This window comes from Thiocystis violascens DSM 198 (assembly GCF_000227745.2).
Taxonomy (GTDB): domain Bacteria; phylum Pseudomonadota; class Gammaproteobacteria; order Chromatiales; family Chromatiaceae; genus Chromatium; species Chromatium violascens.
The window spans coordinates 3,079,628-3,137,298 of sequence record NC_018012.1 but is presented as its reverse complement, the minus strand read 5'-3'; the positions used below and the strand labels follow the sequence as shown (position 1 = coordinate 3,137,298).

Annotated in this window: 49 protein-coding genes and 1 pseudogene (2 of these 50 running past the window's edge); 29 read left to right on the top strand and 21 right to left on the bottom strand. The window is 59.5% G+C overall.

Annotated features, from left to right (window positions below; all coding sequences use genetic code 11):
* The 3 genes in view from THIVI_RS13850 to THIVI_RS13840 are tightly spaced (each overlapping or abutting the next) and all read right to left on the bottom strand, a layout consistent with a single transcriptional unit that may run on beyond the window.
* A protein-coding gene (locus THIVI_RS13850; RefSeq protein WP_014779198.1) for a type IV pilus inner membrane component PilO crosses the window boundary here: on the bottom strand, positions 1 to 196 show its start. Its footprint begins 422 nt before the window's first position; the window shows 196 of its 618 coding nt (coding positions 1-196); the start codon lies at positions 194 to 196; its stop codon lies off the left edge, out of view.
* Complete coding sequence (locus THIVI_RS13845) at positions 187 to 834, bottom strand: PilN domain-containing protein (protein WP_014779197.1); 648 nt, start codon at positions 832 to 834, stop codon at positions 187 to 189. The genes THIVI_RS13850 and THIVI_RS13845 overlap by 10 nt, the downstream gene beginning before the upstream one ends.
* Positions 835 to 1,926, bottom strand: coding sequence for a pilus assembly protein PilM (locus THIVI_RS13840; RefSeq protein WP_014779196.1), 1,092 nt, complete (start codon positions 1,924 to 1,926; stop codon positions 835 to 837).
* Between the two features lie 463 nt (positions 1,927 to 2,389).
* Here THIVI_RS13840 and THIVI_RS13835 point away from each other — a divergent pair, with 463 nt between their 5' ends.
* Positions 2,390 to 3,004 (top strand): hypothetical protein, encoded by a 615-nt coding sequence (locus THIVI_RS13835; RefSeq protein WP_014779195.1) that lies wholly within the window; start codon positions 2,390 to 2,392, stop codon positions 3,002 to 3,004.
* On the opposite strand, the gene THIVI_RS13830 is transcribed toward THIVI_RS13835, so the two are convergent.
* From THIVI_RS13830 to THIVI_RS13800, 8 genes and pseudogenes are all read right to left on the bottom strand, one after another.
* On the bottom strand, positions 3,001 to 4,296 hold the full coding sequence (locus THIVI_RS13830; protein ID WP_014779194.1) for a citrate synthase: 1,296 nt from the start codon (positions 4,294 to 4,296) through the stop codon (positions 3,001 to 3,003). The two genes, THIVI_RS13835 and THIVI_RS13830, sit on opposite strands and share 4 nt — an antisense overlap.
* 183 nt (positions 4,297 to 4,479) lie before the next feature.
* Positions 4,480 to 4,845 (bottom strand): annotated as a pseudogene (locus THIVI_RS13825) (malate dehydrogenase); the annotation flags it as partial.
* On the bottom strand, positions 4,751 to 4,981 hold the full coding sequence (locus THIVI_RS26330) for a lactate/malate family dehydrogenase (RefSeq protein WP_425358599.1): 231 nt from the start codon (positions 4,979 to 4,981) through the stop codon (positions 4,751 to 4,753). The pseudogene THIVI_RS13825 and the gene THIVI_RS26330, both read right to left, overlap by 95 nt.
* 374 nt (positions 4,982 to 5,355) lie before the next feature.
* On the bottom strand, positions 5,356 to 5,556 hold the full coding sequence (gene rpmE / locus THIVI_RS13820) for a 50S ribosomal protein L31 (protein WP_041447608.1): 201 nt from the start codon (positions 5,554 to 5,556) through the stop codon (positions 5,356 to 5,358).
* 194 nt (positions 5,557 to 5,750) lie between these two features.
* A complete protein-coding gene (gene hemW, locus THIVI_RS13815) occupies positions 5,751 to 6,965 on the bottom strand; it encodes a radical SAM family heme chaperone HemW (protein ID WP_014779192.1) in 1,215 nt (404 codons plus the stop codon).
* Between the two features lie 18 nt (positions 6,966 to 6,983).
* Positions 6,984 to 8,198 carry a 30S ribosomal protein S1 gene (gene rpsA, locus THIVI_RS13810; protein WP_014779191.1) on the bottom strand — a complete coding sequence of 405 codons (1,215 nt, stop codon included), beginning with the start codon at positions 8,196 to 8,198 and terminating at the stop codon, positions 6,984 to 6,986.
* A gap of 83 nt (positions 8,199 to 8,281) precedes the next feature.
* Positions 8,282 to 10,453, bottom strand: coding sequence for a DNA helicase II (uvrD, locus tag THIVI_RS13805; RefSeq protein WP_014779190.1), 2,172 nt, complete (start codon positions 10,451 to 10,453; stop codon positions 8,282 to 8,284).
* 604 nt (positions 10,454 to 11,057) lie between these two features.
* Entirely contained in the window at positions 11,058 to 12,167 is a 1,110-nt protein-coding gene (locus tag THIVI_RS13800) for an IS5 family transposase (RefSeq protein ID WP_041447215.1), read from the bottom strand.
* Between the two features lie 264 nt (positions 12,168 to 12,431).
* On the opposite strand from THIVI_RS13800, the gene dnaA reads away from it, so the two are divergent.
* The 9 genes from dnaA (at position 12,432) to THIVI_RS24740 (ending at position 23,110) form a co-directional block, all read left to right on the top strand.
* Complete coding sequence (dnaA, locus tag THIVI_RS23785) at positions 12,432 to 13,769, top strand: chromosomal replication initiator protein DnaA (RefSeq protein ID WP_014779189.1); 1,338 nt, start codon at positions 12,432 to 12,434, stop codon at positions 13,767 to 13,769.
* 76 nt (positions 13,770 to 13,845) lie between these two features.
* On the top strand, positions 13,846 to 14,946 hold the full coding sequence (gene dnaN, locus THIVI_RS13790; RefSeq protein ID WP_014779188.1) for a DNA polymerase III subunit beta: 1,101 nt from the start codon (positions 13,846 to 13,848) through the stop codon (positions 14,944 to 14,946).
* A 286-nt stretch (positions 14,947 to 15,232) separates the two neighbouring features.
* Positions 15,233 to 18,772 (top strand): EAL domain-containing protein, encoded by a 3,540-nt coding sequence (locus tag THIVI_RS13785; RefSeq protein ID WP_014779187.1) that lies wholly within the window; start codon positions 15,233 to 15,235, stop codon positions 18,770 to 18,772.
* Positions 18,773 to 18,905: 133 nt separating this feature from the next.
* Positions 18,906 to 19,505: a Tll0287-like domain-containing protein gene (locus THIVI_RS13780; RefSeq protein ID WP_014779186.1), complete on the top strand. Its 600-nt coding sequence runs from the start codon at positions 18,906 to 18,908 to the stop codon at positions 19,503 to 19,505.
* Between the two features lie 45 nt (positions 19,506 to 19,550).
* A complete protein-coding gene (locus tag THIVI_RS13775; RefSeq protein ID WP_014779185.1) occupies positions 19,551 to 20,072 on the top strand; it encodes a hypothetical protein in 522 nt (173 codons plus the stop codon).
* Positions 20,073 to 20,081: 9 nt separating this feature from the next.
* A complete protein-coding gene (locus THIVI_RS13770; RefSeq protein WP_014779184.1) occupies positions 20,082 to 21,278 on the top strand; it encodes a protoporphyrinogen/coproporphyrinogen oxidase in 1,197 nt (398 codons plus the stop codon).
* A 148-nt stretch (positions 21,279 to 21,426) separates the two neighbouring features.
* Entirely contained in the window at positions 21,427 to 21,828 is a 402-nt protein-coding gene (locus tag THIVI_RS24750) for a hypothetical protein (protein ID WP_157174454.1), read from the top strand.
* A 350-nt stretch (positions 21,829 to 22,178) separates the two neighbouring features.
* Complete coding sequence (locus tag THIVI_RS24745) at positions 22,179 to 22,580, top strand: hypothetical protein (RefSeq protein ID WP_157174453.1); 402 nt, start codon at positions 22,179 to 22,181, stop codon at positions 22,578 to 22,580.
* A gap of 203 nt (positions 22,581 to 22,783) precedes the next feature.
* The gene (locus THIVI_RS24740; RefSeq protein ID WP_157174452.1) at positions 22,784 to 23,110 is read left to right on the top strand and encodes a hypothetical protein; all 327 of its coding nucleotides are present in this window, start codon (positions 22,784 to 22,786) and stop codon (positions 23,108 to 23,110) included.
* A gap of 190 nt (positions 23,111 to 23,300) precedes the next feature.
* Here the strand turns inward: THIVI_RS24740 and THIVI_RS25805 are convergent, their stop codons facing one another.
* Together THIVI_RS25805 and THIVI_RS25800 are read right to left on the bottom strand one after the other, a co-directional pair.
* Positions 23,301 to 23,504, bottom strand: coding sequence for a transposase (locus tag THIVI_RS25805; RefSeq protein WP_245537274.1), 204 nt, complete (start codon positions 23,502 to 23,504; stop codon positions 23,301 to 23,303).
* Positions 23,505 to 23,612: 108 nt separating this feature from the next.
* On the bottom strand, positions 23,613 to 24,041 hold the full coding sequence (locus tag THIVI_RS25800) for a transposase (protein ID WP_245537273.1): 429 nt from the start codon (positions 24,039 to 24,041) through the stop codon (positions 23,613 to 23,615).
* Positions 24,042 to 24,280: 239 nt separating this feature from the next.
* Here THIVI_RS25800 and THIVI_RS13760 point away from each other — a divergent pair, with 239 nt between their 5' ends.
* The 12 genes from THIVI_RS13760 to THIVI_RS13710 all read left to right on the top strand — a co-directional run bounded on the left by THIVI_RS13760 (position 24,281) and on the right by THIVI_RS13710 (position 36,445).
* Positions 24,281 to 25,657: a hypothetical protein gene (locus THIVI_RS13760; protein ID WP_014779183.1), complete on the top strand. Its 1,377-nt coding sequence runs from the start codon at positions 24,281 to 24,283 to the stop codon at positions 25,655 to 25,657.
* A gap of 433 nt (positions 25,658 to 26,090) precedes the next feature.
* Positions 26,091 to 26,576, top strand: coding sequence for a CreA family protein (locus THIVI_RS13755; protein ID WP_014779182.1), 486 nt, complete (start codon positions 26,091 to 26,093; stop codon positions 26,574 to 26,576).
* Between the two features lie 214 nt (positions 26,577 to 26,790).
* Positions 26,791 to 27,696, top strand: a complete 906-nt coding sequence (gene glyQ / locus THIVI_RS13750) for a glycine--tRNA ligase subunit alpha (RefSeq protein ID WP_014779181.1) — start codon at positions 26,791 to 26,793, stop codon at positions 27,694 to 27,696.
* 12 nt (positions 27,697 to 27,708) lie between these two features.
* A complete protein-coding gene (gene glyS, locus THIVI_RS13745; protein ID WP_014779180.1) occupies positions 27,709 to 29,787 on the top strand; it encodes a glycine--tRNA ligase subunit beta in 2,079 nt (692 codons plus the stop codon).
* 2 nt (positions 29,788 to 29,789) lie between these two features.
* A complete protein-coding gene (gene gmhB, locus THIVI_RS23775) occupies positions 29,790 to 30,374 on the top strand; it encodes a D-glycero-beta-D-manno-heptose 1,7-bisphosphate 7-phosphatase (protein ID WP_014779179.1) in 585 nt (194 codons plus the stop codon).
* Positions 30,371 to 31,087, top strand: a complete 717-nt coding sequence (locus THIVI_RS13740) for a lysophospholipid acyltransferase family protein (RefSeq protein ID WP_014779178.1) — start codon at positions 30,371 to 30,373, stop codon at positions 31,085 to 31,087. The genes gmhB and THIVI_RS13740 overlap by 4 nt, the downstream gene beginning before the upstream one ends.
* Positions 31,088 to 31,117: 30 nt before the next feature.
* On the top strand, positions 31,118 to 32,326 hold the full coding sequence (locus THIVI_RS13735) for a type II secretion system F family protein (protein ID WP_014779177.1): 1,209 nt from the start codon (positions 31,118 to 31,120) through the stop codon (positions 32,324 to 32,326).
* A gap of 42 nt (positions 32,327 to 32,368) precedes the next feature.
* Positions 32,369 to 32,788 (top strand): PaaI family thioesterase, encoded by a 420-nt coding sequence (locus THIVI_RS13730; RefSeq protein ID WP_014779176.1) that lies wholly within the window; start codon positions 32,369 to 32,371, stop codon positions 32,786 to 32,788.
* Positions 32,789 to 32,818: 30 nt separating this feature from the next.
* Positions 32,819 to 33,574 (top strand): competence/damage-inducible protein A, encoded by a 756-nt coding sequence (locus tag THIVI_RS13725; protein ID WP_014779175.1) that lies wholly within the window; start codon positions 32,819 to 32,821, stop codon positions 33,572 to 33,574.
* A complete protein-coding gene (locus THIVI_RS13720) occupies positions 33,574 to 33,993 on the top strand; it encodes an HIT domain-containing protein (RefSeq protein WP_014779174.1) in 420 nt (139 codons plus the stop codon). The genes THIVI_RS13725 and THIVI_RS13720 overlap by 1 nt, the downstream gene beginning before the upstream one ends.
* An 86-nt stretch (positions 33,994 to 34,079) precedes the next feature.
* Positions 34,080 to 35,084: a hypothetical protein gene (locus tag THIVI_RS13715; protein ID WP_014779173.1), complete on the top strand. Its 1,005-nt coding sequence runs from the start codon at positions 34,080 to 34,082 to the stop codon at positions 35,082 to 35,084.
* Positions 35,085 to 35,149: 65 nt separating this feature from the next.
* Positions 35,150 to 36,445 (top strand): peptidase MATCAP family protein, encoded by a 1,296-nt coding sequence (locus tag THIVI_RS13710; protein WP_014779172.1) that lies wholly within the window; start codon positions 35,150 to 35,152, stop codon positions 36,443 to 36,445.
* A gap of 320 nt (positions 36,446 to 36,765) precedes the next feature.
* Here the strand turns inward: THIVI_RS13710 and THIVI_RS13705 are convergent, their stop codons facing one another.
* Positions 36,766 to 39,228 carry a heavy metal translocating P-type ATPase gene (locus tag THIVI_RS13705; protein ID WP_041447605.1) on the bottom strand — a complete coding sequence of 821 codons (2,463 nt, stop codon included), beginning with the start codon at positions 39,226 to 39,228 and terminating at the stop codon, positions 36,766 to 36,768.
* A gap of 560 nt (positions 39,229 to 39,788) precedes the next feature.
* Here THIVI_RS13705 and THIVI_RS13695 point away from each other — a divergent pair.
* The 4 genes from THIVI_RS13695 to THIVI_RS13680 are packed head-to-tail and all read left to right on the top strand — an operon-like array spanning position 39,789 to position 46,140.
* Complete coding sequence (locus THIVI_RS13695) at positions 39,789 to 43,463, top strand: ATP-binding protein (protein ID WP_014779168.1); 3,675 nt, start codon at positions 39,789 to 39,791, stop codon at positions 43,461 to 43,463.
* Positions 43,464 to 44,108 carry a hypothetical protein gene (locus THIVI_RS13690; RefSeq protein WP_014779167.1) on the top strand — a complete coding sequence of 215 codons (645 nt, stop codon included), beginning with the start codon at positions 43,464 to 43,466 and terminating at the stop codon, positions 44,106 to 44,108.
* Positions 44,105 to 45,325 carry a phosphoenolpyruvate carboxylase gene (locus THIVI_RS13685; RefSeq protein WP_014779166.1) on the top strand — a complete coding sequence of 407 codons (1,221 nt, stop codon included), beginning with the start codon at positions 44,105 to 44,107 and terminating at the stop codon, positions 45,323 to 45,325. Before THIVI_RS13690 ends, THIVI_RS13685 begins: the two co-directional genes overlap by 4 nt.
* Positions 45,313 to 46,140 carry a DUF7281 domain-containing protein gene (locus tag THIVI_RS13680; protein WP_014779165.1) on the top strand — a complete coding sequence of 276 codons (828 nt, stop codon included), beginning with the start codon at positions 45,313 to 45,315 and terminating at the stop codon, positions 46,138 to 46,140. Before THIVI_RS13685 ends, THIVI_RS13680 begins: the two co-directional genes overlap by 13 nt.
* Positions 46,141 to 46,765: 625 nt before the next feature.
* On the opposite strand, the gene THIVI_RS13670 is transcribed toward THIVI_RS13680, so the two are convergent.
* From THIVI_RS13670 to THIVI_RS23765, 3 genes are all read right to left on the bottom strand, one after another.
* A complete protein-coding gene (locus THIVI_RS13670; RefSeq protein WP_014779164.1) occupies positions 46,766 to 48,094 on the bottom strand; it encodes an MFS transporter in 1,329 nt (442 codons plus the stop codon).
* Positions 48,095 to 48,425: 331 nt separating this feature from the next.
* Positions 48,426 to 48,611 carry a type II toxin-antitoxin system HicA family toxin gene (locus tag THIVI_RS23770; protein WP_014779163.1) on the bottom strand — a complete coding sequence of 62 codons (186 nt, stop codon included), beginning with the start codon at positions 48,609 to 48,611 and terminating at the stop codon, positions 48,426 to 48,428.
* Positions 48,608 to 48,820 (bottom strand): type II toxin-antitoxin system HicB family antitoxin, encoded by a 213-nt coding sequence (locus THIVI_RS23765; RefSeq protein ID WP_014779162.1) that lies wholly within the window; start codon positions 48,818 to 48,820, stop codon positions 48,608 to 48,610. The genes THIVI_RS23770 and THIVI_RS23765 overlap by 4 nt, the downstream gene beginning before the upstream one ends.
* A gap of 651 nt (positions 48,821 to 49,471) precedes the next feature.
* On the opposite strand from THIVI_RS23765, the gene ltrA reads away from it, so the two are divergent.
* Positions 49,472 to 50,809, top strand: a complete 1,338-nt coding sequence (ltrA, locus tag THIVI_RS13665) for a group II intron reverse transcriptase/maturase (RefSeq protein ID WP_157174451.1) — start codon at positions 49,472 to 49,474, stop codon at positions 50,807 to 50,809.
* 314 nt (positions 50,810 to 51,123) lie between these two features.
* On the opposite strand, the gene THIVI_RS13660 is transcribed toward ltrA, so the two are convergent.
* Both THIVI_RS13660 and THIVI_RS13655 read right to left on the bottom strand, forming a co-directional pair.
* Entirely contained in the window at positions 51,124 to 51,357 is a 234-nt protein-coding gene (locus tag THIVI_RS13660; protein ID WP_014779160.1) for an antitoxin, read from the bottom strand.
* Positions 51,358 to 51,712: 355 nt separating this feature from the next.
* Positions 51,713 to 52,588 (bottom strand): toll/interleukin-1 receptor domain-containing protein, encoded by an 876-nt coding sequence (locus tag THIVI_RS13655; protein ID WP_014779159.1) that lies wholly within the window; start codon positions 52,586 to 52,588, stop codon positions 51,713 to 51,715.
* 291 nt (positions 52,589 to 52,879) lie between these two features.
* On the opposite strand from THIVI_RS13655, the gene THIVI_RS13650 reads away from it, so the two are divergent.
* Positions 52,880 to 53,077, top strand: a complete 198-nt coding sequence (locus tag THIVI_RS13650; protein ID WP_014779158.1) for a hypothetical protein — start codon at positions 52,880 to 52,882, stop codon at positions 53,075 to 53,077.
* 262 nt (positions 53,078 to 53,339) lie between these two features.
* Here THIVI_RS13650 and ppc read toward each other — a convergent pair whose 3' ends face one another.
* Positions 53,340 to 56,132 carry a phosphoenolpyruvate carboxylase gene (gene ppc, locus THIVI_RS13645; RefSeq protein WP_041447001.1) on the bottom strand — a complete coding sequence of 931 codons (2,793 nt, stop codon included), beginning with the start codon at positions 56,130 to 56,132 and terminating at the stop codon, positions 53,340 to 53,342.
* A gap of 5 nt (positions 56,133 to 56,137) precedes the next feature.
* A complete protein-coding gene (locus THIVI_RS13640) occupies positions 56,138 to 56,866 on the bottom strand; it encodes a P-loop NTPase family protein (RefSeq protein WP_041447000.1) in 729 nt (242 codons plus the stop codon).
* A 604-nt stretch (positions 56,867 to 57,470) separates the two neighbouring features.
* Here THIVI_RS13640 and THIVI_RS13635 point away from each other — a divergent pair.
* On the top strand, positions 57,471 to 57,671 hold the 5' portion of the coding sequence (locus THIVI_RS13635) for an IS5 family transposase (protein ID WP_041447215.1). 909 nt of this gene lie beyond the right edge of the window; only the first 201 of its 1,110 coding nucleotides appear in the window; its start codon is at positions 57,471 to 57,473; its stop codon lies off the right edge, out of view.

Here is a 57,671-nt window from a genome sequence, read left to right as displayed (position 1 = left end):
TGGCCTCGAAGCTGGTGCGCAGATCGCGTTCGGATGCCTGTGCCTGATCGAGACGAACGAGCTGTTCCTGGGTGTCGAGGTAATAGGCGAGACCGCCGAGGGCAAGGCAGGCAATGAGGATGGCGACGGCCTTGACCGGGTTTGGCCATTCGCCGAAGCTGTTGACATCAAGCTGGTTCAGTTCATTCAAGTCCATGACCGGGCTCCTGGCGGTTGGGCATGGATGACCGGCTGCCAGACGCCATCGGCAGTGGATGCGGATCCCTTCTTCTCATTGGATTCGGACTCCGGACTCGGGCTGATCTGATCGAACGACAGACGGAAATGACTCAGGCCCGTCTCGGTCTTGTCTTTGTTTTCGATCAGCATGAGCCGCGGTTTACCGATCGACCGGGAGGCTTCGACTTTCCGCATGAAGGCCGACACGCGCGCATTCGATTGGGCGCGTCCCTCGATCACCACCGAGCGGCCGCTCTGTTCGATCTTGGTCAGATAGACCCCTTCGGGGATCGCCGTCACCAATTCGTCGAACAAGCGGACGATCTCGGGGCGGCTCTTTTGGAGCTGCTGGATGATCTCCATGCGCGAGAGCAGATCCGCCTTGGTTTTCTCCAGATCCTGTATCTCTTTAATTTTAATATTTAATTTCGCAATTTCGCTTTCGAGATATTGATTCCGTGTCTGTTGGTCATGAATCCTCTCTTCAAAAAAGAGATGCACCAGAACCGCGAGGAGGAGCGTGATGCCAAGGGCGATACCGCCGGCGGTCAGAAAATCCTTCTGACGCTGTTGGCGCGCGGCTTCGCGCCAGGGGAGTAGATTGATCCGTGCCATTTATTTGAATCCTCGCGGATCGTCGAATCCTCGCAGGGCGAGACCCACGGCGACCATCATGCCGGGCGCCTCGCGCATCAGTTCCTGGGAATCGATGCTGGGCGCAAGAGACATCTGGGTAAAGGGATTCGCGACAAGGGTCGGCAGTTTGAGCCGATTTTCGACCAGGACATCGATTTTACGGATGCTGGCCGGACCGCCGGAGAGCAGGATCTGGTCGACATGGTTGAAGGTCGTTCCAGAGTAAAAAAATTGGAGCGCGCGTCCGATCTGTTGCGCCAGCGCCTCTTTGAACGGATCGAGCACCTCCGCCTCGTAGGTCTCGGCGACGTCGCCGGTCAGGATTTTCTGGCTGGCCTCCTCGCGCGAGAGACCATAGCGACGCTGCACTTCGTCTTTCAACTGCATGCCACCGAAGTTCTGCTCGCGGGTATAGATAATTTGGCCCCGGTGCAGAACATGCAGCGTCGTGGTCGCCGCGCCGACATCCACGAGCGCCACCGTGCGATCATGAGATTCCTCGGCGCCAGACCTCGGAAACAGCGAACAGGCATTCTCCATGGCATAGGCTTCGACATCCACCACGATCGCCGTCAAACCGGCGATTTCAAGCGCGGCAACGCGATCGTCCACATTTTCCCGGCGGGAGGCGGCCAGCAGAACGTCCACCATGTCGGGGCTGTTCAGGGATGGCCCAATCACCTCGAAGTCGAGATTGACTTCTTCCAGGGGATAGGGAATGTATTGATCAGCCTCCAGTTGAATCTGGCTTTCCATTTCGGCATCGCTGAACGAGGCCGACATCGAGATCACCTTTGTAATGACCGCCGAGCCCGCCACCGCAATGGCCGCGCGCTTAGTCTTGGTTCCAGCCCTGACCAAGGCGCTACGGATGCTCTTACCGACCGCTTCGGAATCCGCAATTTTTTTTTCGAGCACGGCATTCAGGGGGAGCGGCTCGATGGCGTAGTGCTCGACCCGAAACAACGTCGGGGCGGAAACCGCATTTCTGGAAAGCTCGATCAATTTGATCGCGGTCGAACTGATGTCGATCCCCAGGAGGGGATTATTTTTGCGGCTGAGGCCAAACATAAATCTCTCGCTGGGTCATTTCCATTGCGGTGAGAATACCCTGAGTCCCATCCAGGAACGTAAAGATAACAAATCTGGCCAATTTCGCGAGTGCCATCATGGCCAAATCCATGATGGATGACACAAGATCGGAATCGCGATCACCCGCCGAGCGCTTGATTCCGTCATCTTGGCTACAAGACGACTTATCGGGATTTCAGCGATTGATTCTGGGATTATAGCCACGTTTTGACGTAGGAGTCCGCTTGCGGGCGACTTGCGGGTCTGCGGTGGCTTCCGGGCGACGGGGTCTGGCAGACCAGAAGGCGACTGACGGGTCATATCGCCCGCAAGCGGGCTTCTACGATGGCGGATGACGCCTAAATGAGAACTGCCTGGCCGCCCTGCTCTGCGTGGCGGATAAAGTCAGCAACACCGCGGTCGCTGGACATGCGAACGACGGTACCTCATGGGAGGAAAATCGATGTCTGCACGAACGCGAACCAGTTCACTCAAAGAGCGCCTGGCCTATGAGGCCGCTCGCATCATGGTCGAGCAGGGGCTGTCCGATTACGATCGGGCAAAACGCAAAGCAGCGGAGCGAATGGGAACTCCCAACCGACGCCAGTGGCCATCCAACGAGGCGGTGCAGGAGGCGGTGCTGACCCACCGCCGACTCTTTCTCGGTCACGTCCATGAACGGGACTGTCTGGATCTGCGCGAGAATGCCCTAGAGGCCATGAAAACCTTTCAGGGCTTCCGACCGCGGCTGATCGGACCCGCGCTCAGTGGCGCGGGCGATCGGCAGACCGGCGTCGAACTGCTGCTGTTCTCCGAACGCCCCGAGGATGTGCTGTTTGCCCTGATGGAACATGGAATTCCCTGGCAGGACGCCGAACGCGATTTCCGCTATCCCGACGGTCAGCGCCAATCGCATCCGCTGTTCCGCTTCATGGCCGGCGAGATGCCCGTGAAATTGATCGTGCTGCCCATGCGAGCCCTGCGCAATCCGCCGCTCGACCCGGTCACTGAACAGCCGCTACGCGGTGCCGATCCCGAGGAAGTGCGGCGTTTGCTCGCGGATGCCAATCCCGCCTAACGCCGCGAGATCGGTAAATAATCGCGTTGGCTCGGTCCGCAATAGATTTGCCGGGGCCGACCGATGCGATTATTCGAATCCGACATCATTTCCATCCAGTGAGAGACCCAGCCAACGGTACGCGCGATGGCGAACATGACCGTGAACATGTTGCGCGGAATCCCGAGCGCCTGATAGATGATGCCGGAATAGAAGTCGACATTCGGATACAGCTTGCGCTCGACGAAATACTCGTCGTTGAGCGCGATATCCTCCAGTTTCATCGCCAGATCGAACAGCGGATTATTCGCCTCGGCGAGTTCTTCCAACACCTGATGACAGACCTCGCGGATGATCTTGGCGCGCGGGTCGTAGTTCTTGTAGACGCGATGGCCAAATCCCATCAGACGGAAAGGATCGTCCTTGTCCTTCGCCTTCTCGATATAGCGCGGGACGTTATCCACGCTCCCGATTTCCAGCAGCATATCGAGCACGGCCTCGTTGGCGCCGCCATGCGCCGGCCCCCAGAGCGAGGCAATGCCCGCCGCGAGACAGGCGAAGGGATTGGCTCCGGAACTGCCCGCCAGACGCACGGTCGAGGTACTGGCGTTCTGTTCGTGATCAGCGTGCAGGATGAACAGGAGATTCAGCGCCTTCTCGGCGACCAGACGCGGTTTATAGTCCTCGCAGGGGGTGGCGAACATCATGTGCAGGAAGTTTGCGCAGAAACGCAGATCGTTGCGCGGATACATGATGGGTTCGCCGATGCTGTGTTTGTAGGCGGCTGCGGCAATGGTGGGAAGCTTCGCGATCAGACGATGGGCCGAAATTTCGCGGTCGTGGTATTCGTTGACACTCAGTGAATCATGATAAAAAGCGGACAGCGAGCCGACCACCCCGATCAGGATCGACATGGGATGGGCATCGTAATGGAACCCGTCGAGAAAGTTCTTCAGGTTCTCATTGAGCATGGTGTGACGGCTGACCAGCTTCTCGAAACCAACCAGGGCTTTCTCGTTGGGCAATTCGCCATAGAGCAGCAGATAGACGACCTCCAGAAAACTCGCCTTGGTCGCCAGTTGTTCGATCGGATAGCCGCGATACAGCAAAACGCCCTTTTCGCCGTCAATAAAGGTGATCGCACTGTGGCAACTTGCCGTGGACATAAATCCAGGGTCAAAGGTGAAAATGCCAGCTTCTTTGTAGAGCGATGAAATGTCAGCCGCGGAAGGTCCAATGGTCCCTTGTTTCAGGGGGAACTCGAAGCTCTCCCCGGTGGCGTTATTGGTAATGGTGATGGTTTCGTTCGCCATAAGCTCGCTCCTGGCCATGCCGCCTGGGGTGCCATCACCTTCAAGGCGGTTCGTGTTGGGTTTCGAGAATGGACGCGCCGACTGATGCCTTCGCGTGACAGTCTTGTCACAAGCGCTTCAAATCCCGCTCTCCTTCGGAAAGGGATAAAGCATTTTACGTGCCTTGACCGAGTTGCGCGCCGCTTACCTTACACCATCGCGTTCACGGAGATCGCCCAAGCGCTCGATTTCTGCCCTCACGGAACCGGCAGAGCGCAGGAAATCAGCCCGTTCACGCGGATTCAAGTCAAGTTCGATGATCGATTCGATGCCTTTTTCTCCCAGAATACATGGAACACCCATGGCAATATCGGTTTCGCCGTATTCGCCCTCAAGCAGGGCAACACAGGGAAGCAGTCTCCGTCGATGATTGACAATAGCGTCAACCATGGCGGCCACTGCGGCGCCAGGGGCGTCATAGGCACTGGAATTCTTCCGCAGGGCGAGGATTTCTGTCCCACCCTTGCGGGTACGCTCGACGATTGCATCGAAATGGCGCTGTCTGAAGAATATCGAGCGCGACACCTTCTGGCACATCCTCGCGTACATCGAAAAGTGCGATTTCGCGACAGAATTCTTCCTCCGCCAAAATTTGCGCGGTGGTTTCGCCGACACGTCCGGCGCCGATAATGGCGATTTTTTTCACGTCGTTCCCGCTCCGGTCAGAGATGGATGAGATCCATGCGGTCTCCGGGGTTTCAACATCGATACGGCAGCGCGAGAACCCGGCCGGCTCAACCCGACGACCAAGGATGCTCGCGCTACGTGGAATAAGTACGAGGCGAGGGTATCAAGGAAAGGTTGCCGACCGCCATCGTTCGACCTTATCGACTCGCCGATCGACCGAACACGCAATAACCTAAAGAGATCGCAACACGGGGGGCCGAATGACGATGGGGGTTCTCAAGAGCACCGTTATCACGGCTTGAGACCGAGGATGTCTCGTGAAGCCATGGGAGGGTTGCGCGCGGAGCGTTCGTCGGTGGAAGCACCGAGTACGATATCTCCGCGCGGGAGATTTCAGCGCGAATACTTCCGACGGAACTTATCGACGCGCCCGGCAGTATCCAGGACTTTCTGCTTACCGGTATAAAAGGGATGGCAGGCGGAGCAAACCTCCACATGCATGTCTTTCCCCTTGGTGGAGCGCGTCATAAATTCATTGCCGCAGCTGCATACCACCTTGACATCGGTGTATTCCGGGTGGATTCCTTCTTTCATGATGACCTTTTTGCCCAGCTTGGGCTTTAGAATTCTAGGAAAACGGGCGAGGTTACCATCGAGGTTGCCAAGCTGCAACTTGACGACCGCGTCCCGAGCAAAAAACACGTTTTCAGCCGATGCCATGCCTTAGTCGAAAACGACAGGGCTGGGCGCTGCCGGCAGTTTAGGCGAAAAACGCATGCTGGCGGAACTTATCCCGCATCGGCTTGAGAGTCGTGGAACAGAAATCGACTCACCAGATCGTCGAGGAAATCGCGGCCCAATGGCGTCGGCCGAATCCAGTTCGCGCTCAAAATCAGCAACCCGTCTGCCGCCGCTCGCCCCAAAAGATCCGCGATGAGTGCGATCGGCCGCCCCGTGGTCTGGCCGAACAAACCAAGCTCGAAGCCTTGGGTGAGTCGCATCGCGTTCAAGGCAAACTCGCACACACAGTCTTGTTCGGTCAACTCAAACAGACTTCCGGCCAGTAACTCGGAAGGCGCCTCAAGATAGGTTTGCGGGTGAGGATTCTTGACGGATCGCCGGATACGCCAGCCAGCGCTCTCCTCGGTCGATACCGTGAGTTTACCATGAGCGCCGGCGCCGATCCCGAGATAGTCGCCAAAGCGCCAGTAGTTGAGATTATGCCGGCATTGCCGCTGGGCGCGGGCATACGCTGACACCTCGTATTGACGGTATCCCGAGAGGGACAACCGTTCCAGCCCCTGGGCGGCCAAATCCGCCGCCAGATCGCCATCGGGAAGGGCGGGCGGATGGGCAAAAAAATCGGTACCCGACTCCAGCGTCAGCTGATAGTAGGAGACATGCTCCGGTGCGAGTTCGATCAGCGCATCCAGGTCGGCCGCAGCGTTGTGCAGGGTCTGGTCGGGCAAGGCAAACATCAGGTCCAGGTTGAGATTCTCGAAACCGGCGGCCCGCGCCGCCGCAACCGCAGCCCGCGCATCGGCGGCACGGTGGATCCGACCCAGTCGTGCCAACTGGCGATCCGAAAGACTTTGCACGCCGATCGACAGGCGATTCACGCCCGCCGCGCGATAGGCATCGAATCGGTGCGCATCCGCTGCCCCTGGATTGGCCTCCAGGGTAATCTCGATCTCGGGAGCCAGTCGCGTGCGTGCACGGATGCCATCCAATAACGTCCGAATCGCGGGACCGGGAAAGAGACTCGGCGTCCCGCCGCCGATGAAAATGGACGAGAGCGGACGCCGCGCCGCCGGCGCGCGGAGTTCCATGTCCAAATCGGCCAGCAGTTGGGCGACATAGCGATCGAAGGGCGGCGACCGATCGGCGGCGTGCGAATTGAAATCGCAATAGGGACACTTGCGGACACACCAGGGGGTGTGGATGTAGAGCGCGAGCGGTGGCGGCTCGATGGCGCCCATGATTCCTGGCGCGTCTTCCCGCATCCAGTACGTCCGAACCGCTCAGCGACCTTTGTTCATGCTTGCCTTCAGAAGTTCGCCAAAACTGCCCAGGGGGTTTTCGGGTGCCTTGGCCGACGTCTGGGTCGCAGCGAAGGTACGCGCATCGGGGCTCTCGTCGGCCTGACGCTTCTCGTCCAGCGAAAGACTGATCCGGCGACGCTCAAGATCCACCCCCAACACGGTCGCCTCGACTTGGTCGCCCGGATTGACGACCTCGCTCGGATGATTGATGCGCCGACCGGCGCCCAATTCGCTGATATGCACCAATCCGTCGATGCCAGGGGCTAGCTCGACGAAAACGCCGAAGGGCTGAAGGCGCGACACCGTGCCGCTGACACGCGTCCCCACCGGAAAGCTGTCGAGCGCGTCCTGCCAGGGATCGCGACCGAGGGCGCGAATCGAGAGCGCGATCTTCTCGCGCTTGTTTTTCTCGCCCGGCGGATCGATCCGTAGCACGCTCACCTCGACCTGCTGACCAACCTGCAACACCTCCTTCGGGTGCTTGACATGACCGAAGGCGAGCTGGCTGATATGGATCATGCCCTCCAGACCGCCGATGTCGACGAAGGCGCCATAGTCCTTGAGCGACGTCACCGTACCGGTCAGAACGGCGCCTTCCGCGAGTTGGGCACGGGTCTGCTCGGCCTGGAGACGTTGCTCTTCTTCCAGAATGGCGCGGCGCGAAACCACCAGATTGGGCCGGCGACCGCCCTCGAATTTCGTAATCCTGAAATCGAAACGTTGGCCGACGAACTCGGACAGATCTTCGATAAAGCGGATATCGATCTGCGAGGCCGGACAGAAGGCCCGGATCCCGGCCACCTGGACCTCGACCCCGCCCTTCACGGCGGCGCTCACCTGACCCTGCACCGGCAAGCCCTGGCGGTAGGCGTGTTCCACCTCGTCGACGCCATGATAACGATGGCCCTGCTGGCTGCCGAGCAGCAGCATGCCGCTGTCCTCGTCCTTGCCGGTCACCAGGGTTTCGATGGTCTCGCCAACGGCATGCTTGAGTTGCCCCTCGGCATCTTTCAGGACCGCGATTTCCAGGCGTCCCTCGGACTTGGCGCCCAAGTCGACAAAGGCATAGTCCTCGCCGATCGCCACCAGAGTGCCGCTCACCCGGTCGCCGATGGCGGGTTCGCCCTTCTGGGTTTGCGGGTGAGCTTGATCGAATTGTTTGAGCAGATCTTCGAAGTTTTCAGTGTCGGACATGATAGGCGGGTGCCGCAGGGTTGTGGTGATCCGATCTATTGTAGGGCGGATTGGCCGGTTACCCCAGCCCGATTCGACCGCGTCTATCCCGCAGACTCCAAACGCGCATAGGCCAGCACCAGCCATTTCGGGCCGACATCCCGAAAATTGACCTGGATACGGGCATTGGTCCCGCTGCCCTCCTGGTGCAGGATCACGCCCTCGCCGAACTTGGGATGCCGAACCCGCTGACCGAGTTGAAAACCGCCGGCGACCGGCATCCCGGCCTGACCCCGCATCGGGGCTGTCGCGGCCGGGCGACGTGCGACGCCGCCGCCACGCACCTCTTCCACCAGATCGGGCGGAATCTCGCGCAGAAAACGCGACGGTGCGGGATAGTCCTCGCGTCCGTAGAGACGGCGGCTCTCGGCATGGGTGACGAACAACTGCTGCATGGCGCGGGTCATGCCGACGTAGCAGAGGCGCCGTTCTTCTTCGAGCCGGGCCGGATCCTCGGCCGACAGACTGTGCGGGAACAGACCTTCCTCGACGCCCACCAAAAAAACGATCGGGAACTCCAGACCCTTGGCGCTGTGCAGGGTCATGAGTTGCACAGCATCCTCCGCGCGGTCGGCCTGGGTCTCGCCGGCTTCCAGCGCGGCATGGGCGAGGAAGGCGCCAAGCGCATCGCCCGATTCGTCGTCCAGTTCGTGCTCGAATCGCGTGACCGTTTCCACCAACTGTTCCAGATTTTCGATCCGATCCTGGCCCTTGCCGTCTTTGTTTTTCTGGTAGAACGCGGGGAGTTCGGTGACATCGATCAGATGTCTGGCGAGACCGGCCAATGTCCGGCCGTCGTTGTTTCCGGTCTGCACCTGGATCAGTTCGATAAATTTGCGCAGCGCACCGCTCGCTCTCGGTCCCAGCGCGTCGGTGGCGGTCAGATCCAGCGCGGCCCGCCAGAGCGAGACGCGGGATTCGCGCGCCTGCTGACGCAACAGATCGAGTGTGCGCTCGCCGATACCCCGCGTCGGCGTATTGACCACGCGCTCGAAGGCTGCGTCATCGTCCGGATTGGCCACGAGACGCAGATAGGCGAGCGCGTCGCGAATTTCGGCACGCTCGAAAAAGCGCAGTCCGCCATAGACGCGATAGGGGATTCCGGCCTGGATCAGCGATTCCTCGAACAGCCGCGATTGGGCCGTGGTGCGGTAGAGGATCGCGCACTCGTCGCGCCGATAGCCATCGGTCTCGACGAAACGGCGGATGCGCTCGATCACGAAGCGCGCCTCGTCGACCTCGTTGAAGGCGGTATAGCGACGAATGGGCTCGCCTGCGCTGTCCTCGGTCCAGAGATTTTTGCCAAGACGGGTCGGATTGTGATCGATCAGGGCGTTGGCCGCGGCGAGAATGTTGCCGGTTGAGCGATAATTCTGCTCCAGCCGAACCGTGCGGGTATTGGGATAGTCGCGCTGAAACGACTGGATATTTTCGACCTTCGCGCCACGCCAGCCATAGATGGACTGATCGTCGTCGCCCACCGCGAAGAGATTGTCGTTGCGCCCCGCGAGCAGTCGCAGCCAGGCATATTGAATGGCGTTGGTATCCTGAAACTCGTCGACCAGAATGTGACGGAAACGTTCCTGATAGTGGTGCAGGATGTCCGGTCGTTCGCGCAGCAGTTCGAGCGCCGAGAGCAGCAGATCCGCGAAATCCAGTAGACCGCCGCGGGTACGCAACGACTCGTACTCACGATAGACGCCGATCATTTTGTCCAGGAAAAAATCGCCACCCGCATCCAGATGTTGGGGCCGCAGACCTTCGTCCTTCTGTTTGTTGATGAAACCCTGTACCTGACGCGGCGGCCAGCGTGCTTCGTCAAGCTGCATTGCCTTCAGAATACGTTTGACCAACCGGAACTGATCGTCCGCGTCCAGAATCTGGAAGTGCTGGGGCAGTTTGGCATCCTGCCAGTGAGCGCGCAGAAAGCGATGGGCAAGACCATGAAAGGTTCCGACCCACATGCCGCCGACCGGTTCTCCGAGCATTTCCTCGATGCGCCCACGCATCTCCCGCGCAGCTTTGTTGGTGAAGGTCACCGCTAGCACCGCCCAAGGCGGTACCTGCTCGACCTGAATCAACCAGGCGATGCGATGCACCAGCACGCGGGTCTTGCCGGAACCTGCGCCAGCCAGGATCAGCAGATTTCCGGCTTTGGCGGAAACCGCCTCGCGTTGGGCTGCATTGAGTGAGTCGAGCAGAAGGGATACATCCATCAAGGCATTTTACCCGTGATCGACGGATCGCGGGATAAAACTCCCGACAGACGAGAGATTTGAGCGTTTCGGTCGGGTTTTTATAAAAAATGATGTATACAAATAATTATAATAATAAGGGTTGTGGATAAACTGATTTTTTATTTAAATTAATTTAAAAACAAACGGTTGAATAAGATAAAAGAAGTGCATGGATGCTGGCTAAAGCGATGGATAATCTGTGTGTAACATCGCTCGGCGCATTTTTGCACAGATTATTCACAAATCGCTCCAGTGGTTTTGACCAGGTTTTTATTTATTGATTATTAATCAATAACTTGTGTTTTTGGGCGATTAATCCAGGGCCTGGCGCAGTCGCTGGGGCGATGATCGACGCAAGCGGTGCTTGATGCGATGACTTTAAGAATGGCTTGAAAGCGGCGTAGCCTTTTCCGTTGGGCGGGTGGATCCTGCCCGGTGGGATCGGTCTGAGCTCGGCCGTGTGCTCAAACCCGTGGTCAAGGCCGAGATCCGCACGGGGGCTGGCGAGACAAAATTAGGCAAGCCGCATGACAGCAGAGTGGCCTGTATCACTTTTGGTCGCACTCAGAGGGTGTAGACAAAATCAAACCGTTGTGGTCAACCGCCGCAGCAGGATGCGCGCCTCCGCCAGCCAAACCCAGGTTTCGGAGACCGCTGGCAGACGGTCATGATGCATGATCAATCGACGGGCACGCTCATTCCACGCATGGGTGCGCTCGACAACCCAGCGCTTCGGCAGCGGAACGAAGCCGTCGGCGTTGGCGATCACCACTCGGTCAGGCGCCCCGTCCACGTGCCAGGAGCCAACGCTTTTGTTGGCTGGATGGCGCACGACTTCCACGCGGATCGCGTGGGTCTGCTCGGTGGTTTGGGCAAATTGACCGGCGTAGGCGCTATCGACAAACAGCGTGTTGATCTGGGGGTACTTGGCGGCCGCGTCAGCGACGGCGCCCGAGGCGGCATCGCGGTCCTGAAGATTGGCCGCGACCACGCTCACCGCCAACACGAACCCCAAGGTATCGACCACCAGGCTGCGCTTGCGCCCCTTGACCTGCTTGCCCGCATCAAAGCCGCTCGGTCCACCCTGCGGCGAGCCGCGGGTCGATTGCGCATCCAGCACCGCCGCCGTCGGCGCGATCTCACGCCCCTCGCGTTCGCGCCATTGCCCCCGCAGTCGATCATGCATCTGCTCAAACTTCCCAGCCGCACTCCAACGGCGAAACGTCTTGTAGACATTCTGCCAAGGCGCGAAATCGTGCGGCAGCATCCGCCACGCGCACCCCGTGCGCACCACGTAGCAACACGCCTCCAGGATGCTCCGGCGCGACACGCGGGGCGGTTGACCCCGCCCGCCCGGCATCTCAAAGAGAGCGGCGACCAAGTCCCACTCCGCATCGGTCAGACAACTTGGGTAGCTTTGGTCGGGGTCGTGGCGACGATGCGCATCCGTATACCCATACCGACGCGGCGTTGCGCGCGCTTGCGCCTCGAGACCACTCTCGCCCCGGAGGCGCGTGACGCCCGCCTCCCGCAAGGACTTGCGAATCGTTGCTTCATGAGCCTCGATTCCCGTCCGTGCCGCGAGTTCCCGGGCAATCTCTGACAGCGTGGAGGTCGGGCGATCCGTGACAATTTGACGCAATACCGCTTGCTCCGCCTCGTGAATCTTGGGGGGACGACCAGCTTTCGACATCAGCGCACACCAGCTCAGTTGTAGACTGGTATACAAATAGCAGCTCAATTATTTTTGTCTACACCCTCTAAGCGAAACGTCAGAATTTCGCTTGTGGATAAGTCTGTTAGACGACGCTAGACTATCTAAAATCGATGGTCTTTGAAAATCTCCGCCTACTCGGCCTGGTGACCGCAGGCACTCGGGGTGTCAGCGGTCGACATGAAAACCGCATAAAAAATAGACGAAAAAAGCCGCAATTTAACATCTTAGTCAGGAGATACCATGGATTTATGGGAGCAGTGTGTCAGGCAACTGAAGGGCGAATTAACATCGGCGGAATTCAACACTTGGATTTTACCTCTCCAGGCACGCGTCGACGGACTTCAGTTACAACTATACGCTCCCAATCGATTTGTGTTGGATTGGGCGCAGAATCATTATGAAAAAAGACTACTCGAACTTTGTACTCTTTTTAGTGAAGGGTCTGTTCCTCAGATTACATTCGAAGTGGGAGGTGTTGAACACCGCGTCAATAACCAGACTGATCGAGACCAAAACTTTATTTCAGCCGTCGTTCCTGAGCTTGCGCAAAGGCGTTCAAATGCCCATCTTAATCCGGATTTCACGTTTGAGACTTTTGTAGAGGGGAAATCGAATCAACTTGCTCGTGCTGCCTCGATGCAGATCGGCCAGAATCCTGGCACGGCTTATAACCCTTTATTTATCTATGGTGGAGTTGGACTCGGCAAGACACATTTAATGCATGCCGTTGGGAACATCATACTGTCATCGAATCCGACTGCTCGGGTCGTTTACTTACACTCCGAAAGATTTGTCGCCGAGATGATTAAGGCGCTCCAGCATAATAAAATTGATGATTTCAAGAAAACCTATCGCTCGGTCAATGCGCTTCTCATTGATGACGTTCAGTTTTTTGCGGGCAAGGAGCGCTCCCAGGAAGAATTTTTTCACACCTTCAACGCACTTTTTGACTCACGCCAACAAATTATCCTCACGAGTGATCGTTTTCCGAAAGAGGTTGTTGGGCTGGAGGAGCGCTTGAAATCACGTTTTGGTTGGGGACTGACAGTATCAATCGAACCACCGGATCTGGAGACAAGCGTTGCTATCCTTCATTGCAAGGCGACCCAGTGGGGCGTGGAACTCCCCGATGATGTGGCTTTTTTTGTAGGTCGTCGAATCCGATCGAATATTCGAGAATTAGAGGGGGCGTTACGTCGTTTAGTCGCAAATGCCGAATTTACTGGCAAGGCGATCAACCTGGAATTTGCCAAGCATGCACTTCGAGACATGCTGGCAGCTCAGGACAAACAGGTCAGTGTTGAGAATATTCAAAAAACAGTTGCAGAGTATTTCAAGCTTCGTACGTCCGACATGCTTTCGCCAAAACGGAGCCGATCACTCGCGCGACCGAGACAAATCGCCATGACATTAGCAAAAGAACTGACTAAGCACAGCCTGCCAGAAATTGGCAATGCATTCGGCGGTCGTGATCATACTACCGTTCTACATGCTACTCGAAAAATAAAAAGCTTAAGGGAAAGCGAAGCGGGGGTAGACGAAGATTACAAGAATCTGTTAAGAATACTTAACTCATAGTTTTTTAAGTAACGCCAATCGTAATATTATAGAAAATTACGATTGGCGAACTATTTTGCCATTTATGGAGAGTTCGATGGAATTTGTCGTTAACCGAGAAATACTTTTACCCGCTCTCGTCAAGGTGACCGGCGTTGTCGAGCGGCGCCAAACTTTGCCAATTCTGAGCAATCTGCATTTGTTCGCTGAAAGTGGCCGAGTGACAATGACTGGATCTGATTTAGAGGTTGAAGTTAAAACTGATTTTGCAGTTGAAACCCAGCATACGGGCGATGCCACCATACCTGCTAGAAAATTAATCGACATTTGTCGGAGCCTGGGTGATGGCGCAGAAATTCGGTTCCGTATTGGGGATGATCGATGCGTAATCACCTCGGGACGCGGACGTTTTTCTTTGGGCGTATTGCCTGCGGCTGATTTTCCGTTTATGGAGCCTGTCAACGATGGTTTTCAGTTCACCATCAGTGAGTCCATATTAAAACGATTGCTGGAAAAGACATCGTTCGCAATGGCGCAACAGGATGTACGCTATTACTTAAATGGACTACTTATCGAATTTAATGCCACTTCATTAACGGCAGTTGCGACCGATGGCCATAGGCTCGCAAAATATCGTAGCAAGGTAGCTATAGGTATCAGCGAACCCCGTCAAGTGATCATACCGAGCAAAACCATCCTGGAGCTTCGGCGGCAACTGAGTAGTTCCGAGGAGGATGCAACGATGAGCTTAGGAGAAAAAAGTTTCCACATCTCCTTTGGAAATATGGCTATGACGTCAAAAATAGTTGACGGTCGCTACCCTGAGTATGAACGAGTCATACCCCGCGAACTTCAAAAATCGGCATTATTGAAAAAAGATGAACTGAAGCGCTCGTTATCCCGAACGGCGATCTTATCAAACGAAAAATATCGTGGTGTTCGACTCACATTCTTGCAAGACACACTCAAACTTCTCGCACATAATCCAGAGCAGGAAGAAGCCGAAGAGGAAATCGAACTCCTTTATACCGACGAGTCGACATCGATCGGTTTTAATGTCTCCTATCTTATGGACGTTTTAGGTGCCATCGACGAAAGCGATGTCCATATCCAATTCCAGGATGGGAACAGCAGCTCAGTCTGGCGCGGCAAAGACGCTGAAGATGAAACTTTTGTTGTTATGCCCATGCGAATTTAAATCGGCGTTGGTTCATAAAGAAACAGAAGGGCAGGATTTACTTTTCCCCATTTTTCAACCCCTAGATCAAACGCGATAAGCGCCATCCCCATTGCTCGTAGCGCTTCGCGAACCCGCTGGCTCCCCCCACCCGACGCGACCTCGGTTGAGTGCTGGCCCATTGGCTCGGTACTCCCAAAAGCCGGGCGACCGACGCTCCGTGCCAACAAACCGTCGAGCCGGTCTTCGGCATTATCAAATCCGTGATGGGGTTTCGGCTGTTTCTCCCGCGCGGTCTGGAATCCGAATGATCAAGCCTGACAGGCTGCTAGAATACCCCGATCCAACGCACGCCAGTACAGACCGCTTCGGCAATTTCCACTCATCCAACATGCCAACACCTCCCTCGCTCGTCACCGCCCTGTCTCACAAGACCTTTGCAATGGCGCTGGCAGCCATCTGCATGAGCCTGATGGTGTTAGCCCTGTTCGAACACTGGGAATTGCAGCAGGAGACGGCCAGTCTGCGGGCTGAATCACTGGCGGGGGAGCGGGACCGTCTGATCGGGACGGTGCGCCAGGCGATTGCATTCGCGCGCCATCAGCAGACCCGCGTCGCAACGGGTCAGGGTGACGGAGACGCCTCGGCCGATCCGCGCGCCGAGGCGCAGCGCGCGACCCTGGACTGGCTCGAACGGCTACCCTTCGAGGACGGTACCTACGTCTTCGCGGGACAATGGGACGGTCTGTCGCTGGCGGGGCCGGCCAAGGGAGAAAACATGCTGGAGGCGACCGACGAGAACGGCAAGCCGATCGTGCGTGCGCTGATCGAGCAGGCGCGCGCTGGCGGCGGCTTCGTCGAGTATGTCCTGCCACTGTTCCCAGGCCAGCGCTCGGCGCCCAAAATGAGCTATGTCGAGACGCTCGACGAGTGGGGCTGGTATGTCGGAGCGGGCGCCTATCTCGACGAGATCGAGCAAGGTGTCAGCGCCTTGCGTCAGTCCGCCCGCCAGCGTTTTCAGATAGAGATCCTTTCCATCGGGGGACTGTTCGCGCTGATCGTCGCCTTTTTCTATCTCCTGATCCGCGGATTGACGCGCCGGGCGCGCATCAATATCGAATCCTTCGTGAAATACTTCGAGCAATCGGCCAATTCGCAAGTGGAGATTGTGCCGCCGTCGATGGCTTTTAGCGAGTTCCAGACGATCGCCCGCTCCGCGACGACCATGATCAAGAAACACCGACAGGCCGAACGCGCTCTGCGCGCGAGCGAACGACGGTTTCGTACTCTGGTGGAGGTCAGTCAGTATTACATTCAGGAAATCGATACCGCTGGCACCATCCAGTACGCCAACCCCGCCTGTCACGCACTGCTGGGTTACCGCCCCGAGGAACTGATCGGCCGCAGTGTCGCCGATCTGGTGCCCGAGGCCGATAGGTTGGCCCTGCTGCACGATCTTCAGTCGTTCGCGCTTCGCCAGCCGCCGCCCCAAACCTATTACAGCCGCAACCTGACCCGCGACAGGCGCCTGATCGACGTGCAGGTGGACTGGAACTACAAGCGCGACGAGCGCGGGCGGGTCGTCGGCTTCGTCAGCGTCGCCAAGGACATCTCCGATTACCGCCGCGCCCGGCTGCTGCTCGACGGCCGCAACCGGGTGCTGGAGATGCTGGCGCGCGGCCGGCCCATGACCGACATGCTGGAGGCCATCGTCGCCTATCTCGAACAGATCGCCCCGCATGCCATCTGTTCGATTCATCGATTCGATCCCGAGACCCAGACCCTGCACACGCTCGCGACCCTGCGTTTGCCAGAGTCCTATACCCGTGCCGTTGAGGGCGTGCGGGTGGGGTTCGGCGTAGGTTCCTGCGGAACCGCGGTCGTCACCGGCCAGCGCGTGATCACGGAGGATATTCTGGCGGATCCCGACTGGTCCGATTTTCGGGAGCTGATGCTCCAGACCCCGCTCCGGGCTTGCTGGTCGCAACCCATCCTGGACCACTCTGGGCAGGTGCTCGGCACCTTCGCCGTGTATGCCACCCAGACGATGGAGCCAACCGAGGCGGATCTGGAACTGATCGAGTCGGCGGCCGAACTGGCGGCGATCGTCATCGAACACGAGCAGGCCGAGACCGCGATCCGTAAGGCGGAGGATCAGTCGCGGCTGCTGCTGGAATCCAGCACCGAGGGGATCTTCGGTCTGGATCTCGCGGGCCGGATCACCTTCATCAATCCGGCCGCCGCCAATCTGGTCGGTTTCGACCCCGACGAGTTGATCGGGAATGCCGTCCACAATCTGATCCATCACTCCCACGCCGATGGCACCCCGCTGTACCACGAAGACTGCGCCATGCTGGCCGCCGCGCGCGAGGGCGGTAATCACCATGTCGCCCATGAAGTCCTGTGGCGCAAGGACGGCAGTTGTTTTCCGGCCGAGTACTGGGCGACCCCAATGCGACGCGATCAGCGGATCGAAGGGGCCGTGGTGACCTTCCACGACATCAGCGTCCGCCGCCGCGCCGAGGCGGAGATTCGACATCTCGCCTTCCACGACGCCCTGACCGGCCTGCCCAACCGGCTGCTGTTTAAGGAGGAACTGCAACAGGCGCTCACCGCGCTGCGGCGCGAGCGCAAGCGCTTCGCCCTCCACCTGCTCGATCTGGACCACTTCAAGGATGTCAACGACAGTCTCGGTCACCCGGTCGGCGACGAACTGCTGCGCGCCGTGGCCGATCGGCTCTCCGCGATCACCCGAGGCACCGATCTTCTGGCCCGTCTCGGCGGCGACGAGTTCGCTCTGCTGCAGGGTGAATTCAAGGACATTGCCGATGCCGCCGTGCTGGCCGGGAAAATCGTCGAGAACCTCGGTCAGGACTTCCACCTGAACGGTATCCGAATCGCGATCAACACCAGCATCGGGATCGTCATCGCCAATCGGCAGAGCAGCGACGTGGACGAACTCATCGCCCAGGCGGACGTGGCGCTCTACAAGGCCAAGGAGGCCGGACGCGGCACTCATGCCTTTTTCGAGGACTCCATGACCTTGCAACTGAAGCAGGAAATGGACATCGCTCGCGAACTCTCCCAGGCCATCAAGCAAGACGAATTGCTGATCCACTATCAGCCGCAATTCGACCTCCAGGAGGGGCGCCTGGTGGGCATGGAGGCGCTGGTGCGCTGGCGTCACCCCAGCCGCGGCCTGCTCTATCCCGGCGACTTCATCGCGGTGGCCGAAAAGCGCGGACTGATCCGGGGGCTGTCGGACTGGGTGCTGACCGATGCCTGCCGGCAAAGCCGCGCCTGGGCCGAACAGGGTCTCGACTTCGGACGGATCGCGGTCAATCTGTGCGCCCACCAAGTCGGCGACCTTGCCTTCGGCGACCGCATTCTGGAGATTCTGCGCGACACCGGCGCGCTCCCCGGGCACCTGGAACTCGAATTCACCGAAACCGTGCTGATCGAGGCCACCGCGCAGACCCAGTCGGACATCGTGCGTCTGTCCGAACTGGGGGTTCATTTCGCCATCGACGACTTCGGCACCGGCTTTTCCTCGCTCCAGTACCTGCGGAAATTCCGCACCGACAAGATCAAGATCGACCGCGAATTCGTCAAGGATGTCATCCTGGACGCGGGCGACGCCGAGATCGTCAAGGCCACCATCGCGCTCGGCACCGCGCTGGGCCTGATCACCGTCGCCGAAGGGGTGGAAACCGAGGAGCAGGCGGACTTTCTCCGGCGGCACGGCTGCCGGCAGGCGCAGGGTTATCTCTACGCCCGTCCGATTCCGGCGAGCGACGTCGAGCAGCGCTGGCTGCGGCTGACTTCGCCCGCGGCGGCCATTGCCTGAGGTGTCCGATCGGCGGTGTCGGGGAACTCTCGGGATGCGATCCATCAAAGGCAACGGGGCCAGAACCCGTCACACTGTCCGGGCACCCTACTCAACCTTTCAATCGATCCATCAACGCAGAGTATTGATCATCATGAAAACAGTTGTCCGTCTGACCGCCGCCTCCGCCTTTCTGACCGCCGGCCTGGCGCTTGCGTTGAGCGCGGCCGAAGCGCTTGCCGAAGAGGCGCCGATCAACCCCAACGTCGAGGAGGCCAAGGGCATCGTCAAGGCATTCGCCACCCAGCTACAGGGCGAACTCAAGACCGCCATCGAGGAAGGCGGCCCAATCCAGGCCGTCGGCCTCTGCAAGGAGCGCGCGCCGGCCATCGCCGCCGAACTGAGCGACAAGACCGGCTGGCAGGTCAAACGGACCAGTCTCAAGACCCGCAACGCCGAACTCAACACGCCGGATGACTGGGAGCGGCAGGTTCTGACCGCGTTCGAGCAACGCCAGGCAGCGGGCGAGGACGTGCAGACCATGGCCAAGGCCGAGGTGGTCGCGACCGAAGCCGGCAAGTCGTTCCGTTTCATGAAGGCCGTGCCGACCGGCGAGGTCTGTCTGGCCTGTCATGGCAGCGAGATCAACCCGGAGGTAGCCGCGGCGCTTGACGAGCATTATCCTAACGACCAGGCCCGTGGCTACAGCCTAGGCGAGATTCGCGGCGCCTTCAGCCTGACCAAACCACTCTGATCGCAAACCGCCCCGGACCCCGGCCGGGGTCCGGAGATGACAACCATGGCCGACGTTCAGTTCGATCTCAGCTTTGACGGCACGCTCGCGCCCGACGCCGACCCAAGCGCCGTGCGCCGGCAATTGGGCGCGCTCTTCAAGCTCGACGAACCGGGCATCGCCAGACTCTTCACGGGCAAATCGGTGTTCGTCAGACGCGCGGTCGATGTCGCCACGGCAGCCAAATTCGAGCGGGTTTTCGCGCAGGCCGGAGCGGTTCTGATCATCACCCCCTGCGAGGATTCCAGCGATCGAGAGGCGGCCCCGGATCGCGCCTCGGCGCCATCCGCGCCCATGTCCAGCGAGCCATCCGGTCTCGCGCTCGCGCCTCAGGACGGCTTTCTCGAAAACCCCGGCCCGGTTAAGATGCCTGACCTCGACACCAGTTATCTAAGCCTCGTCTCCAGTCCCGACTGGAGCCTTGAGGACTGCGAACCGGCCGTCGCGCCCGCCCCGGCGGCGGACCTCAGCCATCTTTCGCTCGCAGCCATCGACCCCACCCCCGATCTCAGGGACCACACGGACTGACGCCCGCTCATGAGCACAGACTTCGACCACATCGTCATTGGCGCCGGCATCAGCGGACTCGGCGCCGCCCATTTCTCCGCCCGCCGGGGTCTTTCCACGCTGGTTCTGGAATCCAGCGACCGGATCGGCGGCTGTCTCAACAGTCAGCATTTCGAGACGCTCGGCGGTTTCTGGACCGAGGCCGGCGGACACACCTGCTTCAACAGCTACGGCAACCTGCTGTCGATCCTGGACGATCTCGGTCTGACCGATCGGGTACAGCCCAAGGTCAAGGTCGGCTACTCGCTCTGGAAGAACGGCAAGCGACGCTCCATTCTCTCCGCGTTGCACGTCCTGGAGGCCGCCCGTTCCATCCCGCGCATCTTCCGGGAGCCCAAGGCCGGGCGCGGCGTCGTCGATTATTATGGAACCGTACTCGGACAACGGAACTACCGGGATCTGCTGCGCCACGCCTTCCAGGCCGTCATCTGCCAGCCCGCCGACGACTATCCGGCGGAGGTGCTGTTTCGCCGCAAACCGCGCCGCAAGGAGGTCATCAAGGCGTTTACCTTCGCCGAAGGGCTCTCGACCATCCCGGACGCCATCGCCGCCCAGTCGTCCATCGAGGTTCGCACCGAACAGCGCGTGTCGGCCATCGAGCCGGATGGCGAGGGTTTTCGGATACGCGTCGAGAATGCTGGCGCGATCCGCTGCGCCGCCCTGACCCTGGCGGTTCCGCCCGACGCCGCCACCGCCCTGCTGCCCAAGAGTTTCGAGACGGCGCGCGAGGCGATTGCCGGGATCGGCATGGCCGAGATCGAAACCCTGGTCCTGATCTTTCGCACCGGCGATCTGGAACTCAAGCCCCTGGCGGGTCTGATCGCCGTGGACGATGCCTTTTATTCGGCGGTCTCGCGCGACTTCCTGCCGGACGAGAACTATCGCGGCTTCGCCTTCCACTTCCGTCCGGGCGTTTTGTGCCGGGAGGCCCAGGTCGCGCGAGCCTGCGCCGTGCTCGGCGTCAAGCCCGAGCGCGTCGCCGCCCAGTCGCTGGTTTACAACCGTCTTCCGGCCCTGCGTCGCGGTCACACGGATCTGGTGCAGCGACTCGACGTGGCGCTATCCGGCAAACGGCTTGGCGTCACCGGAAACTGGTTTTTCGGGGTCTCGGTCGAGGACGCGCTGACCCGCAGTCGCGCCGAATCGGATCGGCTGTTTGGCGTTTAGGCGCCGGTGCCGCCAGCGGTGGCGAGCGGACGGGGTGCGGTCGACTCGTATTAGCCAGGAAGGTGGGGCGTACATACCTGACAATGTGTCACAGCGATAATACGCCGCCGCTTGGCATATTCAATAAATCGCGGCGTGAGGAAAACGCATGAAATCAATAACTTTAGCTTTAATGGTGTTAGCTTTATGCGCAAATGCAGCATTAGCGGATTCTGTTAGGTTTGAGGGGGCATATCACTCAGATAAAAATGCAAACGAAAAGATTATTATAGGAAAAGTTGGAGTTAAAAAGTATTTAATAACAAACAGTACAGGAAAATGGGAAGCACAAGCATACGAGGGGGTCGCTCGAACTGATATAGGTGAAATATACAACTATTATAAAGGAGTTATTTCATGGCCAAAAAAGGAGTTGCAAAATGTAGGATATATCAATATGACACTGCGGGAGGATGGCAAATCAATATTTGCTGTTCATCGATGGAATTTTTGGGAGGACGCAAAGAATCAGGATAAGGGCTGGAATGAGACGTGGGTTAAAGATGAATAGCAGCATCGGCGTAGGAAACCAAGCATTCGTATAAATGGCGGTTAAAGGGCGGACCCCGCAGACGGCGCGGTGCTAATTCTGCCAGGTCGTGCCAGCGGGGCCGCTTAACCTAATTCGTTAGGCCCATCAAAAAACGCGTCCGGCAAAGTTTGCTTTCACGTTTTCGCCGGGAAACTAACGGGCCTAGGCCCATACCATTACACACAAATCTGTAACTTGCTGATTTTTATATAACACGCTCCGGTTTGTGTTGTTTATATTTCAGCGACTTACAAAAATGTGTGTAACGCGATGGCCTAGGCCCTATTGATCCTGTAATAAAAAACTGGAGTTAAAGAATTGAAAAACAAGTGTTGATCGCGTCGTCTGCATTAACATACTTATTATTTTCTACAGCATTTGCTGCTACTGCGCAAGGCACCGTAGCGATACCAAATCCTAAGCTAGGCCAGATTATTTATTGGTCTCATCAAGCAAAAGACGCTACCGGAGAATGCACTCACTATTGGTATGAGATTTTTGAAGTCGCTCAAATCCAGAACGATACTGTTAAAGTGATTAAGAAAGGCGCTAAGAGCAACGAAGGAAAAGTCGCTGAAGATCTTTCTTGGACGCCTAAGGTGTCGTACACTCCTGTTAAAGATTTCAAAGCATTTCCGTCAGAAGATGCTGTAGTTGCTTTCACAGATCAGTTTGAAAAGGGCGATGGTTGTTACCTGAAAATGAAGTTTGAAGGAAAGGTGACAAAGTGATGCAGCGGATAAGGGGTCAAGCTCGAGTTTTTTTCCCGGAAAATGAATAAGAGCCTAACCTTTGTCTTAAAAGCGAGCGCGCGCCACAGGCGTCGTGTTAAATGGCTAGCTCATCAGGGGCGCGCGCCGCTTTAGACTTCACATTAGGCGCCGGACACGCCTCGCGTCTAATCTACTTAAAACCCGGTGTTGAGGAATAATAAATGAAATATTTTGTAACGCTGTCGTGTGCTATCACTCTTTCTTTAAGCGCAACACTAATGGCATCTCCGCTGTCAATATCTTTAAGTGGTGTTCTTTTTTCAATAACAGATTCAGGTAAAGGCACGATTTGGCTTGTCACAAAGATAGGCGATAAAACAAGGATTTCCTGCCCCGTAAAGAAAGAGCAATCCACCACTTATAAAGGCATAGAGAATGGAGACACGGTAAGAGTGAGCGGAATTATTTCAAGCGCTGGCGCATGGGCAAAAAAAGATGATGTCTTGTCATTGTACTTGGAAGATGGCTGTAGCGTAACCAAACTTTAAGGAAGAAAACCGGGCAGACCACGCTTTTTTTCGTAAGAAAAGAATCGCTTAACAAGCGGTTCAAGAGCGGACCCCGCAGACGGCGCGGCGCTTATTCTATTACGTCGTACCAGCGGGGCCGCTTAGACGCTGTATAGAAAGTGACATCGAATGAACTTCGCATTAGAGCCCAATCATGTAAAAGAATTACCTATTCATAGGCTATTTGATTGTTGCAAATTTGCCGGAGCAACAATCGCGATGAAGCAAGATAGACTTGCGATTCGCTCGAACGGGGCTCTCTTTCATAATCTTTACTGAGCCGCCGTGATCTGCCCAGCCAAGAAAACGTGCGCTCAACAACCCAGCGACGGGGTAAAACATGAAAGCCTTTCTGTTTTGTATGGCGTTTCACAACCTCAATCAACCTGTTTGACGGAAAAACCGCTCGTCACGTCATCGAGCGCTGATTCCTGCTGGTACAGAGCATCAAATTGATGTGGGCTGATTGTGGCGACTCGGGTCATGAGCTGTTTGAGTGGGCTTTATCTGAATTCAAGCTGTTGGCCGCATGCACCCAGACGACGATCAGGCAACCCACTGTATCGACAACAATATGGCGCTTCCGGCCCTTGACGAGCTTGCCCCCGTCAAAGCCAGAATCGATGGAGGATTCCGGTGTGCCTTTGACGCTTTGGCTATCAATGATCGCTCCGCTCGGATCCGGATTTCGCCCCACTTTTTCACGCAAACGTGCCCGCAGGGCGGCGTTGATTTGTTCCAAGAGTCCGCTGTGCGTCCATTTGTTATAATAATAATTGACCAAATGGTAGGATGGAAAATCTTTCGGCAAATAGCGCCAGGGGCAACCTGTTTTATTGAGGTAGAAAATGGCATTTAGAATTTCACGGAGGTTTGACTCCCGGCGGCGCCCGGTCTTATAGGGCTCCAACTCATTGAAGAGGGGCTCGATAATCGACCATTCCGCGTCCGACAGGTCGCTCGGGTACCGCACAGGGGGCTAGATAGTTTCTGAAGTCATTTTGATCGCTCCGAATGGTGGCGGGGCTTTCGTATAGAATCGCCATGTCGTTCAGAATTTTCTGACTCCAAATCAGTAAGTTAGTTCCTGTATAGCGTCTTAACCTATTCGTTGGGCCTGACTCAGGATACGACAGTGCGGATTGCTTAATGAAGATCGTCAAATCGCAGGGCGTTACTGAAACGGAGCGACTGCTGGTAGACCTTTGCGAGCAGACGTTTCTCAATCTGTGGAGCTTTCCAAATCCGTATAAGGAAGACGGAAAGGAACTTTGCGATCTGCTCGTGGTATTCGAACGTACCGCCATCGTCTTCTTCGACCGAGAGAAGGCACTCGATACGGAGCAGGGCAACGACGCTGGGGATGTCGCATGGAGGCGGTGGAGACGGCGCGTTATAGACGCACAAGCGAAGACAGCCCACGGCGCGGAACGATATCTTCGTAGCGGAAAGTGCATCTATCTTGATAGTCAGCTCAAGACACCCCTCCCGCGAGGCTCGAATGACTCGTTCGATGTCGTGCACAAAGTTGTGGTGGCACATGGCGCTGAGGACGCCTGCAAGGCTGCATCAGACCAGAATGTTGCCGGAAGCCTTGCAATAGCGTACGGAGAAACACGCGAGTATGTAATCCAGTTCCCATTCTTTCTAGATTTAGACAAGCAAAATCCGATTCACGTCTTTGACTCACACAACTTGCCGATCGTCCTTAAGGAGTTAGACACAGTTTGGGACTTTACTGACTATCTAAATGCAAAATCAAAGGCAATTGCGCAACTCGATGGTTTGGTGTACTGCGGTGAAGAGGATCTGCTCGCACACTATTTCCTCAACTATGATGAAGATGCGAACAAACATCGCATCGGAACGGACGATCCGAGCATCTCGTTCGTGATGGTGGGCGAAGGGGAATGGCATGATTTTGAGCGATCTGACGTCTATAAAAGAACACGTCAAGCAAACGAAATCTCGTATCTATGGGATCGGCTCATTCAATATACGGGGAAGATCGCGTTAGCCGGCCGTAGCATAGGAGTGTCTCCCTTAGTAGCGGGCCGAAGCGCGATTCACGAGATGGCGAAAGAGCCTCGCTTTTCACGCAGAGCTTTGTCAGAGCACATGGATGCGGCGATACGTAACTTCCCCGCCGCCGCAGGGAAGTCAGCCAGAAATCTGAGTGTGATGTCGTCGTTCTACGGCGAGAAACGTTACGTATTTCTGCAGCTACGAGCACCGAAGCACATGCGAAAGCGGAAGGATTTCCGCGAGGTGCGTCAAAGCATGCTTGAAATCGCATGCGGAGTAGTAAAGACAAGGTTTCCAGCGGTTCAGTGGGTAGTGGGCATCGCTGTAGATCCACCTAAGTTCTCGCGCAAGATGTCAGAAGATTTTCTCCTGATGGATTGCACGGATTGGAGTGATGAGAAGGCTGCGCACTATCTCGAAGCGAACAAAGTCCTCGGATTCCTGGAATCTGGTGCGCAATGGATTGAAAAACATGCGACGCGATTTGTCCCAAGATCCTAACGCGATATTGCCCAACAAGCGCACAAACTCCGACCGCCTGCTGGCTGGTCGTCGCTACGCTCCGGCCAGCCAGCAAGCGCTTAACGTTAGGTGGAACGCGGCTCAGTTCTGCCCCCGTTAGATCCAAGCCAGCGTAGGATGGGTAGAACGGCCATGGCACGACGCTGACGATTGGAACAGAGGCTGATTGGCCGTGAAACCCATCGAACCACTGCACCAAGCCTGACTGAGGTTCCCCCGAGGCTTCGTCTTCCAAGGGTGACGTAGAATGACGGTCACATAAGGTTGATTTCATCAACTCAACCTAGGCCGCTGGGATCGCTGACTTGCCGTTGGCGCCTACCGCTGGCCTGACGCCCAGCGGGCCGAATACAACTCGGCCATCCCAGAGGTCGGCTCTCTCATTTGGCATCAACCCACAGGAACATGCGCCATGCGTAAAACCCTCGTCGCCCTGATCCTCGTCGGTCTCTCCGCGCCGACCGCGGCCGAGCAGATCGGCAGCGTCGCCACCAAGTTCAAATGGATGGGACCGAACGACAAAATCGTCATCGAGGTCTTCCAGGACGAACTGATCCCCGGTGTCGCCTGTTATCTCAGTCGCGCCAAGACCGGCGGCGTCTCGGGCGCGGTCGGCATCGCCGAGGACACCTCGGACGCCTCGCTCGACTGCGTCCAAATCGGACCGATCGACCTGCCGGACGATGTGCGCTCGGGCAAGCGCGACGGCGAGGATGTGTTCAAGAAGCGCACCTCGATCCTGTTCAAGACGCTTCAGGTCGTCCGCTTCTACGATGCGCCGCGCCATGCGCTGGTCTATCTGAGCTATAGCGACCGGATCATCGAAGGTTCGCCGAAGAACAGCGTCACGGCGGTCGCCATCCAGCCCTGGACCCAGGCTGCCATGCCGACACCCTGAACCCCGGCTCCGAATGTTTGTCTCGACCCGCGCGTCCGGTTCGGACTTTGCCTGAGTAGTTGCAAGGATTGTTCAACGTCGATCGTTTGCCTTTAATCGAGGCGCGAAAACTTATTGGTAAGGACTCGATCAGGGTCGCCCTCATTGGCGTTGACTCGGGTCTAACCGATATACTGCACGCCTTTCATCGCCACCTCGTTTCAAGGAGCCGGTTTTGAGTCTCGAATCCGAGGATCTCTCGACCTTTCAAGGTCTTATTTTTGCCCTGGAACGCTATTGGGCCGATCTTGGGTGTGTCGTCGTGCAGCCTCTCGACATGGAGGTCGGAGCCGGGACGTTCCATCCATCGACATTCCTTCGATCCATCGGGCCAGAGCCTTGGCGCAGCGCCTACGTTCAGCCCTCGCGGCGTCCGACCGATGGGCGGTATGGCGAAAATCCGAATCGTCTGCAGCACTATTACCAATACCAGGTCGTCCTGAAACCGTCGCCGATCGACATCCAGGAACTCTATCTCAATTCGTTGCGGCGTCTCGGTCTCGATCCCCTGGTGCATGACATTCGTTTTGTGGAAGACAATTGGGAGTCGCCGACGCTTGGCGCCTGGGGGCTAGGCTGGGAGATTTGGCTCAACGGGATGGAGGTCACCCAATTTACCTATTTCCAACAGGTTGGCGGTCTTGAATGCCGTCCCGTGACCGGCGAAATCACCTACGGACTGGAACGTATCGCCATGTATCTGCAAGAGGTCGAAAGCGTTTATGACCTCGTGTGGAGTCGTTCGCAGGCTGGAACCGTGACCTATGGCGATGTTTTTCATCAGAATGAGGTCGAGCAATCGACCTACAATTTCGAAGTCGCCGATATCGAATCGCTGTTCGGGCAATTCGACACCTGCGAACGGGTCAGTGCCGAACTGGTGGAAAAAGGCTTGCCTCTGCCTGCCTACGAGCAGGTTTTGCGGGCGTCCCACACCTTTAATCTTTTAGATGCAAGGGGGGCGATCTCGGTGACGGAACGCCAACGGTTTATCTTGCGTGTGCGCACACTGTCGCGTGCGGTGGCCCAGGCGTATTTCGACAGCAGGAAGGCACTTGGCTTTCCGATGCTTGCACACTAGCGGGAGAGAACGTTGGACACATTTGCTGATCTGCTGATTGAGATCGGAACCGAGGAACTTCCGCCGAAAGCCTTGCCGAATCTGTCCAAGGCGTTTGCCGAGAATTTTCTGCTCCAGTTGAAGGCGCACGGGATCGAATACGAGACGATCGAGCGGTTTACGACGCCAAGGCGTCTTGCGCTCCTGGTGCGAAAGATTGGCAGACACCAGCCTGACCAGAGCATTCAACGGCGTGGACCTGCCTTACAGGCGGCTTTTCATGCGGATGGTCAACCGACGCCGGCCGCCCTTGGATTCGCCCGCTCCTGCGGTGTCGAGATCGATGCGTTAGGCCGGGACGTTACCGAAAAAGGCTCCTGGCTCGCGTTTCGCGTGTTGCAGCCGGGTCTTGAGACGGCGCAATTAGTCCCTTCAATGTGCGAGGCCGCGCTGGCGGATCTTCCCATCCCGAAACGGATGCGTTGGGGAGATCGCGAAGAGGAATTCGTCAGACCGGTGCAATGGGTTTGCTTGATGCTGGATGACGCGCGGATCGCGGGTTCTATCCTTGGCGTGGAAGCGGATGCCGATACCAGAGGGCATCGCTTTCATCATCCCGACAGGATCGGCCTGTCTTCCGCTTCCGATTACCCTGAGTCGCTACGCTCGATGGGTTATGTCGAGGCGTCATTCGAGCGCCGACGTGACCTGATTCGCGATCAGGTCAATCTTCTGGCGTCAACGCATGGCCTCAAGGCACGGATCGACGCTGATTTGCTGGATGAGGTGACAGCCCTTGTGGAATGGCCTCAGGCATTGCTGTGTCGTTTCGACACGCGCTACCTTGAGATGCCGCCGGAAGTACTGATTGAGACCATGCAAAGCCACCAGAAATATTTTCCGGTCGTGGACGATGCTGGTGTGCTTCAGGATGCGTTTATTGCCGTCGCCAACATCGTCAGCCGCGATCCGGATCAGGTGCGCGCCGGTAATGAACGTGTCATTCGACCTCGGTTTTCGGATGCGGCATTCTTCTGGTCAAAAGATTTGACGCAACCTCTCAGCGCCTTTGCCGATCGGCTTGAAACGCTTGTGTTCCAGGAAAAGCTTGGGACCATGGCTGAAAAAAGCCGTCGCGTTGCCTGTCTCGGGCGCTATCTTGCCCCGATGCTCATGAGCGATCCCGATCTGATCGCGCGAGCGGCTCAACTGGCCAAATGCGATCTTGTGTCGTCGATGGTCTTTGAGTTCCCTGGGCTCCAAGGCATTATGGGGCGTTACTACGCGGAAAAATCCAATGAGGATCCATGCGTTAGTCATGCCTTGGAAGAGCAATATCTGCCGCGCTTCGCGGGCGATGACTTGCCCGCCAGCGCCTGCGGCAAAGTGTTAGCCATCGCTGATCGTGTCGATACGCTCGTCGGCATCTTCGGAATCGGCCTGCGACCGACCGGTACTCGCGACCCTTATGCGCTTCGGCGCGCCTCCATCGCGGTCTTGCGGCTGATGATCGAAACCTCGATCGATCTCGATCTCCGTGATCTTCTGAAGGTTGCCGCCAATTGTTATGCTCCAGGAACGCTGAGCGACGACACTGTCGAAACGGTCCTTGCGTATATGCTGGACCGTCTGCACGGTTATTATGCCGACCGTGGAGTGGCGGTCGATACCGTTGATGCCGTGATTGAAAGTCGCGTTACGAATCCTTGGGATTTGGATCGACGGATCGCCGCGGTTTCTTCTTTCAGAATGCTGCCAGCGGCCGATTTCCTGGCCACGGCGAATAAACGCATCCACAACATCTTGAGCAAGAACGCTGTCGATAGCGGTGACGCGGGGTCCGTTGATCCGGCATTGCTGACCGATCCCGCGGAAATCCGGCTAGCGGCCCGTATCGACGAATTGAGTCAAGCGTGTGGCCCCCTTGCCGCTCGTCATGATTACATCGGCATCCTGGAGACACTCGCCGGCCTGACAAATGAGATCGATACATTCTTCTCCGATGTGATGGTGATGTCCGAGGACGACCGCGTGCGTCAAAATCGAATTCGACTGCTTCGGTCCCTGGCGGGACTGTTTATGCTGGTTGCCGACATTTCCCGCCTTCACTGACCGTGACGCGTACCATTTCCAGTCGTGTTTTGATCCTTGATCGCGACGGAGTCATCAACGAAGACTCCGACGCGTATATCAAATCCCCTGACGAATGGATACCGCTGCCTGGGAGTATCGACGCGATAGCGCGATTGACTTATGCCGGTTATCGCATTGCCATCGCAACCAATCAATCAGGGGTTGCTCGAGGGCTTTTATCTCTATCTGACCTGAATACCATGCACCAATTCATGAGAGATGTGATTACCGCGCAGGGCGGACGTATTGAGATGATTGCATTTTGTCCTCATTCTCCGGATGAGAACTGTCAGTGTCGAAAACCGAAATCCGGCCTGCTTGAAGAAATTGCCAAACGGATGAATGTCGATCTGACGGGTGTTCCATTTGTTGGCGATACCTATAGTGATCTTTGTGCCGCGCGTCTTGTCGGAGCGGCCCCTTATCTGGTCATGACTGGCAAGGGAACACTGACGTTAAATCGCATCCAGCAGCAGGATCCTATCGATCTTCTGCAAGATGTTCGTGTTTTTCAAGATCTCGGTTCCGTCGCGAATCGATTGCTTCTTCAGCAAGGCCGATCATGATTGTGCTCCGTTCTTTTCTCTATCAACTCTTTCTGGTCACATCAAGTATCGTTTTCTCAAGTCTGATTCTGTCAATTGGGTGGATGAAGACGCCTTCGGCGGCTGCCCGCCTCAGCAGAGCATGGGCACGCTCGAACCTCGTGGCCTTACGTGTCATTTGCCATCTGAATTACCGGGTTCACGATTTTGATCGATGCTTGCCTCAAAACGCGATCATTCTCTGTAAGCATCAGTCCGCTTGGGAGACGATTGCGTTACGTGCGCTTTTGCCGCTTGAACAAACCTGGGTGTTGAAACAGGAATTGATGCGCATCCCTTTGTTTGGTTGGGCGCTAGGTTATCTGAAGCCAATCGCGATCGACCGCTCCGCTGGACGACGCGCCGTCTCCAAGGTCATACGCGAAGGAACCGATCGATTGGCTGAAGGCCGATGGGTGATCGTCTTTCCGGAAGGGACTCGTGTCGCACCTGGAACGCGGCATACCTATGCGATTGGAGGTGCTCTGCTCGCGGAGCGAACGGGTTGCCCCGTGATTCCGGTCGCGCACAATGCAGGCTGTTTCTGGGGACGGCGAAGTTTCATCAAACGTCCTGGCACCATCGACCTTGTCTTCGGACCCACCATTGATGTCGCTGGAAAAAAATCAATCGAAATCAATTCGATGGCAGAAAAATGGATCGAGTCGACGGTTGACGGCCTCCCTAAATCCTGATGACAGGCCGGCGCGACGGCGATCTCCTCGATGCCAAAATTTTTCTATAAAGCCGTGAAGCTCGATGGCGAATCCGTCGAGGGCGAACTCGATGCGGCGGACGAGATGGCCGTGATGCGTCAGCTTCAGAAAGATGGGTTGATCCTGATCGAGGCCCGCACCTCCAAAAGCCTGTTCGCCCGGCTCGGTCGCGCGCGGCGTCGGCGACTGAGCCAAAAAGAGATCGGTATCCTGACCCGCGAGTTGGCAACGCTCCTGGAAGCCGGGATGACCCTGGATCGCTCCTTGCAGATCCTCGTCGATCTCACCGAGCAGGAGCATCTGGTTCGGGTGCTGTCGGATCTTCAGGAGCGGGTGCGCGGCGGGGCTAACTTCTCCAGCGCGCTGGACGCCCAGGACGGTCAATTTCCGCGGCTCTATATCAACATGGTCAAGGCCGGCGAGGCGGGCGGCGCGCTGGATCAGGTGCTCGATCGCCTGGCGGATTATCTGGAGCGACTCGCCGAACTGCGCCAGACCGTCACCTCCGCGCTTGTCTATCCCGCCATTTTGCTGTTCGTCGCCGCGTTCTCGGTCATCCTGCTGCTGGTGTTCGTGGTTCCGCAATTCACGGTTCTGTTCGAGGACATGGGCGCGGCGCTACCGCTGCCGACCCGGATCGTGGTCGCCACGGGGGATCTGTTTCGTAACTATTGGTGGGCCATGCTCTGCGTCATCGCCCTGCTCGCGGTGGTTCTGGAGCGCTGGCTACAGAATCCGCTGGTGCGCGCGCGCGTCGATCATCGGGTACTGGATCTGCCGCTGTTCGGGGATCTGATCTGGAAGATGGAGACGGCCCGGCTCTGTCATACGCTGTCGACCCTGCTCAAAAACGGCCTGCCGCTGTTGAGCGCGCTGACGCTGGCCAGGGAGGTGGTCTCCAATCGCAAGCTGTCGGGTCTGCTGAACGAGGCCGGCGACGACCTCAAGCATGGCCGCGGACTCGCGGGACCGCTGGCGCGACTCCGAGCGCTGCCGGATCTGGCACTCCAGATGATCCGCGTCGGCGAGGAGTCGGGCAGTCTGGATGCCATGCTCGCCAAGGTGGCGAGCATTTACGACCGCGAGACCCGCGTCAGCGTTCAGAGCATGCTGACCCTGCTGGAGCCGATACTGATCATCGGACTTGGCGTCATCGTGGCCGGGATCATCATGTCCATCCTGATGGCGATTCTCGGGGCCAACGAGTTGGTCTTTTGACGTATCCTGTCGTCTCTGTTTTTTTCGTCTCCAAGCCATTCGATGAACGCAGCCCAAATCCACAATTTCTTCCGCAACGACCGCTTTGCCGCCCATGTCGGGATCGAACTCCTTGAAGTCGCGCCCGGTCGCGCGCGCGCCCGGCTGGAGATCGACGACCGGCACCTGAACGCCGTTGGGGTAGCGCATGGCGCGGCCATCTTCAGCCTCGCCGATCTGGTCTTTGCCGTGGCCTCCAACTCGCATGGCACGGTGGCGCTGGGGGTGAACGTCTCGATCTCCTTCATGAAGGCCGCGCGGCGCGGCACCCTGACCGCCGAGGCGGAGGAGGTGTCCATCAACCCCAAACTCGCGACCTATCTGATCCGCGTCCTCGATGAGGAAGAGCACCTGATCGCGCTCTTTCAGGGGACGGTCTACCGCAAGCGCGACACGCTCGACGCGCATCTGCCGTCCGCGTAACGTCGCACCCCGTAACCGCATAGGTGCACCATGAGCGACGCACTCGACATCGATCCCGTCCGCTTCGGTCTGATCGTCATCGCCGACGAGGTGCTCAAGGGCGAGCGGATCGACCGCCATCTGGCCGCCTTCAAGTCGCTGCTCGGCGGTCGCGGACATGAACTGGCCTGGCACTGGCTGCTGCCGGACGACCCGGATGTGCTCACGGCGCATCTGCGCTTTTCGATGGGGCGTCCGGATCCGGTCTTCGTCTGCGGCGGCATCGGCGCGACACCGGACGATCACACCCGCGCCTGTGCCGCGGCGGCGGCGCATGTCGCGCTGGTGCGTCATCCGGACGCGACGACGCTGATTGAAGACAGGTTCGGCGCCGAAGCCTATCCCTACCGCATCCTGATGGCGGATCTGCCGGACGGCGCCGAGCCGATCCCGAATCCGGTCAACCGGATCCCCGGTTTTTCGCTCTGCCGACACTGGTTTCTTCCCGGCTTTCCAAAGATGGCCTGGCCGATGGCCGAATGGGTGCTGGAACGGCGGTTCGGTCGCGCAGCCGTGCTGCGCGAAATGGCCGTCGAGGTGCGCGGAGTTCCCGAGAGCGGTCTGATTCCGCTGATGCGGCATTTGGAGCAGGAGTTTCCGGAACTCAAACTCTTCAGCCTGCCGCATCTGGGCGAGGATCCGCATATCCGGCTCGGTTTCCGGGGTCGCGTCGGGCTGGAAGCGGGAATGCGGGCGCTCCGCGATCAACTCGACCGGGAGTCGTTCGCGTCTTCCGAGCCGTCCTGATGACAGGGTTTGAACTCCATCCCCGTCTTGCCGCCGACACCCATCGGCTGGCCGAATCTCCCGACAGCCTTCTGTTGCTGATGAACAATGCGCTGCTACCCTGGTTCATTCTGGTGCCAAAAACCCGGGAGTTGGAACTGCATCGGCTGGAGTCTGGGATGCGCCAGCGCGTGCGCGATGCAATGGATGCGGTCGCGGGCTTTCTGGAAGCGGAATTTCGACCCGATAAACTCAACATCGCGACGATCGGCAACCTCGTGCCTCAGTTGCACATCCATATGATCGGGCGATTCCGACACGATTTCTGCTGGCCCAACCCGGCCTGGGGTCGGCCGGAACGACAGGTCTACGAGGCGCGAGAGGTCGCGCGGATTCGCGCGGGGGTGCGCGTCCTGCCAGGTTATGCTGTTGCGATCTGATGGATGTCCCGGCTGGCAGTCGGTGCCTGTTGGGGTCGCATTCCCTTCTGACCTGTGCCGAAAATCTACCTGACGGAGGTAATGCCGTGAAACTGTTCCAATCCATTTTCGGCGGCGAGACGCGCGGACGCTATCCGGAATCGCTCATCGACCTGGCGACCGAGCGTGCCGTGGATGGCACCGATTCGCGGCTGCGTCTGCTGCCCGGATACCGCAAGCGTCTGCGCGAGCCCGTGATCAAGGCGATCGACCATGTGGTCGCGCTGGTGGACTCCATCCAGGAGCCGCTGCCGGCGGACGCGCGCGAACATGGACTGGAACCTCGTCTGGCCGCGGTCTTTTCTTCCGCCGGGGACATGCTGGAGCGGTTCGGACGCGACCCGGCGCTGTCGGCATTTCTGGCGAGCGCGGAGGGTCGGGGGTTCGGGCGCGTCACCGCGTTGCTGCTGGCGGAGCGGGTGGAGCGCACGATCCTGGGCATGGATCTGGTCGGCGATCAGGTGCGGCGCGACGTGCCGCAGGTCGCGGTCAGCTTCGCCGGCCACCGTCTGCTCGATCCGCACTCGAGCGAGGCGGAAACCCGTCGCCAGTTGAAGCGCCGCGCCTTCGACCATCTGCTGACCCTGGCGCTGACCCGCATTGCCGAGACGCGCGTGGAGCGGGCCGACCTCACGCGCCAGCGCGATCTGCTGCGGCGCAAGGTGAACGCGCTGGAGCGCGGGGGCTGGAGCTTCGAGCCCGTCGCGGGAGGCGTGCAGGATCCGGCCACGCTGCTGGCAGAGCTGGACGCGATCGGCGCACAGCTGAATGATCTGGGCGTGGATCAGGGTGTCCTCGTCGCCCATCTCGGGATCGTCGTCGACATCCTCGGCGAGGCCCCGCGACAACTCTGGGCCGAGCCGATCACGCTTTGTCTCGACGCCATGAACATCCAGCGCGACGCGCGCGATCCGTCGGCGCGCTCCATCGAGTTTCTGGAATTGCACAACGCCCGCGGTCGGCGCGTCGTCGTGCTGCCGCTGAGCATCGCGCCTGGCGAACTGCCCGCGCGCGAGGATTTGGTGACCGCCGCCCAGCGGTATCTGCAATGAGTGGCGACCGGACTCCGGACGCGAAGCCGTTCATTCTGAATCCGACAGTTTTGGAGTCTTTTCGCATGACCGATGCCACTGAACGGGAGAGAGAGCGCATCCGCGCCGTCGCCGGCCTACTGCACACCGCCTGCAAACCCTTGCGCATCCTGCGTACTCTCGCTTGGGAACCGGAGGTGAAAGAGACCTTCCTGGCGCAGGGCGGACGCGAGCTGCCGCAGGTGAGCTATCCCGCCTTCGACCCGACACCCAGCATCGAGGCGGTGCGCGAGGCGCGGCGCCAGATCGTGCCGGTGACGACCATCGACCTCTGGCTGGACCGTCAGGCCAATGCCATCGAACTCAGCGCGCGGATGCTGGCAGCGGTGGGAACCACGGGGTTCTTCGAGTACGGCCGCCAGCTCTACGGCGAACCGACGGCGCCGCTGCGCTATGTCCCCATCACGCCGCTCGATCTGGCGCAAAGCGTCCTCGACACCATCACGAATCTCGCCCATATCGAAATCCATACCGCTCCGCCCAACTACCACACGGCGGACTCGGTCGCGGCGGAGCTCGACCTCGCGGTGCGTGCCCATTTCGGCGATCAGGCACCCGCCATCGAACTGGTCGACCGGTTGTCCGCCAATGCGCTGGCCACCTCGCAGGCGATCCGGATCCGCCGGGGGGCGCGCTTTACCGACCGCGATTGCGTCCAACTGCTGCATCATGAAGCCTATATCCATGTCGCCACGTCGCTGAACGGCAAGGCCCAGACCGATTTGCCGCTGCTGGCGGCCGGGCATCCGGGCACGACGCGCACCCAGGAGGGTCTGGCCGTTTTCGCGGAGGTGATCAGCGGTTCCATCGAACTCGACCGCCTGAGCCGCCTGGCGGATCGGGTTCTGGCGATTCAGATGGCCATCGATGGCGCGGACTTTCTGGAGGTCTATCGCTATTATCTGGAGCGCACCGGCGACCCGGATCAGGCGTTCGAAAATGCCCGGCGGGTGTTTCGCGGCGGCGTCATTACCGGCGGCGCGCCCTTCACCAAGGATCTGGTCTATCTGCTGGGACTATTGCAAGTGGACAACTTCATCCGCGCCGGCTTCGCCGCCGGGCGGGCCGACTGTCTCAGCCTGCTGTTCTGCGGCAAGCTCGATCTCTTCGACATCCCGGCCCTGTGCGAACTCTACGCGCTGGGTCTGTGTCGTCCGCCGCGCTTTCTCCCGCCCTGGATCAGCGACCCGCGCCATCTGCTCGCCATGCTCACCTTCACGGTGTTCACCAGGCGGATCAGTCTGGAGCCGATCGTCGAGGTGGCGCGCAAGCTGCTGGACAGCGCGCCGATAGTGCGGATGCCGGGGGCCGGGGAGACATAAGGGAAGCGGTATCAGTCCAGCGCGATTTCGGCACGTTCGCCGGCCTTGAGCTTGCGCTTCAGCGACCGTGACCCGCAATGCTTCGCCGAGCGTCCCGGCATCCGCGGCCTTGAGATAGCGTCCGCCCTAGCCCCACATCGACCCGGATGCATCGAGGACGATGATCGAGCGTTGCGCGGCAAAGAGCGGCGGACACAGGATCAGAAGTGTCAGGAGGGTGGCGAGCGGTTTCCACATCGGACGATTTTCTCCGGTTGCGAACGAGGGCGATTGCGGGCGTCGTGTTCGTGGTGAGGCCCTCGAACCATGAACGGCTTAATTTAATGGCAGTGCAACGCCGGCGTGCGGGCGTGCGAGCGAAACCGCCGCAGGCGCAGACTGTTGGTGACGACGAAGAGACTGGAGACGCTCATGGCCGCGGCGGCGAGCATCGGATTCAGCAGCCAGCCGGTCAGCGGATAGAAGACCCCGGCGGCGAGCGGGATGAGTGCGACGTTGTAGGCATAGGCCCAGAAGAAGTTGACCCGGATGGTGCGCAGGGTGCGCCGCGCCAGGATCAGTGCGTCGACCGCCGCCATCAGATCGCCCTGCATCAGGATGACCTCGCCGGCCTCCACCGCGATGTCGGTCCCGGTGCCGATGGCAATCCCCACGTCGGCCTGGGCCAGGGCCGGCGCGTCGTTGATGCCGTCGCCGACGAAGGCGACCCGGCCGCCCTCCCCTTGCAGCCGCCTGACCTCCGCCGCCTTGTCAGCCGGCAGAACCTCCGCCATCACCCGCGCGATGCCGAGTTGCCGCGCCACCGCCTCGGCGGTCCGCTGGCCGTCTCCGGTCACCATGGCGACTTCGACGCCCAGGCCGCGCAGCCGGGCGATCGCCTCGCGGCTGTTGGGCTTGAGCGGATCCGTCACCGCCAGCACGGCGATCAGTCGGCCATCCGCCGCGACATAGATCGGGGTCATGCCGTCGCTGGCCAGACGCTCCGCGATCTCTGCCGCCGCGTCCATCGGCACCGCCAGTCGTTCCATCAGACGCCGGGCGCCGACCGCGACCGCTTGTACGCCAACGCGGGCCTGGATGCCGAACCCCGGCAGCGCCTCGATCGCCTCCGCCTCCTCCAGGACCAGACCCCGTGTGTGCGTGGCGGCGACGATGGCGCTCGCGATCGGATGTTCGCTATGACGCTCGACGGCCGCCGCCAGGGCCAGCGCCTCCGATTCGCTCATACCATGGGCCGACAGTTCGGTCAGCGTGGGGCGCCCCTCGGTCAGGGTGCCGGTCTTGTCCAGCACCAGGATGTCGATCTGCGCCAGGGTCTCAAGGGCGGCACCGCGTCGAAACAGGATGCCCATGGCAGCGCCGCGCCCGGTTGCGACCATGATCGCGGTCGGCGTGGCCAGACCCATGGCGCAGGGACAGGCGATCAGCAGCACGCTGACCGCGGCGACGAAGGCGAAGCTCAGGGCCGGCGTCGGTCCCAGCCAGAGCCAGCTCAGAAAGGTGACAGCGGCCACGGCGATCACCACCGGCACGAAGACCGCCGCGATCTGGTCCGCCACCCGCTGGATCGGCGGTTTGCCGGCCTGAGCGTCCTCGACCAGGCGGATGATTTGGGCCAGCACCGTGTCCGCGCCGACCCGGGTGGCCTGGTAGCGAAAGGCCCCGGTCTGGTTCACGGTGCCGCCGATGACCGCGTCGCCGGGACGCTTGTGGACCGGAACCGGCTCGCCGCTGATCATCGACTCGTCGACATAACTCGTCCCCTCGGTCACCGTCCCGTCCACCGGTAGACGCTCGCCCGGCCGCACCAGGATCAGATCGCCGGGCACCACCGCGGCCACGGGAATTTCCGATTCGCCCTCCGGGCCGAGCACGTGGGCGGTCTTGGGTTGCAGGCCCACCAGGCGGCGGATCGCCTCCGAGGTTCGGCCCTTGGCGAGCGATTCCAGATAACGCCCGAACAGGATCAGGGTCACGATGACAGCAGCGGCCTCGAAATAAAGATTGGCCGTGCCGGCGGGAAACCACTGGGGCCGAATCAGCGCCAGCAGCGAATAGAGATAGGCCGCCCCGCTGCCGAGCGTCACCAAGCTGTCCATGCCGGGGCTCAGATGGCGCAGCTCGACCCAGCCGCGCCGCAGAAAGCGCCGCCCCGCCCAGAATAGGACCGGCGTCGCGAGCGCGCATTCGAGCCAGTGCCAGAGCGCGCGCGGCGCGAGTCCGAGCATGAGCGCGTCCAGTCCGTGCCAGACCATCGGGGCCATGCTGATCACGACGAGCGGCAGGGTTAGCAGGACGGCGATGAATAGGTCACGCCTCAGGCTGGCCAGTTCGCCGGCCTGGCGCGTGCGTTCCGCGTCGGGCGCCCGATCCGGCGCGGCGGGCTCGTAGCCGGCCTGACGGATCGCCTGGGCGATGCGCTCCTGGCTCACCGTGGCGGGCAGGAATTCGATCGCGGCGGATTCAGTACTCAGGTTGACCGTCGCCGCGATGACGCCTGGTAGCGCCTGGATCGCGCGCTCCACCCGTGCCACGCAGGAGGCGCAGGTCATGCCACCCACCCCGATGGCGACCGATTCGATCAGGGGCTCATAGCCGGCGCCACGCACGGCGTCCAGGAGTTCGGGCACCGCGATCCGGTCGAAGCGCACGACGGCCGTTCCCGCTGCGAGATTGACGACGGCCGACTCGACGCCGGGATTGCGGGCGATGGCATGCTCGACCCGCGCCACGCAGGAGGCGCAGGTCATGCCGTCGATCCCGATGCGCATTTCCTGGGTCATGGCAATCTCATTGTCGCTTCCGATGAGCAACGTTATTCCAGCAAGGCCGAGAATTCCCGGCATGGTGCGTGAAAAAGCCTGTTGCCGTCTGCGTCGAGACGCGTGTCAGCATGCATTTTACGTCAGGATCTGTGTCGTGCGCTCCAAACATGAGCGCGACCCATATACCCATCGCGTCGAACGCCTGAACCGTCTGGAATGATCGTGGTCGCCCAACACCTCGCCGGATCGGTGCCCGGAAAGGTCTGAGACGCATTGCGTCCCTCAGCGCGTCGAAATCCACCGGCCCCAGCCAGGGCGACTGATCCAGGCTGTCGATCACCGCTTGGATCTCTATACCATTCTTGATGGCCGAGTCCATCGAGTTTAAAACCGTTCTCGAAATGCACCTAAATGGAGCAGTCAAGATGGCTTAAATGTTTATGACTACGTATAGTTTATTGTTAATTTTTGACTAATCGAGTAGTCCAGACCGACTGGTACCGCGGCCTTCGGAAATGAATGGGGATCCCTTTCCGAGCGTCGCCCCACGCTCCGGATCGCAACTGGAAGGATCCCACATGCCCAGCCTCAATCGCATCGTCCTGATCAACACCCATCTCCAGGGCGTGGTGGAACTCGTCGTGGATGGTCACACCAATATCTGCGGCACCAATGCCTCCGGCAAGACGACCCTGCAGCGGCTGGTGCCGGTGTTCTATGGCGAGTACCCGAGCCGGGTCGTGCCAACGACCCGCGACAGTTTCGAGCGCTGGTATCTGCCCACCGAGCAGAGTTTCATCGTCTACGAATACCGGAACCTGGACGGGCAACTCTGTCAGGCCGTGCTGGCCGCCGCCAAGGATGGCCGGGGCGTGGACTATCGTCTGGTACACAAGGCCTTCGATCTGGCGGACTATACCCGTGCCCGTCAGGGCGACACCCTCACCTGTCTCGGCATGACCGAGTTGGGCCGCCAACTGAAACAGGCTGGTGTGACCGCCAGCCATTTGCTCAATACCCGCGAGTACCGCGCCATCCTGCAGAACGATCGCGGCCAGCTCGGCGCGCGCGGCAACAGCGGCACGCTGCGCTCGTTCGCACGGCAGTTCTCGCTCTGCGAGACGGGGCATTCGCTGCGTCATATCGAAAAACTCGTTCAGGCCGTGCACTCGCGGGAGGGCAAGATGGAAACCGTGCGGTCCATGATCGCCGCCATCCTGGAAGAAGAGGGCGTCACCCCGCCGACCTCGCTGCTCAAGTCCCCGCAGGTGGATGCCTGGATTCGCGAAAGCCAGCTCGTGCAGGGGTTCAACGCGCTGCGCCCCGATTTTGAAAAGCTGGAGCGCGAATACCATGATCTGCTGGACGGCGAACGGCGCCTCGGTGGTCTGCTGCGGGGCTACCGACTCGACGAGCCCCGGCTGCGACAGACGCGGGACGAACAGAGCGCGGCCATCGAACAGAGCGGTTTTGCCCTCAAACAGTTGGAGGAAGGCTGGAAACAGCGATGCGACGGGTTGCACCTGGAACTCTCCGCCGCGCGCGGCGAGATCAGCCGTGCCGAAGACGAGCTGAAACAGATCGAACAGCAGTACCAGGGCTTTCTGGACGCCGAGATCGAGCAGGCACGGGCTGATCTGGACAAGATCGAGATCTGGCGTGATGAGCTGGAGAACCTGCGTGGCCGCTATCGTCTGCTCACCGATCGGCATCAGGATGTGAAACAGGAGCATCTGGAGCGCCGCGAAGCGATCAAGGACCAGCGCGACCGTCGGCTGGACCAGTTGCGCGACCAGCAGACGAGCCTTGGCGAGCAGCGTGACGCTCGGATCGAAGCGCGTAACAGCGAACTCGAAGCCTTGAAACTGCGCCAGCAACAGGAACGCGAGACAGGGCTGGAGGGTTTGCGCGATCAAGAGGGTCAGCACAAACTCGAACGCGAGCGTCTGGATGTCTGGATCCAGAGCGCCGGCTTCACCGAGGATGAAAATCGCTCGCTGGCGATCCTCGATCGGCGTTTGGAGCAGACCGAGGCCGACGTCGAGGCCGCAGATGCCCGGGTGCGTGAGTCGGACGCCCGCGAGCAGGCGCTGCGCCGGCAGCGCGAGGAGGCGAACGTTGCCCTGCGCGCGGCCGCTCATGGGGTCGGCGAGCGTCAAGCGCAACGCGAGGAGGTTCAGCGCCTGCTCTACCCCGGCCAGCATAGCCTGCTGGAATTTCTGCGCCGTGAACTGCCCGGTTGGGAGGCGCATCTCGGCAAGACGATCGACTCGGCCCTTTTGCAGCGGGCCGATCTCAAACCGGCGCTGATCGAGCCGCCGCGGGACGCGCTTTTCGGCGTTTGCCTGGATCTGTCGGCCATCGAGTTGCCCGAGCACGCCGCCGCCGAACCGATTCTGTGCCAGCGTCTACAGCTCGCCGAGGATGCGCTGAAAGATGCGGAGAATCGGCAACAGGCCGCCGAGAAGTCGCTGGGAGATCTCACCAGCGCCCTGGACGAGCAGCATCGCGAGCTGACCCTGGCCGGTGCCAAACAACGTGGCCAGCGCGAAGACTGGCGCCGACTCAAGGATGAGCGGCGCGCGTGCAAGGAGCAACTCGACGAGGCGCTGCGCGAACGCAGGAACGGAGCGCGCAAACAGCGGACCGAGCTGGAGGCTCGGATCCAGCGGCTGGCCGGCGAGCGCCAGCAGTGGCTGGAAGACCTCCGCATCCGGCACGGCGACGCGCAACTGGAACTCAACGCGCATTGGCGGGAGGCGATCGGACGGCTGGATCACGATCTCCGGCAGTTGCGCGACTCCATGGAAGAAGGCAAACGCACGGCCAAGGCCGAGTTGGACGCCTGTACTGCCTGGTTCAACGGCGAACTCAAGTCGCGCGGCCTGGATGAACAGGAAATCATCGGACTGAACCAGCGGATCGGCGTCCTCGACAAGCAGATTAAGCGCGCGGAGCAGCGTCGCCCCGAGGTGCGGCAATACGACGACTGGTTCCAGCTCAATTGGATGACACGCAAACCGAAACTCCAGGACGAATTGGATGACAACCGCCGCCGCGCCGCGACACTCGATCAAGCGCTCAAGTCCGTGAACAGCGACTTCAAGCGCGAACGCAGCCAACTCACGGAGACCCGCGAGCGCGCCATGCATCGAAAAAACGCGTCGGAAGAGCGCATGAACCGACTCAAGAGCCTGCTCGGTCGTTTCAACGCACTGAAGCTGCCCCGCGACGAAGCGCCGCCGGAGGGCGAGATCGACGAGCGTCTGCGCCTTGGCGACGAACTGCTGTACGAGCGCGGTCGGATGCTAGACGCGGTCAAGGGCCATGTGGAGCGTTTCGATACACTGATCGCCGGTCAGTCCGGCTCCAGTTTGGCGGAAACCTGGGAGCGTGGCCGCGAGGACAGCATGATGGTCGACGAGCAGGGGATGCGCCGACTGGACCACCGCAGGCTGGTGCCGCACTTGGCGCAATTGCTCACGGTGATGGTGCCCCAGAGCCTGATGGCGCTGCGCGAGCAGGGCCGGATGTTCGGGCTCGACCTCAACAATTATTACGCTGTCCTGGTCGATATCGATCGGCGCATCGCCGCGCAGAGCGCGCGCATCACCCGCGAAGTCAGCGAGGATCTGTTTCTCGACGGCGTCTCCGACTCCGCGGTGCGCATCCGTTCGCGCATCGGCGAGCTGGAATTCTGGCCGGATCTGCGGGCCTTTATCACAGCCTTCAAGGCCTGGCGGGAGGACGACTTCAGCGGTCTGCCCGGCGAGGATTATATCGGCAGCCTGCGCCGGGCACTCGACATCATCGGCCGCTCGGCCCAGAGCGGGAACATCGCCGGGCTGCTGGAGATCGAACTGCGCCTGCGCGAGGGCCGCAGCGATCTGGTGATCCGCACCGACCGCCAGCTCAGCGAATCCTCCAGCCACGGCATGGCCTATCTGATTCTCTGCAAGTTTCTGCTGGCCTTCACGCGGCTGCTGCGCGGCAACGCGCCGGTGACGATCCACTGGCCCATCGACGAGTTGGGAACCCTGCACTATCAGAATGTGAAAAAGATTTTCGATGCCTGCACCGCGAACGGCATCCATGTGCTGGGCGCCTTTCCCAACCCGGATTCGGAGGTGCTCGGACTCTTCGCCAACCGCTACATCGTCAACAAACAGACCCGTCAACTCCAGGTCGTCAAGCCACGCGCGGACGCCATCGCGGCCATGTTGCGGCAACGTCAGGCCGAGGAGGCATTGTAGATGCTGTCGGGCAAGGGACAGGTCATCGAGCGACTGCTCCAGGGCGCCTTCATCTGTCGTACCACCGACGAGGACGGCTGGCGTTTTTTGAAGATTTCGGGCAATCGCGAGCAGGTGGACGCCTATCTCGGTCAGCTCAATCGGCTGGTCGCCACGGTCGGAGCCGGGGCCGCCGACAGCGAGGTCTTTTTCTGCGGCTACCGCGCTTTGGGCGAGGCCGAGCGGCGGGTGATCGGTCAGCAGTTTCGCGACATCTGTCAGAGTCTGACCCCGCTCGTCGAATGGCTGGTTTTGGTTCAGGAAGCGGCCGGTCAGGATGCGCCCTTGACCGAGGGCGCACCGGTACGCTTGAACGAATTGCAGACCATCATCGAGGACACCCCGGCCTTGCGCGAGCAGTTGACCAGCCTCTGCCGTCATCGGCTGTTCAACTCCAGCAGCGCCGCGGTCGACGGCCAGGTCAAGCAAGTCTTCAAGCGGTTGTGCGAACTTGGCTATCTGATCCGGCCCAATTCGGAAAAACAGATCTATCTGGCGACCGGCAAGCTGGACTATCTCTACGAAGTCATCCGCTTCATCGACGAAGCCGAGAATCTGAACCTGGAAGCCCAGGCCGAGTCCGCCGTGCAGGGGCAATTGCTGTGAACGCCAATCCGCATCCGTCCGGGGTGCGCTTTCTGCGTCTGCTCGGGCACCAGGCCGAGCCCATCATGGATGCCTATCTGTCCGGATCGGTGGCAGATCAGGCGCTGGAGCCCGGCGTGCGGGACAGTCTCGTCAAGCACGGCGTGCTCTACCGTCCCGAGCCCGGCGCCGATCTGCACCTGCGGCGGACGGTTCGGGCGCTGCTCGAGGAGGCCCTGCGCGATGACCGCAACCGCCAGATCGATGCCAACACCGGCGCGGCGCTGCTGACCTTCAAGACGCTGGCGAATCATTATCGCGAGGCCCATCATCAGGGCGATTATGCCGCCGCCGACGTCTATCTGGCCGATCTGAAGGAGCATGTCTATGCCTTTGGCGAGGCGCTGATCCACGCCATCCGCGTGCTCTGGAGCCGCATCAACAACGAGTTCGGCTATGTCGGCACGCTCAACGCCAGGATTCGCGAGAACGAGCTGGCGCAGTCCCAGGTGAGCGACCTGCTCACGGGGCTGGAACTGGTCCGTTTCGAGGAACTCGCCGAGAGCGCCGGCGATCTGCGCGAACTGCGTCATCTGCTGGTGACCAACCTGCAGCGCACCATCGGCGCCGCGGTCCAGGAACTGAGCCTGGCGCAGAGCCGGCTGCTGGAGCTGTTGGGCCGCTTCCGCCAGATTCGCGGGCGAACCCGGCTGCTCAAGGGCTGGCTGCTCCATGTGGGACAACATCCGGAGTATCGAGTCGGTCCCCACGCCGCCGGCAGCGCGATCCCCTCACTCTTCAACCGGGCCGCGCCGGGCTTGGCCCCGGCAAATCCGAACATTCACGATCAGACGCAGGAGTCCGAACTGCTGGCCCTGCTGTCGCGGATCCGCGCCCTGCATCCGCGCGACCCGACCGTCCGCAGCCTGGCCGACGCGCCCGAGCTGACGCTGACCGCACCTGAGGAGTTTGACGTGGAGAGCAGCCCGATCCGCGCCGCGGTGGACGCCTATTTCTGTCAGGTCATCGATCTCGGCCTGCCGCTTTCAGCCCTGGACTACCGCCAGGGGCAGGCGCTGCACTGGGACGCGGAAAGCTGGCTGTACCAGGTGATTGGCGTCTACGCGGGCCTGCCCGAGGAGCAGAAGCAGTGCTTCGAGCTGGAGACCCTCGGTGAGCCGCATCCGCTCTATAGCGGCAATTTCATTATTCGGGATCTGCGTCTATGGCTGAACTGACCAGGCGTCATCTGCTGGCGGTGCATCGTTTGCTGCGCGAGCGTCTCGACAAGGTGCCGAACTCGGCCGTCTGGGAGCGGATTCGGTTGACCTTCGAGATCGGGGAGGCCAGGGGCCGGGATCTGCATTTCAGTGACGAGGAACGCCAACTCCTGCGCGAGCAGTGCCGGTTGGCCTGGGGCTTCGATCCATTGGACGGGGTTCCGCAAGGCAATCGGCGCGAGGTCGCGGTCAGCGCCATCGACGAGAAGATCGCCGCCGAACGCCCCGACGACCGGCATGTGCTGGTCAAGGGTCGCCTGCCCGAACCCCTGCCGCCGCTTGCATCCGACCTGAGTTTGCGCTTGCCCATCTCCAGTCTGAATCCAGACGCCATCGGTCAGGTCGTGGTCATCGAGAATCTGGATAGTTTCGACGACTGGCACGCCTTCCGCTCGCCCGACGAACTGGCGGATGCCCTGGTGCTCTATCGCGGCCACGGCGGACTGGCCAGAGGCGCCCGCAACCTGCTGTCCGTCCTACCCGAACACAGCCCTGTCACCGTCTTTCCCGACTGGGATCCAGCCGGCCTGCAGATCGCCCAGACGCTGCCTCGGGCCGACGGTCTGCTGGTGCCTGAACTGAACGAGCGGTTGCTGGCCAAGGGCAGTCCGGAGCATTTTGCCAGGCAGCATCGACAAATCCGCTTTCTGGACAGCGTGGAACTCGATCGCTGGCAGTCCGTCTGGGCGGCAATGAAAGCCGCCCGGATCAGTCTCAAACAGCAGCATATGCTGGCCTTGGACGCGACGCTGGAGCGGATTCCCCGTCGTTGAACCGGTGTCCGTGTCGGGAGGCGTCGCGTTGCGAGTGAGCGGCCAGTTCGCGCAGCGCGAGCAGGGTCGAGGGCGAGATCCGCGGGAATTGGCCGTTTCGGGCATCCAGGTCAGTCTTCGGAGCGATCTTGCAAACCGAGACGGACACGCGCGGCAATTCTCAATATGGCTCGATGAAGCGAACAACCCAGACGAATCATCACTGCCATTAAGTTAAGGATTTTCCGTTCGCCCTGAGCTTGTCGAAGGGCGAACGGAAAATCCTAAGCCCCTGAGCGTAAAGCCGTTCATGGTTCGACCCTTCGACGGGCTCAGGACTCACCACGAACGGATGCAATGTCACCACGAAAGTGGGTATGAGCTTTTCCGGAAATCGCCTTAAGTCAAGCCGTTCATGGTTCGAGGGCCTCACCACGAACGGCTTCAGGACCACCACGAACGGCTTCAGGAGACGGCAAACGTCAAGCCATGCCGAGAATTGCTGGGACACGCGGATTCACGTTGACGTGGAAGAATACTGGCAATCGTCTTGGCCAGCGTTTCGGGGAGCTGGAACCCGCGAACATTGATGCCGTCTTTGCGTTCCAGGCGGCAGGCTGACGGACGCCCGGCTCCACCATCCGCATTAGATCGCCGTCGCCGCGCGCATCTCCTCGATCGCCGGCTTGACCGGATACCGGAGACGAACATAGACGCTGGCGAACATCAACAGGATATTGATAACCCCCACCACCACGAAGGGCGCGCGCGGGTCGATCCGGTCGAACAGATGCCCGCCCACGAAGGTGATCAGCAGAATCCCGATGGCGCCGGCGACGTTGAAGGCGCCCAGCACCGAACCGCGCTGCGCGGGCGGCGCCTCCTGTCCGATCAGCGATTGACCGCCCAGAAAGACGCTGATCTGGCCAATCCCGAGCAGGATGAAGAAGATCAGGCCATGACTGGCCAGCGGATCGTCGAGCAGCAGGAGCGCCAGATTGCCCAGCGCGGCCAGCGCCATGCAGACCGCCAGCGCGCTGGCCCGGTCGATGCGGTCGAGCAATGGTCCCAGGATCGGTGCCCATACCAGGGCCGCGATCTGGGCGATCACGAAGATCAGGGTGCCGCCCATCACCGCCGCCGCCGGTTCCAGCCCGGCGGCCTTGCCGGCGAGCGTGCCCCAGAGGATCAAAAAGACGGCATTCACGGATTGATCGCCGCGGGCGATGAAGGCCGCCGAGTAGGCCAGCAGGATGCGCGGATTGCGCGCCTGCGAGAACCCGCCGACCAGAAGATCCCGCACGCTCGGGCGTTCCTCGTGACGGATCGGCAGACCGGGCTTGAGTCCCCACACGAGAAAGGCGGCGACCGCGACCGAGAGTCCGGCGACGATGAAATGGGTCAGACGGCCTGCCGCGACCCCATCGATACCCGCACCAGCAAACACCTTCGGCAGCGCGCCGAAGCCCTGACTGATGAAGACGACGCCCAGTCCGCTCATCAGCCCCACGAGCGCGACCAGCTTTCCACGCGAGCATTCGGCCGGATAATCGGCCAGCACGGTCGAGAGCCCCCCGGCGACCGTGACCACGGCCATGGCGTAGACGATGCGATAGACATAGAGCGCGTCGACCGATTCGGCGAAGGGATAGAGCGCATAGGTCAGGGCCAGCAGGAGAAAGCCCGCGGCATAGACGGGTCGGCGCCCAACCCGGTCCATCAGGATTCCGGCGGGCAGAAACAGCAGCAGCGTAAGGATCTCGGTGAAAAAGACCAGATTGCCGCTGATGGCGCCCTGCTCGGACGAGGGAATGTGGAGATGTTCGTTCAGGATGTACGTCTGGCCGATGGAAATGAAGATCATCAGGCCGATGGAAAAAAAGGCGGCGATGAGAAAGGTCCAGCCGTGGCGCGGCAGGACGCCGGGGGCGAGACGGAGCGGGCCGATTCGGTAACTAAGCGCTTGATCAGGCATGTCGTGTGTGATCTCGGGATGGTCTGGGCGTGTTGGCGATGGTCGATGGGCGTCGTTTGCCGCGCTGACGCGGCTGATGGGATGCCGGCCTCCGCAGGACCGACAGGATACCGCTTGGAAGGCGATTCCTTGGACGTACAGATAAAAGATACGCTACCTGGCTACCTGGCTACCTGGCTACCTGGCTACCTGGCTACCTGGCTACCTGGCTACCTGGCTACCTGGCTACCTGGCTACCTGGCTACCTGGCTGCACCTAATGATAATGCAAAATACAAAACGACAAGCTCGACGGCGCAATACGGACTCGGTTTGAGGTGCTTGTTTGCCGATTAAGGCAATTGAATCTTCAGATCTTTACAAATTTTGTGCGCCATAAGATCTTTGATCTCACTATGGCGTGGAACTGCTGTCAGTTCACCATTACTTGGGTTTTTCCAAATCGCGTGTCTGCTGCCTTCCCTTAACAAAACACATCCGTTTTTTGTTAAATGCTGAATAAGCTTGCTTCTTTTCATATAGCTAATGGAACTTCCTCAAAATCCCTTTCCGCCAGTCTGCGAGACTCCTCTGCTCTTAGTTCTAAAATGTCAATAACGGCGTCTTTTAAGCTGACCAATAATTCTTCTTTCGTCTTTTCTTGTGCATTAGCGCCGGGAATCTCTTCAACCCAACCCAGCCACCAGTCGCCATCCTTTTTCACAATAGCAGTGAATTCGGCTTTCATATTTCTTGACCCATGTTTGAGAAGTCAGAGTTTCTTGGCTTAACGCCATGCTCGGCTGAAGCACATCGTTAGGAGATTTATACAGCTTCGTTCAGTGCTCAGAAAACAATTCGACCCAGTCCCCTTTAATTATGATCTGGAAAAAATAAATCTGTCCGTTCGCAGTAACAACAGTCAGTCTAGCGGGTTAAAGTCCCGTCCGGGGAGTTGTCCGTACCCCTCGGTAGCATGAGGAAGCGGCGTCTTGGTAACAAGGGGTCGTGAGTTTCCTCCCAGCAAAAGAGCAGGCCGTAACGCAAGTGAACCTAGAGGTAGCCTCGTAATATTAGGTTGGAGACGCCGACCCTGTGGACAGAAGGGGAAGGCCGTTGGGTGGCCATTGGAAGAACGGAAGTGATGGTCATCGTCTCTCGGGGTAGCAGGGGCGGCATGTTCTTGAAGATTGATCTGTCCAGTGCTGGAGATCCGTGGCGGGAGGTGGAGAGAGGCCACCCACGTCGGCGTATAAGGCAACGAAATCGTCGCCGCCTGTCGCGGAAGTCGGAGGGGTTCATGGTACCGCTTGAGACTGAGGGACAACACAACCCTTGGTCGAGGGAAGGAACCCTACTTTGTTCACGCAACCGAAGAGTGGAGGATCAGGGGATTGCCATGTCGCTAACAACCCCGGAGACGATCAGGACACTCCAGAGGAAGCTCTACACCAAGGCCAAGCAAGAACCGGCCTACCGCTTCTACGCGCTCTATGACAAGGTGTACCGGGAAGACATCCTCCGTCACGCCTGGAATCTTGTCCGGTCAAATGGAGGCAGCCCCGGTAGTGATGGGGTCAGCTTCGAGGCCATCGAGCAAGGCGAAGGGGTAGAAGGGTTTCTGAAGGGCCTCGCAGAGGAACTGCGCGAGAAACGCTACCGCGCCCAACCGGTACGGCGTGCGATGATCCCCAAAGGGGATGGCCGCGAACGGCCGCTGGGGATACCCACCATCCGCGACCGGGTGGTGCAAATGGCCGTCAAGCTGGTGATCGAGCCGATCTTCGAGGCGGACTTTACGCCGCACTCCTACGGGTTTCGACCCCAACGCTCGGCACACGATGCGATCGACGATATTGCCAACGCACTCTGGGCCGGTCACACCCACGTGATTGACGCTGATTTGTCGAGCTACTTCGACACCATCCCCCATGCCAACTTAATGACCGTGGTGGCCGAACGCATGACCGACGGAGCCATCCTAGCGCTTCTGAAGCAATGGCTGAAGGCACCCATCATCGGCGTGGACGATCAAGGAAAACGTAGGACGGTGGGCGGAGGAAAAGCCAACCGGGTTGGGACGCCGCAAGGCGGTGTCATCTCTCCGCTGTTGTCGAATCTCTACCTGCATCTGCTCGATCGTATTTGGGACCGACATCGGCTGAAAGACAAACTGGGGGCGCACATCGTCCGCTATGCGGATGATTTTGTCGTGCTCTGCAAGCAGGGTGTGGAAGAACCGCTGAAGGTGGTGCGCCACGTCACGGATCGACTGGGTCTGACGCTCAATGAGACCAAGACCCACGTCGTGGACGCCAAGGAAACCGGCTTTCACTTTCTGGGCTTCACGCTCCAGATGAGCCAAGGCGCCAAGACCGGCAAATGGTACCCGAACGTGCGCCCGTCGGACAAAGCTGTGGCTAAAATCACGGCGAAAGTGACGGACCTCACACGCCGGGAACTGACCTGTATCCCGCTCGACGATGTGGTGGGGAGTGTCAACCGCAGCCTGCGTGGCTGGGCGGGCTACTTCCATTTCCGCAATTCCAGTCTGGCGATGAGTAAGGTCCGGAACCACGCCGAACAGCGGCTGCGAATCCACTTGCGCAAGCGACACAAGGTCAAGAACTGGAAAGCGGGTTACGCCAAATTCCCGTCTCGCGACCTCTATGACCGCCATGGACTGCACCCACTCCCGAAAGGTCCCGGCTGGAAGACAGCGCATGCCATGGTGTGAAGAACATCGGAAAGCCGTGTGCGGGAGAACCGCATGCACGGTTTGATGAGGGAGGGCTGGGAGTCACAGCCATGTCCTGGCTATTTAGGCACCGCGAAACGAAAGGCGCGGTAACAGATAAGCCATGGCTACCGCGATGGGCGACCTGCTCTCTACTCTACCCTTTTCCCCCCCTGTCCCCTTTTCCCCGCCGTCCCCTTTTCCCCGCCGCGCGCGGCGATACAGTCGCGGATGCGCCCTGCGGGCCGACGCACGAGATCGGAGACGATGTTGGTATCGAGCAGATAGGCGGGCTTGGGCATCGCGGGGAGCCGCTAGAGATCGACCGGCTCCGGCGCCGGGTCGTGGATGTCCGGGAAGGTGTCGTCGATGGGGTCGAGGGTCGCCAGCACCGCGAGCAGTCTCGGCGGCGGCACTGGCTCGATGATGAGGCGGTCGCCTTCCTTGCGAATCAGTGCTTCCTTGCCGGGCAGTTCGAAGTCCCGCGGGATGCGAATCGCTTGATTGCTGCCATTGGTGAAGAGGGTGGCGCGGCGGGGTGCGTTCATGAGTTCTGATCGACTGGGCATAGGTTACGGCATAGGTTAGCACGAGACGGACAAGGTCACGCGATTCACAAAAAAGGGGACGGATTTATTTCTTGCAGTCTGCAAATAATAAATCTGTCCCCATTTATGGTCATAATAAATCTGTCCCCATTTATCGTGCCTTGGTGTGAAGAACATCGGAAAGCCGTGTGCGGGAGAACCGCATGCACGGTTTGATGAGGGAGGGCTGGGAGTCACAGCCATGTCCTGGCTATTTAGGCACCGCGAAACGAAAGGCGCGGTAACAGATAAGCCATGGCTACCGCGATGGGCGACCTGCTCTCTACTCTACCCTTTTCGCGTTTTCGCGCGGAGCTTACATGCCGTAGTACTTACTGCTGAAGCCGACCGAAAGAGGCGCACCGTCATAAAGGCAGGAAACGCTGACCTTCAATCGCTTCTTGTGGTCGTAGTACGTGTGGAAGTGCGTCTTCTTGTGAACCAACTCCAGTTCCGAGGGATTGATGCTTAAGGCTCCCAGAACCACTTCGGAATCAAAGTCTTGATCTTGCCGATGGGGCGCAGTTCTCTTGAGTTCTACGTCCACGTAGCTGATGAAGTTGCCTTCAGTTTCGAGGCACATGTGGCACTCATCCGTATCAAGGATGATGTTCCCGACATCATTTGGAGTTCCACCAGTGGTGCGGGCTGCGTCTTGAATAGTCATGCCTATGTACTGGAACGGGCGATGAAATGGGCGTGAGAGCATCGGCAATGCTTTGTTCCACGCCTTGTCCAGTGCCTGACCCAGATTTGTGACGCTGGCCGGCGGAGCGTATGCGTTCTTGTTGAAGACGACGCCGATGCTTCGGACTAGGTCTTCGAGGGCAGTTGGATAACGACTGTCTTCGGTAAAGTCTGCGTAGCGCTTCCCCAGTAAGAACCCTGGCAGATCGCACGTTCGGTACATCAACGGCAAGACCTTTACTCGACGCCCCATGATTTCCTGGTTCATGGCGACGTCGACCTCACGTTGAACCCACGGGGAGGCAACGGAGTTTGGCGAAAGCACGACTGCGACGAAGTCAACTTTGTCGATCCCGGCGCGAATCTTCTCGATCAGCGATTCGCCAATTTTGATTTCGGCTTCATCCAACCAGTATGGAATCCCTTGATTGTCCAAGTCAGCGGCGAGGCGTTGGACAAAGGGTTTATCGGCGTGGTTGTGGCTCAGGAAGACGCTTGGAAGCATGGTGATGGTGGTTTCGCAGGCCTAAAGTAGTGAATTAGACAGAATCTGTAATTATGGCGCTAGACAGATTCCGCGTTTGCTGTACTAGACAGAATCCGCCTAATCTCCACAACGACCACGCTTGGCACCGGTGGGTTTCTGCACCAAGGCCTCCGCAATCCGTGTCGCCTCACCGGAGACTAAGCGATGACGGAAAACCAGTCAAACCATAAGGAAAACCCCGTTCTTTCTGGAATCGCTACCGGCAAAATTTTCAAGAGTCAGGTATTCATTTTTCCTTATGACTGCTGAATGGTGATCCTCGCAGGGCATGACATCGCGGCCGATCCGGATCGGACGTTGGCCGAGCAATCGCCCGAGGATGTGGACGCCCACCTTGCCGAATTGCGACAGGAACTTGGATTGAAGAAAACACGCTTTCGCGAGCACAACCGACAAGATATCGGCTGCACCAGAGCCGACAAGCCAGCAATTCTCAGTATGACCTGATGGAGCGAAAAACCCATAGGAATCAGAGGATCAGTGAAGGGTTTCCCGTTCGTCCTGAGTCCTGAGCGGAGCCGAAGGGTCGAAGGGTCGAAGGATGAACGGGAAACCCTAAGCCTCTGAGCGTGAAGCCGTTCATGGTTCGACAAGCTCACCACGAACGGCTTCAGGCAGCCTTATCCCTGCTTTCCGGACAGAGAAGGCGAAACGGTCAAGCTACAAACTGAGAATTGCTGCCGACAAGCTGCCGGCGCTCCCAGGCGCCTTATCCGGTATTCCGCATCCCCGCCGCGATGGCATTGATGGACCGTAGCAGCGGATCCAGCCATTCCGCGCGTTTGTCTTCCTCCGGCTCGGCGCGATAGCGCCCGAGCACCGCCACCTGGATATAACTCAAGGGATCCAGATACTGGTTGCGACGGGCCAGCGAATGACGCAGCTCAGGGGTTTCTTCCATCAGACCGAGCAGCCCGGCAACATTGAGCACCTGCGTCAGTGTTCGGTTGTATTCGTCCTCGATCAAGCGATAGATGGACTCGGCCTGTTCGCGGTTCTCGGCCAGGTTCACGTATTCGCGGGCGATCCGCATCTCGGCCTTGAACAGCGACATCTGGGTGTTGGACAGCAGCGCCCGGAAATAGGGCCAATCCTGATACATTTTTTGGAGCTTGGCCAGACGCTCTAAGTCATTGTTGCGATAGCGCTCGATGGCGTGACCGATGCTGAACCAGGCCGGCAGGGTATGACGCGACTGGCCCCAGCCGAAGACCCAGGGGATGGCGCGGATGGAGCCGAGCGAGCGATCGGCCTTCTTGCGATGCGACGGGCGCGAGCCGATGTTGAGCAGGGCGATACCGTCGAGCGGGGTGCATTCGTAGAAATAATCCAGAAAACCCTCGGTCTCCCGAATCAGCTTGCGGTACGCCTCCTCGCCATGGCGCGACAGCTCGTCCATGATCCCGAGATAGTCGTTGCGCTCCTCCACCGGCGGCTCGATCAGACAGCGGCTGGCCTTGATCAGACCGCTGATGCCCATGGTCAACTCATAGCGGGCGGTTTCCGGATTGGCATAGCGATAGGACAGCACCTCGCCCTGTTCGGTGAACTTGATCTGACCGTGCACGGTGTCGACTGGCTGGGCCAGGATCGCCTCGTGGGTCGGACCGCCGCCGCGCCCCACGGTCCCGCCGCGACCGTGAAAGAGCCGACAGGACACGCCGCGATCATCGGCGAGCGCGATGATCTTTTTCTGCGCCTCGAACAGGTTCCAGCCCGAGGAGAGGATGCCGCCGTCCTTGCAGGAATCCGAATATCCGAGCATCACCTCCTGCTGGTTCCCCGACGCCTTGAGCAGCGCCTGATAGGTCGGATGATCGAACAGCGTACCCATCACCTGGTCGATATGCTCCAGGTCGTCGATGGTCTCGAACAGCGGCGAAATCTGGAGGTTGCAGAACCAGCCCTGACGATCCTTCCCGGCCAGTCCGGCCAGACGCGCCAGCAGCATCGCCTCCATGACATGACTGGCGGCATGGGTCATGGAGATGACGTACTGACCGAAAACCTTCTCGCCGATCTCGGCGCGCAGGCGCGCGATGACCTCGAAGACTTCAAGGGTCTCGCGGGTCTCCGGGGTCAGCGTGGCCTTGTCGATCACGAAGGGATGCGGGTGGGCGATGGTCTCGGACAGCGCCATCAGACGCTGCTCCTCGGTGAACGCCTGATAAAAGGGCGCGCCGGCCTGGCGGGCGAACAGTTCGGTGATGGCCTCGGTGTGACGGGTGGATTCCTGCCGGATGTCCAGATGCACCAGATGGAAACCGAAGGTCTCGGCGAGACGGATCAGATCCTGCAGAGGACCGGCCGCCGCGCTGGCGTCGCCATGATGGATGAGCGAGTCGCGAATGAGATAGAGGTCGGCGAGAAAGTCGCGGTCGCTGCCGTAGCCGCGGGACACATGATCGGCGTCGCGGTTCTCGATACGGGCGCGGATGCGCGCCAGATTCGCCCCCAGACGATGGCTCATCATGGCCAGCTTGCGCCGGTAGGGTTCGTTCAGGAAGCGGCGCAGACTCTGGCCCATGGTCGCGACCCAGTAGTCCTCGTCGGCGTCCAGACTGTCGAGCAGGGCCGGCGAGGGCTCGCAGAATCCGCTGGAATGACTGAGCATCCGGCGCAGCTTGCGGATGCGCTCCAGATACTCTTCCAGCACCAGTTCGGCGTGCATGCGCACCGTCAGTTCGGTCGTCTCCGGGGTCACGAAGGGGTTGCCGTCGCGGTCGCCGCCGATCCAGGAGCCGAAGCGGATGAAGCTCGGCACCTTGACGCCATGATTGGCCCCGTAGACCCGCCGCACCGCCTTCTCCAGAAAGCGATAGACCAGCGGTACCGCCTCGAACAGCGATTCGCGGAAGAAATACAGGCCCTGGCGCACCTCGTCGATGACCTGGGGTTTGTGGACCCGCACCTCGTCGGTCTTCCAGAGGATCTGGATCTGGGTCAGGATCTCCTGGAGTTTTTCCTCGATCTCCTCGTCGTTGAGCTTGCGCCGGCGCAGATCCTGACCGACCAGGAAGATGCGCCGGAAGGTCTCCATGATGGTCCGCCGCTTGGCCTCGGTGGGGTGCGCGGTGAACACCGGCAGATAGAGCAGATGCTCCAGCAGGCTCTGGAAATGCTCCGGACTGATGCCGTCCTCCTGGAACTGACGCACCGTGTCGTCGAAGGAACCGACCCACAGTCGCTGGCCGGCCGAGATGCGGTCCATGCGCGCCAGATGGGCATTCAGCTCCTCGGCGGTATTGACCAGACCGAAATAGATGGTGAAGGCGCGGATGACCTCGGACAGCGTCTGGGGATCCAGGCCCTCGATGCGCTTCATCAATTTCTCGCGCAGTTCGGCGTCTTCCTGTTCGCGCAATTGCATGAAGCCTTCGCGCAAGCGCTCGACGATCACCAGGACGCGCTTGCGGCTGTGCTCGCGCAGCACCTCGCCCAGCAGGGCGGTGAAGAGCTGGACATCGCGCTCCAGCGCCTGATCTTGGGTAATCTCGTTCATCGGGATCAACATCCGTCGAGCGCTTCCGTGGCAGGAGCAGGCGTAAACAGCCCCTCCGCGACCTGATCGAACTGCTTATAGACCCGGTTTTTCCAGACCTTGACCCGTTGGCGGTCCATCAGGCCAAGACCCGTTTCCTTGGTGTGCGCGGCCGCCCACAGACTGGCGCTCCCGTGATCGATCTTGCGCATGGTGGCGGCGTTCAGATCCGGCAGATCGACCGCCGCGACGCCCATCGCCTGGGCCGTCTCCCGCGCCCGCGATGCCTCGTAAGCGGAGAAATTCTTGCCGCGCCCGTAATTTTTGACCACGACATAGGCAACGGCATGACCATAGCGGTCGAATAGATTATCGAGCAGGGCGATGGCATCGGCGCCATCGTCAAGCACATGCCAGAAGACGACCTGGACCTGTTCCTCGTTCGCCAGCGACAGAAAATCGTTCTGATCGATCCAGCGATGCAGCGGCAGCGAGGTCTGCGCCGCCAGATCGACCAGGATATCCCGGTCGGTCTCCAGGGCCGCCTCCATGAGCTGATCCGTGCTCTCGAAATCGTCCAGGACCATGGGCCGACTGTAATCGGCGTAGAAACGCAGCAGGGCGCCGTGGGAGCGATCGGTGTCGAACGCCGCGAAGGGGAGCCCATGATCGATATGGTATTGGGCCAGCAGCCGCGCCAGAACGGACTTGCCGACGCCCCCTTTTTCGCCACCGACGAAGTGGATCTTGCTCATCGCGATACCTGTCTGGATGGATAAACGGACACAGCGCATTTGAACCGCAAAGGCACCAGGGACGCAAAGAAAATCCGCCGCTCCTTGGAGCGATCCTGCGGTTTCGCTCGGCACAAGGAGCGGCTTGCCCTGAACTGAGTCGAAGGTAGTCGACAAAATGTCGACTACCCCAGATGCCGACAACATGTCGGCGCCCATAGGCGCTCCCACACTGCCATGAAGTTAAGCCGTTCATGGTTCGAGGGCCTCACCACGAACGGCTTAACTTCATGGCAGTGAGGTGCTCCCAGTGGGCTCCGTCTTGCGCCGCCGCGCGGAGACCCCCATTTCTTAGTAACTGTCCACATACGATTTCCCGATTTTCCGTTCGTCCTGAGCTTGTCGAAGGATGAACGGAAAATCGCACTCCAAGGTTGACCTTGAATCCGTTCATGGTTCGACCCTTCGACGGGCTCAGGACTCACCACGAACGGATTCCAGATCCCCACGCACAGAGTACAGTTCAAATCGGGAAACAGTTAATGGACAGTTCCTTAGAGGGTGTAGACAAAAATAATTGAGCTGCTATTTGTATACCAGTCTACAACTGAGCTGGTGTGCGCTGATGTCGAAAGCTGGTCGTCCCCCCAAGATTCACGAGGCGGAGCAAGCGGTATTGCGTCAAATTGTCACGGATCGCCCGACCTCCACGCTGTCAGAGATTGCCCGGGAACTCGCGGCACGGACGGGAATCGAGGCTCATGAAGCAACGATTCGCAAGTCCTTGCGGGAGGCGGGCGTCACGCGCCTCCGGGGCGAGAGTGGT

What these genes read in the sequence shown, in the direction of transcription:
- THIVI_RS13845 (WP_014779197.1), bottom strand. Translation starts at nt 834, where the DNA reads ATGGCACGGATCAATCTACTCCCCTGGCGCGAAGCCGCGCGCCAACAG.
- THIVI_RS13840 (WP_014779196.1), bottom strand. Translation starts at nt 1,926, where the DNA reads ATGTTTGGCCTCAGCCGCAAAAATAATCCCCTCCTGGGGATCGACATC.
- THIVI_RS13835 (WP_014779195.1), top strand. Translation starts at nt 2,390, where the DNA reads ATGTCTGCACGAACGCGAACCAGTTCACTCAAAGAGCGCCTGGCCTAT.
- THIVI_RS13830 (WP_014779194.1), bottom strand. Translation starts at nt 4,296, where the DNA reads ATGGCGAACGAAACCATCACCATTACCAATAACGCCACCGGGGAGAGC.
- rpmE (WP_041447608.1), bottom strand. Translation starts at nt 5,556, where the DNA reads ATGAAAGAAGGAATCCACCCGGAATACACCGATGTCAAGGTGGTATGC.
- hemW (WP_014779192.1), bottom strand. Translation starts at nt 6,965, where the DNA reads ATGCGGGAAGACGCGCCAGGAATCATGGGCGCCATCGAGCCGCCACCG.
- rpsA (WP_014779191.1), bottom strand. Translation starts at nt 8,198, where the DNA reads ATGTCCGACACTGAAAACTTCGAAGATCTGCTCAAACAATTCGATCAA.
- uvrD (WP_014779190.1), bottom strand. Translation starts at nt 10,453, where the DNA reads ATGGATGTATCCCTTCTGCTCGACTCACTCAATGCAGCCCAACGCGAG.
- THIVI_RS13800 (WP_041447215.1), bottom strand. Translation starts at nt 12,167, where the DNA reads ATGTCGAAAGCTGGTCGTCCCCCCAAGATTCACGAGGCGGAGCAAGCG.
- dnaA (WP_014779189.1), top strand. Translation starts at nt 12,432, where the DNA reads ATGGATTTATGGGAGCAGTGTGTCAGGCAACTGAAGGGCGAATTAACA.
- dnaN (WP_014779188.1), top strand. Translation starts at nt 13,846, where the DNA reads ATGGAATTTGTCGTTAACCGAGAAATACTTTTACCCGCTCTCGTCAAG.
- THIVI_RS13785 (WP_014779187.1), top strand. Translation starts at nt 15,233, where the DNA reads ATGATCAAGCCTGACAGGCTGCTAGAATACCCCGATCCAACGCACGCC.
- THIVI_RS13780 (WP_014779186.1), top strand. Translation starts at nt 18,906, where the DNA reads ATGAAAACAGTTGTCCGTCTGACCGCCGCCTCCGCCTTTCTGACCGCC.
- THIVI_RS13775 (WP_014779185.1), top strand. Translation starts at nt 19,551, where the DNA reads ATGGCCGACGTTCAGTTCGATCTCAGCTTTGACGGCACGCTCGCGCCC.
- THIVI_RS13770 (WP_014779184.1), top strand. Translation starts at nt 20,082, where the DNA reads ATGAGCACAGACTTCGACCACATCGTCATTGGCGCCGGCATCAGCGGA.
- THIVI_RS24750 (WP_157174454.1), top strand. Translation starts at nt 21,427, where the DNA reads ATGAAATCAATAACTTTAGCTTTAATGGTGTTAGCTTTATGCGCAAAT.
- THIVI_RS24740 (WP_157174452.1), top strand. Translation starts at nt 22,784, where the DNA reads ATGAAATATTTTGTAACGCTGTCGTGTGCTATCACTCTTTCTTTAAGC.
- THIVI_RS13760 (WP_014779183.1), top strand. Translation starts at nt 24,281, where the DNA reads ATGAAGATCGTCAAATCGCAGGGCGTTACTGAAACGGAGCGACTGCTG.
- THIVI_RS13755 (WP_014779182.1), top strand. Translation starts at nt 26,091, where the DNA reads ATGCGTAAAACCCTCGTCGCCCTGATCCTCGTCGGTCTCTCCGCGCCG.
- THIVI_RS13740 (WP_014779178.1), top strand. Translation starts at nt 30,371, where the DNA reads ATGATTGTGCTCCGTTCTTTTCTCTATCAACTCTTTCTGGTCACATCA.
- THIVI_RS13735 (WP_014779177.1), top strand. Translation starts at nt 31,118, where the DNA reads ATGCCAAAATTTTTCTATAAAGCCGTGAAGCTCGATGGCGAATCCGTC.
- THIVI_RS13730 (WP_014779176.1), top strand. Translation starts at nt 32,369, where the DNA reads ATGAACGCAGCCCAAATCCACAATTTCTTCCGCAACGACCGCTTTGCC.
- THIVI_RS13725 (WP_014779175.1), top strand. Translation starts at nt 32,819, where the DNA reads ATGAGCGACGCACTCGACATCGATCCCGTCCGCTTCGGTCTGATCGTC.
- THIVI_RS13720 (WP_014779174.1), top strand. Translation starts at nt 33,574, where the DNA reads ATGACAGGGTTTGAACTCCATCCCCGTCTTGCCGCCGACACCCATCGG.
- THIVI_RS13710 (WP_014779172.1), top strand. Translation starts at nt 35,150, where the DNA reads ATGACCGATGCCACTGAACGGGAGAGAGAGCGCATCCGCGCCGTCGCC.
- THIVI_RS13705 (WP_041447605.1), bottom strand. Translation starts at nt 39,228, where the DNA reads ATGACCCAGGAAATGCGCATCGGGATCGACGGCATGACCTGCGCCTCC.
- THIVI_RS13695 (WP_014779168.1), top strand. Translation starts at nt 39,789, where the DNA reads ATGCCCAGCCTCAATCGCATCGTCCTGATCAACACCCATCTCCAGGGC.
- THIVI_RS13690 (WP_014779167.1), top strand. Translation starts at nt 43,464, where the DNA reads ATGCTGTCGGGCAAGGGACAGGTCATCGAGCGACTGCTCCAGGGCGCC.
- THIVI_RS13680 (WP_014779165.1), top strand. Translation starts at nt 45,313, where the DNA reads ATGGCTGAACTGACCAGGCGTCATCTGCTGGCGGTGCATCGTTTGCTG.
- THIVI_RS13670 (WP_014779164.1), bottom strand. Translation starts at nt 48,094, where the DNA reads ATGCCTGATCAAGCGCTTAGTTACCGAATCGGCCCGCTCCGTCTCGCC.
- THIVI_RS23770 (WP_014779163.1), bottom strand. Translation starts at nt 48,611, where the DNA reads ATGAAAAGAAGCAAGCTTATTCAGCATTTAACAAAAAACGGATGTGTT.
- THIVI_RS23765 (WP_014779162.1), bottom strand. Translation starts at nt 48,820, where the DNA reads ATGAAAGCCGAATTCACTGCTATTGTGAAAAAGGATGGCGACTGGTGG.
- ltrA (WP_157174451.1), top strand. Translation starts at nt 49,472, where the DNA reads ATGTCGCTAACAACCCCGGAGACGATCAGGACACTCCAGAGGAAGCTC.
- THIVI_RS13660 (WP_014779160.1), bottom strand. Translation starts at nt 51,357, where the DNA reads ATGAACGCACCCCGCCGCGCCACCCTCTTCACCAATGGCAGCAATCAA.
- THIVI_RS13655 (WP_014779159.1), bottom strand. Translation starts at nt 52,588, where the DNA reads ATGCTTCCAAGCGTCTTCCTGAGCCACAACCACGCCGATAAACCCTTT.
- THIVI_RS13650 (WP_014779158.1), top strand. Translation starts at nt 52,880, where the DNA reads ATGGTGATCCTCGCAGGGCATGACATCGCGGCCGATCCGGATCGGACG.
- ppc (WP_041447001.1), bottom strand. Translation starts at nt 56,132, where the DNA reads ATGAACGAGATTACCCAAGATCAGGCGCTGGAGCGCGATGTCCAGCTC.
- THIVI_RS13640 (WP_041447000.1), bottom strand. Translation starts at nt 56,866, where the DNA reads ATGAGCAAGATCCACTTCGTCGGTGGCGAAAAAGGGGGCGTCGGCAAG.